General features: G+C 55.1%; 55 protein-coding genes and 1 pseudogene (2 of these 56 cut by a window edge). 30 read left to right on the forward strand and 26 right to left on the reverse strand.

Features of this window, described 5'->3' with window-relative positions; genetic code table 11:
• From J2X14_RS13075 to J2X14_RS13095, 5 genes are all read left to right on the forward strand, one after another.
• Window positions 1-1,084, forward strand: partial view of a hemagglutinin repeat-containing protein gene (locus J2X14_RS13075; protein ID WP_352411635.1) — the final stretch only. The gene continues 11,006 nt to the left of window position 1, outside the view; only the last 1,084 of its 12,090 coding nucleotides appear in the window; its start codon lies off the left edge, out of view; its stop codon occupies window positions 1,082-1,084.
• 5 nt (window positions 1,085-1,089) lie between these two features.
• On the forward strand, window positions 1,090-1,407 hold the full coding sequence (locus J2X14_RS13080) for a hypothetical protein (RefSeq protein ID WP_352411636.1): 318 nt from the start codon (window positions 1,090-1,092) through the stop codon (window positions 1,405-1,407).
• Between the two features lie 393 nt (window positions 1,408-1,800).
• On the forward strand, window positions 1,801-2,163 hold the full coding sequence (locus J2X14_RS13085) for a DUF596 domain-containing protein (protein ID WP_352411637.1): 363 nt from the start codon (window positions 1,801-1,803) through the stop codon (window positions 2,161-2,163).
• Window positions 2,164-2,565: 402 nt separating this feature from the next.
• The gene (locus J2X14_RS13090) at window positions 2,566-4,263 is read left to right on the forward strand and encodes an Hsp70 family protein (RefSeq protein WP_352411638.1); all 1,698 of its coding nucleotides are present in this window, start codon (window positions 2,566-2,568) and stop codon (window positions 4,261-4,263) included.
• A complete protein-coding gene (locus tag J2X14_RS13095; RefSeq protein WP_352411639.1) occupies window positions 4,263-5,666 on the forward strand; it encodes a hypothetical protein in 1,404 nt (467 codons plus the stop codon). The genes J2X14_RS13090 and J2X14_RS13095 overlap by 1 nt, the downstream gene beginning before the upstream one ends.
• A gap of 140 nt (window positions 5,667-5,806) precedes the next feature.
• Here J2X14_RS13095 and tehB read toward each other — a convergent pair whose 3' ends face one another.
• From tehB to norV, 3 genes are read right to left on the reverse strand one after another with little or no spacing between them, the layout of a single operon-like run.
• On the reverse strand, window positions 5,807-6,670 hold the full coding sequence (tehB, locus tag J2X14_RS13100) for an SAM-dependent methyltransferase TehB (protein ID WP_352411640.1): 864 nt from the start codon (window positions 6,668-6,670) through the stop codon (window positions 5,807-5,809).
• Between the two features lie 14 nt (window positions 6,671-6,684).
• Entirely contained in the window at window positions 6,685-7,818 is a 1,134-nt protein-coding gene (gene norW / locus J2X14_RS13105) for an NADH:flavorubredoxin reductase NorW (RefSeq protein ID WP_352411641.1), read from the reverse strand.
• 4 nt (window positions 7,819-7,822) lie between these two features.
• On the reverse strand, window positions 7,823-9,295 hold the full coding sequence (norV, locus tag J2X14_RS13110; RefSeq protein ID WP_352411642.1) for an anaerobic nitric oxide reductase flavorubredoxin: 1,473 nt from the start codon (window positions 9,293-9,295) through the stop codon (window positions 7,823-7,825).
• Between the two features lie 163 nt (window positions 9,296-9,458).
• Between norV and norR the strand changes: the two genes are divergently transcribed.
• The 6 genes from norR (at window position 9,459) to J2X14_RS13140 (ending at window position 17,617) form a co-directional block, all read left to right on the forward strand.
• Complete coding sequence (gene norR / locus J2X14_RS13115; protein WP_352411643.1) at window positions 9,459-10,979, forward strand: nitric oxide reductase transcriptional regulator NorR; 1,521 nt, start codon at window positions 9,459-9,461, stop codon at window positions 10,977-10,979.
• 140 nt (window positions 10,980-11,119) lie between these two features.
• Complete coding sequence (locus J2X14_RS13120; RefSeq protein WP_352411644.1) at window positions 11,120-12,499, forward strand: glycoside-pentoside-hexuronide (GPH):cation symporter; 1,380 nt, start codon at window positions 11,120-11,122, stop codon at window positions 12,497-12,499.
• The gene (locus tag J2X14_RS13125) at window positions 12,496-14,538 is read left to right on the forward strand and encodes a glycoside hydrolase family 31 protein (protein ID WP_352411645.1); all 2,043 of its coding nucleotides are present in this window, start codon (window positions 12,496-12,498) and stop codon (window positions 14,536-14,538) included. The genes J2X14_RS13120 and J2X14_RS13125 overlap by 4 nt, the downstream gene beginning before the upstream one ends.
• Window positions 14,539-15,002: 464 nt before the next feature.
• Entirely contained in the window at window positions 15,003-15,968 is a 966-nt protein-coding gene (locus tag J2X14_RS13130) for an Rpn family recombination-promoting nuclease/putative transposase (protein WP_352411646.1), read from the forward strand.
• 454 nt (window positions 15,969-16,422) lie between these two features.
• Complete coding sequence (locus J2X14_RS13135; protein ID WP_352411647.1) at window positions 16,423-17,364, forward strand: Rpn family recombination-promoting nuclease/putative transposase; 942 nt, start codon at window positions 16,423-16,425, stop codon at window positions 17,362-17,364.
• Window positions 17,365-17,371: 7 nt separating this feature from the next.
• The gene (locus J2X14_RS13140; RefSeq protein ID WP_502890008.1) at window positions 17,372-17,617 is read left to right on the forward strand and encodes an Rpn/YhgA-type helix-turn-helix domain-containing protein; all 246 of its coding nucleotides are present in this window, start codon (window positions 17,372-17,374) and stop codon (window positions 17,615-17,617) included.
• Window positions 17,618-17,745: 128 nt separating this feature from the next.
• On the opposite strand, the gene J2X14_RS13145 is transcribed toward J2X14_RS13140, so the two are convergent.
• The 3 genes from J2X14_RS13145 to J2X14_RS13155 form a co-directional block, all read right to left on the reverse strand.
• Window positions 17,746-18,540, reverse strand: a complete 795-nt coding sequence (locus J2X14_RS13145) for an SIR2 family protein (RefSeq protein WP_352411648.1) — start codon at window positions 18,538-18,540, stop codon at window positions 17,746-17,748.
• The gene (locus tag J2X14_RS13150) at window positions 18,537-19,097 is read right to left on the reverse strand and encodes a non-canonical purine NTP pyrophosphatase (RefSeq protein ID WP_352411649.1); all 561 of its coding nucleotides are present in this window, start codon (window positions 19,095-19,097) and stop codon (window positions 18,537-18,539) included. The genes J2X14_RS13145 and J2X14_RS13150 overlap by 4 nt, the downstream gene beginning before the upstream one ends.
• Window positions 19,098-19,251: 154 nt before the next feature.
• Window positions 19,252-23,058, reverse strand: a complete 3,807-nt coding sequence (locus J2X14_RS13155) for an NAD(P)-binding protein (RefSeq protein ID WP_352411881.1) — start codon at window positions 23,056-23,058, stop codon at window positions 19,252-19,254.
• Between the two features lie 764 nt (window positions 23,059-23,822).
• On the opposite strand from J2X14_RS13155, the gene J2X14_RS13160 reads away from it, so the two are divergent.
• The 4 genes and pseudogenes from J2X14_RS13160 (at window position 23,823) to J2X14_RS13175 (ending at window position 27,072) form a co-directional block, all read left to right on the forward strand.
• Window positions 23,823-24,032, forward strand: a complete 210-nt coding sequence (locus J2X14_RS13160) for a YdgH/BhsA/McbA-like domain containing protein (protein ID WP_352411650.1) — start codon at window positions 23,823-23,825, stop codon at window positions 24,030-24,032.
• Window positions 24,033-24,158: 126 nt separating this feature from the next.
• Window positions 24,159-24,884 (forward strand): pirin family protein, encoded by a 726-nt coding sequence (locus J2X14_RS13165; RefSeq protein WP_352411651.1) that lies wholly within the window; start codon window positions 24,159-24,161, stop codon window positions 24,882-24,884.
• 130 nt (window positions 24,885-25,014) lie between these two features.
• Window positions 25,015-26,055 (forward strand): cell division protein ZapE, encoded by a 1,041-nt coding sequence (gene zapE / locus J2X14_RS13170; RefSeq protein WP_352411652.1) that lies wholly within the window; start codon window positions 25,015-25,017, stop codon window positions 26,053-26,055.
• Window positions 26,056-26,215: 160 nt separating this feature from the next.
• Window positions 26,216-27,072, forward strand: a pseudogene (locus tag J2X14_RS13175) (glucose 1-dehydrogenase).
• Window positions 27,073-27,116: 44 nt separating this feature from the next.
• On the opposite strand, the gene J2X14_RS13180 reads toward J2X14_RS13175, so the two are convergent.
• From J2X14_RS13180 to J2X14_RS13190, 3 genes are all read right to left on the reverse strand, one after another.
• Window positions 27,117-27,938, reverse strand: a complete 822-nt coding sequence (locus tag J2X14_RS13180; RefSeq protein WP_352411882.1) for a Cof-type HAD-IIB family hydrolase — start codon at window positions 27,936-27,938, stop codon at window positions 27,117-27,119.
• 295 nt (window positions 27,939-28,233) lie between these two features.
• Entirely contained in the window at window positions 28,234-28,557 is a 324-nt protein-coding gene (locus tag J2X14_RS13185; protein WP_352411653.1) for a hypothetical protein, read from the reverse strand.
• Between the two features lie 121 nt (window positions 28,558-28,678).
• Window positions 28,679-29,071, reverse strand: a complete 393-nt coding sequence (locus tag J2X14_RS13190) for a winged helix-turn-helix transcriptional regulator (RefSeq protein WP_352411654.1) — start codon at window positions 29,069-29,071, stop codon at window positions 28,679-28,681.
• 128 nt (window positions 29,072-29,199) lie between these two features.
• Between J2X14_RS13190 and J2X14_RS13195 the strand changes: the two genes are divergently transcribed.
• A complete protein-coding gene (locus tag J2X14_RS13195; protein WP_352411655.1) occupies window positions 29,200-30,258 on the forward strand; it encodes an NAD(P)-dependent alcohol dehydrogenase in 1,059 nt (352 codons plus the stop codon).
• A 50-nt stretch (window positions 30,259-30,308) separates the two neighbouring features.
• Here the strand turns inward: J2X14_RS13195 and sad are convergent, their stop codons facing one another.
• From sad to J2X14_RS13215, 4 genes are all read right to left on the reverse strand, one after another.
• Window positions 30,309-31,697 (reverse strand): succinate-semialdehyde dehydrogenase, encoded by a 1,389-nt coding sequence (sad, locus tag J2X14_RS13200; RefSeq protein WP_352411656.1) that lies wholly within the window; start codon window positions 31,695-31,697, stop codon window positions 30,309-30,311.
• 573 nt (window positions 31,698-32,270) lie between these two features.
• A complete protein-coding gene (locus J2X14_RS13205) occupies window positions 32,271-32,534 on the reverse strand; it encodes a hypothetical protein (RefSeq protein WP_352411657.1) in 264 nt (87 codons plus the stop codon).
• Window positions 32,535-32,684: 150 nt separating this feature from the next.
• Window positions 32,685-32,855 carry a hypothetical protein gene (locus tag J2X14_RS13210; protein ID WP_249893730.1) on the reverse strand — a complete coding sequence of 57 codons (171 nt, stop codon included), beginning with the start codon at window positions 32,853-32,855 and terminating at the stop codon, window positions 32,685-32,687.
• 155 nt (window positions 32,856-33,010) lie between these two features.
• Window positions 33,011-33,244 carry a hypothetical protein gene (locus tag J2X14_RS13215; RefSeq protein ID WP_352411658.1) on the reverse strand — a complete coding sequence of 78 codons (234 nt, stop codon included), beginning with the start codon at window positions 33,242-33,244 and terminating at the stop codon, window positions 33,011-33,013.
• 299 nt (window positions 33,245-33,543) lie between these two features.
• On the opposite strand from J2X14_RS13215, the gene J2X14_RS13220 reads away from it, so the two are divergent.
• Window positions 33,544-33,738: a hypothetical protein gene (locus J2X14_RS13220; protein WP_085067772.1), complete on the forward strand. Its 195-nt coding sequence runs from the start codon at window positions 33,544-33,546 to the stop codon at window positions 33,736-33,738.
• Between the two features lie 132 nt (window positions 33,739-33,870).
• On the opposite strand, the gene J2X14_RS13225 is transcribed toward J2X14_RS13220, so the two are convergent.
• The 6 genes from J2X14_RS13225 to J2X14_RS13250 all read right to left on the reverse strand — a co-directional run bounded on the left by J2X14_RS13225 (window position 33,871) and on the right by J2X14_RS13250 (window position 39,626).
• On the reverse strand, window positions 33,871-34,551 hold the full coding sequence (locus J2X14_RS13225) for an ABC transporter ATP-binding protein (protein WP_352411659.1): 681 nt from the start codon (window positions 34,549-34,551) through the stop codon (window positions 33,871-33,873).
• Complete coding sequence (locus tag J2X14_RS13230) at window positions 34,544-35,383, reverse strand: ABC transporter ATP-binding protein (RefSeq protein ID WP_352411660.1); 840 nt, start codon at window positions 35,381-35,383, stop codon at window positions 34,544-34,546. Before J2X14_RS13230 ends, J2X14_RS13225 begins: the two co-directional genes overlap by 8 nt.
• The gene (locus J2X14_RS13235; RefSeq protein WP_352411661.1) at window positions 35,373-36,230 is read right to left on the reverse strand and encodes an ABC transporter permease; all 858 of its coding nucleotides are present in this window, start codon (window positions 36,228-36,230) and stop codon (window positions 35,373-35,375) included. Before J2X14_RS13235 ends, J2X14_RS13230 begins: the two co-directional genes overlap by 11 nt.
• The gene (locus J2X14_RS13240; RefSeq protein ID WP_352411662.1) at window positions 36,227-37,279 is read right to left on the reverse strand and encodes an ABC transporter permease; all 1,053 of its coding nucleotides are present in this window, start codon (window positions 37,277-37,279) and stop codon (window positions 36,227-36,229) included. The genes J2X14_RS13235 and J2X14_RS13240 overlap by 4 nt, the downstream gene beginning before the upstream one ends.
• A complete protein-coding gene (locus J2X14_RS13245) occupies window positions 37,279-38,847 on the reverse strand; it encodes an ABC transporter substrate-binding protein (protein WP_352411663.1) in 1,569 nt (522 codons plus the stop codon). The genes J2X14_RS13240 and J2X14_RS13245 overlap by 1 nt, the downstream gene beginning before the upstream one ends.
• A 122-nt stretch (window positions 38,848-38,969) precedes the next feature.
• On the reverse strand, window positions 38,970-39,626 hold the full coding sequence (locus tag J2X14_RS13250; RefSeq protein ID WP_352411664.1) for a CPBP family intramembrane glutamic endopeptidase: 657 nt from the start codon (window positions 39,624-39,626) through the stop codon (window positions 38,970-38,972).
• A 220-nt stretch (window positions 39,627-39,846) separates the two neighbouring features.
• Between J2X14_RS13250 and J2X14_RS13255 the strand changes: the two genes are divergently transcribed.
• The 3 genes from J2X14_RS13255 (at window position 39,847) to J2X14_RS13265 (ending at window position 43,819) form a co-directional block, all read left to right on the forward strand.
• A complete protein-coding gene (locus J2X14_RS13255; RefSeq protein ID WP_352411665.1) occupies window positions 39,847-42,456 on the forward strand; it encodes a bifunctional diguanylate cyclase/phosphodiesterase in 2,610 nt (869 codons plus the stop codon).
• A gap of 263 nt (window positions 42,457-42,719) precedes the next feature.
• Window positions 42,720-43,016 carry an I78 family peptidase inhibitor gene (locus J2X14_RS13260; protein WP_352411666.1) on the forward strand — a complete coding sequence of 99 codons (297 nt, stop codon included), beginning with the start codon at window positions 42,720-42,722 and terminating at the stop codon, window positions 43,014-43,016.
• A gap of 251 nt (window positions 43,017-43,267) precedes the next feature.
• Window positions 43,268-43,819, forward strand: coding sequence for a GNAT family N-acetyltransferase (locus J2X14_RS13265; RefSeq protein WP_352411667.1), 552 nt, complete (start codon window positions 43,268-43,270; stop codon window positions 43,817-43,819).
• Window positions 43,820-43,854: 35 nt separating this feature from the next.
• Here J2X14_RS13265 and J2X14_RS13270 read toward each other — a convergent pair whose 3' ends face one another.
• Window positions 43,855-44,109 (reverse strand): biofilm development regulator YmgB/AriR family protein, encoded by a 255-nt coding sequence (locus J2X14_RS13270; RefSeq protein ID WP_352411668.1) that lies wholly within the window; start codon window positions 44,107-44,109, stop codon window positions 43,855-43,857.
• A gap of 392 nt (window positions 44,110-44,501) precedes the next feature.
• Here J2X14_RS13270 and cspE point away from each other — a divergent pair, with 392 nt between their 5' ends.
• Entirely contained in the window at window positions 44,502-44,714 is a 213-nt protein-coding gene (gene cspE, locus J2X14_RS13275; protein ID WP_103058889.1) for a transcription antiterminator/RNA stability regulator CspE, read from the forward strand.
• A gap of 134 nt (window positions 44,715-44,848) precedes the next feature.
• Here cspE and J2X14_RS13280 read toward each other — a convergent pair whose 3' ends face one another.
• The gene (locus J2X14_RS13280; protein ID WP_352411669.1) at window positions 44,849-45,025 is read right to left on the reverse strand and encodes a con-10 family general stress protein; all 177 of its coding nucleotides are present in this window, start codon (window positions 45,023-45,025) and stop codon (window positions 44,849-44,851) included.
• Between the two features lie 508 nt (window positions 45,026-45,533).
• On the opposite strand from J2X14_RS13280, the gene iraP reads away from it, so the two are divergent.
• Window positions 45,534-45,788, forward strand: coding sequence for an anti-adapter protein IraP (iraP, locus tag J2X14_RS13285; protein ID WP_352411670.1), 255 nt, complete (start codon window positions 45,534-45,536; stop codon window positions 45,786-45,788).
• Between the two features lie 37 nt (window positions 45,789-45,825).
• Here iraP and proC read toward each other — a convergent pair whose 3' ends face one another.
• Window positions 45,826-46,638, reverse strand: a complete 813-nt coding sequence (gene proC / locus J2X14_RS13290; protein ID WP_352411671.1) for a pyrroline-5-carboxylate reductase — start codon at window positions 46,636-46,638, stop codon at window positions 45,826-45,828.
• 105 nt (window positions 46,639-46,743) lie between these two features.
• On the opposite strand from proC, the gene J2X14_RS13295 reads away from it, so the two are divergent.
• Genes J2X14_RS13295 through J2X14_RS13305 form a run of 3 tightly spaced genes read left to right on the forward strand, consistent with a single transcriptional unit; the run spans window position 46,744 to window position 48,198 of the window.
• A complete protein-coding gene (locus J2X14_RS13295; RefSeq protein ID WP_352411672.1) occupies window positions 46,744-47,262 on the forward strand; it encodes a hypothetical protein in 519 nt (172 codons plus the stop codon).
• A gap of 10 nt (window positions 47,263-47,272) precedes the next feature.
• A complete protein-coding gene (locus tag J2X14_RS13300; RefSeq protein WP_352411673.1) occupies window positions 47,273-47,716 on the forward strand; it encodes a DUF421 domain-containing protein in 444 nt (147 codons plus the stop codon).
• Window positions 47,717-47,727: 11 nt separating this feature from the next.
• Complete coding sequence (locus J2X14_RS13305; RefSeq protein ID WP_352411674.1) at window positions 47,728-48,198, forward strand: YaiI/YqxD family protein; 471 nt, start codon at window positions 47,728-47,730, stop codon at window positions 48,196-48,198.
• A gap of 19 nt (window positions 48,199-48,217) precedes the next feature.
• Here the strand turns inward: J2X14_RS13305 and J2X14_RS13310 are convergent, their stop codons facing one another.
• Window positions 48,218-48,955, reverse strand: coding sequence for a DUF2076 domain-containing protein (locus J2X14_RS13310; protein ID WP_352411675.1), 738 nt, complete (start codon window positions 48,953-48,955; stop codon window positions 48,218-48,220).
• Between the two features lie 261 nt (window positions 48,956-49,216).
• Between J2X14_RS13310 and aroL the strand changes: the two genes are divergently transcribed.
• From aroL to ppnP, 4 genes are all read left to right on the forward strand, one after another.
• Window positions 49,217-49,741 (forward strand): shikimate kinase AroL, encoded by a 525-nt coding sequence (gene aroL / locus J2X14_RS13315; protein ID WP_352411676.1) that lies wholly within the window; start codon window positions 49,217-49,219, stop codon window positions 49,739-49,741.
• A 173-nt stretch (window positions 49,742-49,914) separates the two neighbouring features.
• Window positions 49,915-50,106, forward strand: a complete 192-nt coding sequence (locus tag J2X14_RS13320; RefSeq protein ID WP_352411677.1) for a YaiA family protein — start codon at window positions 49,915-49,917, stop codon at window positions 50,104-50,106.
• A 700-nt stretch (window positions 50,107-50,806) separates the two neighbouring features.
• A complete protein-coding gene (locus tag J2X14_RS13325; RefSeq protein WP_352411678.1) occupies window positions 50,807-51,481 on the forward strand; it encodes an AroM family protein in 675 nt (224 codons plus the stop codon).
• Window positions 51,482-51,557: 76 nt separating this feature from the next.
• Window positions 51,558-51,842: a pyrimidine/purine nucleoside phosphorylase gene (ppnP, locus tag J2X14_RS13330; protein WP_352411679.1), complete on the forward strand. Its 285-nt coding sequence runs from the start codon at window positions 51,558-51,560 to the stop codon at window positions 51,840-51,842.
• A gap of 74 nt (window positions 51,843-51,916) precedes the next feature.
• Here ppnP and rdgC read toward each other — a convergent pair whose 3' ends face one another.
• Window positions 51,917-52,828: a recombination-associated protein RdgC gene (gene rdgC, locus J2X14_RS13335; protein WP_352411680.1), complete on the reverse strand. Its 912-nt coding sequence runs from the start codon at window positions 52,826-52,828 to the stop codon at window positions 51,917-51,919.
• Window positions 52,829-52,973: 145 nt separating this feature from the next.
• Between rdgC and mak the strand changes: the two genes are divergently transcribed.
• Window positions 52,974-53,882 carry a fructokinase gene (gene mak / locus J2X14_RS13340; RefSeq protein ID WP_352411681.1) on the forward strand — a complete coding sequence of 303 codons (909 nt, stop codon included), beginning with the start codon at window positions 52,974-52,976 and terminating at the stop codon, window positions 53,880-53,882.
• A 12-nt stretch (window positions 53,883-53,894) separates the two neighbouring features.
• On the opposite strand, the gene J2X14_RS13345 is transcribed toward mak, so the two are convergent.
• Together J2X14_RS13345 and J2X14_RS13350 are read right to left on the reverse strand one after the other, a co-directional pair.
• On the reverse strand, window positions 53,895-54,272 hold the full coding sequence (locus J2X14_RS13345; RefSeq protein ID WP_352411682.1) for a hypothetical protein: 378 nt from the start codon (window positions 54,270-54,272) through the stop codon (window positions 53,895-53,897).
• A 70-nt stretch (window positions 54,273-54,342) separates the two neighbouring features.
• Window positions 54,343-56,294, reverse strand: partial view of an AAA family ATPase gene (locus tag J2X14_RS13350; protein WP_352411683.1) — the 3' portion only. Its footprint extends 1,723 nt past the window's final position; the window shows 1,952 of its 3,675 coding nt (coding positions 1,724-3,675); the start codon falls outside the window, past its right edge — the gene reads right to left on this strand; its stop codon occupies window positions 54,343-54,345.

Raw genomic sequence — 56,294 nt, forward strand, 5'->3', positions numbered from 1 at the left:
CGAACAGCTGGTCCGGCTTGATGCTGAAATTGATAAGTATGCTCAGGATGCCTGCGCAAAAGGGAAAGCATCAGAGGCCTGTCAGGACGCGAACGCGCTGTTGCAGGGCCTGAAAGAGAGTTACAACGGTTACGTGGGCCAGCTGACCTACCGGGATCTGAACCGGGAGGACTACGCGAAAGTCAGTCAGATAGTAGCGAACACCAGCGCTGATAAATGGGATTACGCAATAGAGGGTTATGCGAAGTCACAGAATATCAGCTACCAGGAAGCGAAGGACAAGTTTGCTATAGCTGTCAATATCAACCGGATGGCGGACGTTGCCGCGATATTGTATGGGCTGAATGGGTCGGGAGCTGGCAAAGCCGCTGTCAGCGGCGCAGCGGCAACGCTGAAAACGGTACTGTCGAAGTACGATGAGTTTAAGCAAAACATTGCGGCCAGCACAAAAGGCAACAACGATGCGCTGGCGATGGCCGGGGCGGGCGCACCGGTAAGCATTGGCGCAGCAGGAACTGTCGGGGCTGATAAACCAAAAGGCGGTGTGGTAAACACCGAGAAGGTTGCTGCTGAGGTGACCGGGAAAGACGAATCTGCAGGGAAAAAACTGCTTGATATAAATGCTGATGCAGGCAGTAAGCGAAACTGGGACAAAGCTATCAATGGAGATCTTGAAGCGAATGCACGTTATCGTCTGAGCAACGGCCATGAATATATTACGGATAACACAGGACGAGTGACGACTGTGGAAGGTAAACTTTCTCTAACTACCATGGACAGGAATACCTACCAACAATGCGCAATGGGTAAGTGTGGCAATCCTGGTGACGATGGTGGCCATTTAATCGCTTCTTCGCTGGGGGGCGCTGGTGACAAGATAAACATTGTTCCGCAATCCAGAACGCTTAACCGCCAGGATTGGAAAAGAATGGAAAACTCTTTGCGAAATGAGATGAACGCAGGGAAAGCCGTGAGTGTGAAAATTGATGTAGGATACCCGGCCGGTGGCGGAGTTCGTCCCGATGCATTTAGGGTGACGGCAATCATAGATGGTGTGCCTAAAACATACACATTTATACAGTGAGATAAATGATGACTATAGAAGAAGCCTACAGTTTTATAGCTAACGAGGTGCTGGCATTTGTCGGCACTGAGCCCTGGGATGTCGCTGGGGTTGATATTGAGCTGTTTGACCAAATGAGCAGTAGTCAGGGGTGGCGTGTATACCGGGGCCAGCGTTATCCTGCGTTGAACATACCAAGCTTACCCATTTCTGTCTCAGCGACAAAAGCAGCTATTTGCTTAAGAGATAATCTTGCTAAACAACATAATAAAAATATAACAAATATATATTTCAGTATTTCAGCTGAAGGCGATTTCAAAATAAACTATAAGTATGATGAATGATGTTAATTCTGTTCCTCCCCCGATAACTTCGGGTATAAGTTGCTGGCTTGAGCAGTCCCTGTGCTAACGTCTTGCGGCAATGAAGACAAAGAGCGCAACGGCAGCGCTTAAGAAAAACATTGCGGCCAGCACAAAAGGCAATACCGATGCGCTGGCAATAGCCTCCGACCCAGTGATCACTCCGATTTTCTTCCCGCTCTCAAAAACCAACGCCGCCATCCAGCACTTTTAAGTCTAATGGACGGCGATGGTCCAAATTTGCGCTGATCCCGGATCTGGCCCATGTTATGGGTAGCCCGGCTGCGTTGCATCTGTTGTACGCGTTATAATTTACTATTGGTTTAGTCATATATCAGCTTTTAGTAAATAGCACGGTCATTAAGCGGAATACAAATGATGCTGGATAAAATTTATAACTCAATATTGGAGAGTGCCTTTGGCTTATCTATGGGCACGATGTGGCAACATCTTTCTAATTATATGAAAGATATGAATGAGCCCTATGAGGTCAGAAAGGCGACCTTTTTTACGCTATTAGAGCGGTTAATAAGAGAAGGGCATGCAAAATTAGCCAGTAACGATCTGGTTTTTGAAGGAACAATAAATGAGCAACTTCAAAGGTTCAGCGATGCCTGGCCACCTTATCCTTCTGAAGATGAAATGGACGATATAGATGATATAGGCATGTGGTTTTTAGCCAAAGCGCCCGGCGGCATTGTCTGGATAACGCCAGAAGGACAAGAAATCTGGACTTAAAATCACAGTGGTGCGATCAATGCTGGCTGTAAGTTATAAAATGATGACTGTCGGGAATTTTATCCAGCCAGCATTAATCGCTTTACTCATGCGCGCACAACGCATAGCGAAGAGAGCGAAAATATCGGAATGGGAAACCATGCTGCCAGGCGTCACCACGTTTTACCATAGCCCCAGCGTATAGCGACTCGCATTGCCTTCTTTCTTTATATACGCGTTATTTTGCGCCACTAAAACATATCCGACCTCCCGGCGCGGCACGCCCTGATGCCGCGCAGGCGCCTAAAGATTCGATACAATACGACGATAAACCCCTTTATCAGGTTATTCATTTAAGGCTCTGCGCCGCGCGGCCAGCTGGACCCGGCCGGGACGGGCAGGATGCCTCTACAGGAAGAACGTATGACAACCAGGCAGGTAATCGGCATCGATCTGGGCACCACCAACAGCGCGGTCGCGCTATGGCGTGAAGGGCAATCGCAGCTGATCGCCAACAAATTCGGCAGCGTGCTAACCCCTTCCGTCGTCGGGTTAGATGACGAGGGCAATCTGCTTACCGGTCAACCGGCGCTTGCCCGTCTCAGCACCCATCCTCACCTGACGCAGGCCAGCTTCAAACGCTATATGGGCACCGAAGCGACGCTGACGCTGGGGAATCAAACTTTCCGCGCTGAAGAACTCTCCGCCATTTTATTGCGTCAGCTGAAAGAAGATGCGCAAAGCTGGCTCGGCTATCCCATCGAAGACGCGGTGATTACCGTTCCCGCCTATTTTAATGACGTGCAGCGGCGCGCGGTGAAAACTGCTGGCGAACTGGCGGGCCTTAATGTGCTGCGTCTGTTAAATGAGCCGACGGCGGCCTCGCTGGCGTTCGGGCTGCTGGAAAACCGCGAGCAAAAATACCTGACCTTTGATTTAGGCGGCGGCACCTTCGACGTCTCGGTTATCGATATGTTTGAAGGCGTCGTTGAAGTGCGCGCCAGCAGCGGCGATGTGCAGCTGGGCGGCGATGACTTCAACGAGGCGATCTGCCAGTGGATGCTTAATCAGCAGCCAGGGTTAAAAGCCGCGCTACCGGCGGTCAAGCCCGCTTTGCTGGAGCAGGCCGGTCGGCTGAAGCTCGCCCTGAGTCATGCGCCGGAAGCCAGCGTCGAGCTGTTATGGCAAGCGCAAAGCTGGCGCTGGACGCTGGATGAGGAGCAGCTTGGTCACTGCTGTCAGCCGCTGATCGCTCGCCTGCAGCAGCCGGTTATGCAGGCGCTGCACGATGCGCGCTTCTCGCTACAGGATCTCGATCATGTGTTGCTGGTCGGCGGCGCGACGCGTATGCCGCTGGTGCGTCAGGCGGTTGCGCGCCTGTTCGGTCGCTTTCCCCGTCACGATCTCCATCCCGATGAAGCGGTCGCGCTGGGCGCTGGCGTGCAGGCAGGGATGGTGATGAAGGATGCGGCGGTTGAAGATGTGATTCTCACCGATGTGATGCCGTTTTCGCTTGGTGTGGAAACGGCAAAAGAGATCAACGGCAGCCTGGAGAACGGCTTTTTTCTGCCGCTGATTGAGCGCAATACCTGGCTGCCGGTGAGCAAAAGCAAAACGCTGACCACCGTTGCCGACAACCAAACCTGCGTGCTGTTGAAAATTTATCAGGGAGAAGGGCGGCGGGTAAAAGATAACGTCTACCTCGGCGAGATGAATATTGACGTGCCGCCGCGCAAAGCGGGCGAAGTGTCGCTGGATATCCGTTTTACCTATACGCTGGACGGCCTGTTGGAAGTTCAGAGTCAGCAGATCGACGGGCCAAACAGCGCCCGGCTGCTGATAGAGAAGGTGCCAGGCCAGATGACGGCGGAGCAAATCGAGCAGAGCTTGCAAAAGCTGAACGAGCTCAAGCGCCACCCGCGCGATCGTCAGGAAAACCGCGATCTGCTGCTGCGCGGCTCGCGTCTGTTTGAACGGCTATTGGGGGAAGAGCGCGTCTGGATCGATAACGTCATGAGCGTGTTCGAACAGGCGCTCGACAGCCAGGATGAACGACGTATCGCGGACGTGCGTCAGAAAGTCTGCGAGGCGCTGGACTCTTTTGATGAGGCATTATTCTGATGAACAGCTGGCAAATCCTGGGTATTGAGCCCACCAGCGATGAAGCCCTGATCCGTCGCGCCTATGCACGCCAGTTGAAAACATGCCGCCCTGACAGCGATCCGCAGGGGTATCAGCGGCTGCGCGAGGCGTTTGAATGGGCGAAAAGCAGCGCCAGCGCGCCTCAGTCGGACGAGGCTGACGCGTATCCCGATAGTGACCCGAACGTGGAGATGGCTACGGTACAGCGCGCTGAAGTGGACGCCGCTGGGGCGAAGGGGTATCCCACCATCACCCGCATGCCTGACGCGGAACCCTGTCAGCAGGCCGCTGCGGATTTCCTGCTTTCGCTCGCGCCGATCTACACCCCGGAAGAGATGCAGGCGCTGGCCGCCGGGCTGGTGAAAGAGGGCAATGGAAATCTGGCTGCGCTTGAGTCGCTGCATCAGCGGGTGAGCCGTGAAGGCAATCTGATGCAGCAGCAGCAGTTTCATCGGGATCTGGCTGCCGCATTGGAGGAACAGCCCGGCCTGACAGAGTGGCTGGTGGAAAAAATCAGCGATGCGTTACAGTGGGAGCTGAACCAATACAGCAGCGGCTATCTGGTGCCGGAAGCCTTGCAGGAAGCGCTGTATGCGCAAATTCACGCGACCGAGCGCGAGCGGGCCTGGCATGAGGTGAAAAATGAAGCGCTGCACGGCGATCTCTCCACGCGCCTGGCGCTGAGTCTGCTGTGTGGCGAGCGCGCCGCCGCGCCGTTTTGGATACGTCTGGTGCCGGGGCTGATCGGGAAAATGACGCAACAGGTCAATACGCTTTACGCGACCTTTCCTGAGCTGATCGAGCGGCTTAATCCCGCGATGCTCGCATTCATCAGCGCGCCTCGTTGTGTGGTGAGTTGGCAGGGGCTGTTTCTGCTGGCGTTCTGGAGCGCAGTTTTTCCTCTGGCGATCTCCGGCTTGCCGCCGGGCCTGCCGATCGGGCCGATCGCGTTCGCCATTGTTATCTATTACCTCTACCTTAGCGATCTGATTCTGATGGGGTTACAGCACAGGCCGTCGCTGATGGGAATATTTATCCTGCTGGATTGCCTGATTTCGGTGACGCTGTTAGCGGTGTTGTTTAGCGGCGTGCTGGTGCTGGCTGTTAGTCACAGCGCCGCGAAAGGGGAAGGCTTTTCCGGCATGACCCCGCTGTTTATCGCGCTGATAGAATGGCTTATTCTCTGGTCGGTCTGGTCAAAACAGGTTCCCGGCCTGCGGCGTCCGGGCAAGGCCGTCGCGCGGCTGTTCAGCAGCCCCTGGCGCCTGCTGCAAACGCTGGATTTTAGCGCGGCGAGCTATTGCCTTTTCGCCGTCTATGCCATCTTCTGCTGCCTGTTGTTGGATGCGCTGCTGAATATGGCCGCCCGCTTTTATGGCTAGCGTTGGGATTTAGACGCTATCGGCGTATTTGCATCGCCGTTATAAAAAAGCCCGGCATTACGCCGGGCTTTTGCTTTTTTACTCACATTGCTTTTTTACTCACATTGCTTTTTTATTCACATTGCTTCACGCCTTCACGCTTAACGCGGTTTACGCGCCAGCAGCGTCGCGAAGCGCAGCTTAATGCGATTACCCTGGGCGTCGGTTTTATGCAGCGCGCCGGGGTTCTCGTTGTACTTCAGAATATCCCAGCCGTCGTAGTAGCCCAGCAGCTCGCTGCGGCTAAAGGTAAACGGAAACGGCATCGGGCAGGGATAATCTGGCGTACTCATCGCCGCCACAATCAGATTGTGGCCGCCCGGCGCGGTGGCCTGCTGCATTTGACCAATCAGCCCCGGAATCGTCTCCGGCTGCAAAAACATCATCACCACGGTAGACAGCAGAAAATCGTACTGCTTCTCAATCTTGACCTGATTTAAATCGCACTGCTGCAGGCGAATCCCTTCCAGCTCTTCAGTGGCGATAATCTGCCGCAGGCCGTTCAGGCTGTCGCTGTTTTTATCCCAGCCCTCAACCTCAAATCCTTCCTGGTGCAGATAAAGCACATTACGCCCGTTGCCGCAGCCCAAATCCAGCACACGTCCCGGCGGAATGATTTTCGCCGCTTCCACCACCTCGGAATGCGTTGGCGTCAGCTGATAGCGGTGGTGATAGTAATCCTCCGGCTTGCAGTAAAGCGCCAGCTGACACTCCACGTCCGGGCTGTAACCGATCACGCGGTGCAGCTGTTCCGGCGCCAGGCGCGGCGGCCTGGAATCGGCGGTTAAGGTTAAGGTCTCGGTTATCTCGCCCAGCTCGGTCAGCAGGGCGAGATCCAGCGTGCCCTTATACAGCTTCGGCTGTGCCCAGCATCCCGCCTCGGTACGGTACGGCTGTCGCCATGCAGGCGGCAGGGTCGCACTGTTCCAGCGCGGCAGCGTTTGATAACAAATCAGGTCGGTCATGTTTAGCTCCGTGATTAACGGCTTAACTGTTTCAGCAAGGGAAGCGCCTGCTTCATATGATCTTCACTGACCACGAACGCTTTTAGCTGTCCGGCGGCGTCCAGCCCTTTCGCCACGATGCCTGCTTTACTGAACTGCATCTCCCAGTTCAGCTCCGCATCACCGGCATTGCCGGCCAGGTGCAGCGGCAGATCGGGCGTTTTGATTTTCACCAGCATCGAAGGCAAACTCAGGCTGGCGCTGTTACCGGTCAGGTTTTTTGCCAGCGTCATCGCCGCCAGCTGGGCTGGTTGCAGATAAGGCATCAGCTTGCCCTGAATCTCCGCGCAGTCGCCCAGCGCGAAAATATCGGGATGCGAAGTCGTCAGACGATCGTCAACCACGATGCCGCGACGGGTTTCGAGTCCGGCCTGCTGCGCGAGAACGATATTTGGGCGCAGGCCGATAGCGCATACTGCCGCGTCGCAGGTGATCTGCTGGCCGTTGCTCAGCGTCGCCACCAGCGTATCGTGATGGCGCGCCAGCGAAGCCAGCTCACAGTTGAAGCGCATCTCAACGCCTGATTTCAGCAGACGGTTTTGCAGGCGAGCGCTGATTTCCGGCGGCATCAGCGCAGAGAGCAGGCTGCCGCTGCGGTCCACCAGCGTGACCTGTTTCCCGGCGCGGTTAAGATCCATCGCCAGCTCGGTGCCGATCAGCCCGCCGCCAAGCAGCAATATGCGCTGTGCGCCCTGCAAATCTTCCTCACAACGGCGATATTCCTGCTGGCTGTTCAGGGTATACATCAGCTCATTACCGCTGATGGGCGGCACCAGCGCCTCGGCTCCGGTGGCCAGCACCAGCTTGCCATAAGAGAAGTCGCCCGCCGTGGTCTCAATGCGATGCGCGGCGGCGTCAATGCGCGTGACCCGCGTATGCGGATGCAACATGACGTTGTTTTTCTCTGCGTAGTCAGCGGCGGTGACGCGGGTCAAATCATCGGCCCGCTGTGCCAGAGAGAAAACGTGACTCAACTCTGGCTTATGATATTCGTCACAGCTGTCGGCGGCGATCAGGCGGATAGCCACCTCTTTGTTTTGCTGACGCAGGTTTTTAATCAGCTGTCGGGCGGCAAAGCCCGAACCGATAATAATAATTTCTGATGACATAGTATTAGCCCTCGTACGGGTCAAAAACGTCTTTACCCATGCCGCATTCCGGGCAGAGAAAATCGTCCGGTACGTCAGACCAGGCGGTACCCGGTGCCACATCCTGAGAATCTTCGCCGGTTGCCGGGTCATAGATCCACAGGCAAACGCTGCAAATCATCTTCTGACCTGCGTCGGCCGCGGTGCTGTTGCTGGCGCTTTCCGGTGCGGCGTTCACGGCGACATCCAGCGCGGCGGCAGGTTCAGCGGCTGCTTGCGGCTGTGCTTTTTCCGGCAGCGGAGAGAGCGCCCACTGGCGGGCAATAGCGCGGCCATGTTCGCGGCACAGTTCCAGCGCTTTGCCGTCCGGACGCCATTTTGTTTTCAGGCTCAGGGACATCTCAAAGCCCGCATCCTGTAAACGGGTAGAAAGACGATCCACCGCGCCGCCGCTCCAGCCGTGTGAGCCGAAGGCGCTGGCGCGTTTGTTACGGAAGCGCAGACCGGTTATCTCTTCTACCAGACCGGCGATTTTCGGCATCATCACATTGTTCATAGTGGAAGTGCCCACCAGCACGCCTTTTGAGCGGAAGACGTTGGTCAGCACTTCATTTTTATCGCTGCGTGCGACGTTAAAGATTTTCACCGCTACGCGTGGGTCAACTTCGTTAATGCCCTGAGCAATGGCATTCGCCATCATGCGGGTGTTGTTGGACATGGTGTCGTAGAAGATAGTGATGCGATCTTCCTGATAATCCGCCGCCCATTTCAGGTAAAGCTCAACGATCTGGGTTGGGTTGTCGCGCCATACCACGCCGTGCGAGGTGGCGATCATGCTGACCGGCAGATTAAAGCCCAGGATTTCAGTGATTTTTGGCGTAACCAGGCGGCTGAACGGCGTCAGGATGTTGGCATAGTAGCGCTGGCACTGCTCAAACAGTTCGGTCTGATCCACTTCGTCATTGAACAGATGTTCATCGCAATAGTGTTGACCGAAGGCGTCATTACTGAACAGCACCGCATCTTCCGTCATATAGGTCATCATGCTGTCCGGCCAGTGCAGCATCGGCGTTTCCACGAAAATCAGTTTCTTGCCGTTACCAATATCCAGCGAGTCGCCGGTTTTCACCACGTTGAAGTTCCATTCCGGGTGATGGTGATGACCGTTAATGGAGTCAATGGCGTTTTCGGTGCAGTAAATCGGCGTATTGGGGATATGCGACATCAGCTCGGTTAGCGCACCGGCGTGGTCTTCTTCCGCATGGTTAATAATGATGTAATCGAGCTTGTCCAGATCGATTTCCTGCATCAGGTTGGTGACAAACTCACGGCTGAATTTATGGTCAACGGTATCGATCAGTACGTTTTTCTCTTCTTTGATCAGATAGCTGTTATAGCTGCTGCCGCGCAGCGTTTTATATTCGGTGCCGTGAAAATCACGTACTTCCCAGTCACGTTGGCCTACCCAGGTAATGTTATTTTTAACGTGAATGCTCATTTTAGTTCCTCACCATGTTCATCATAAAAAAGTTTCCTTACTTATTGCATAGCGCGTGCCAACTTTTATTTAATTGATTTTTAAAGATTTTTATTTTAAGGGTTGTTGAAATGACAACAGCGGTTTATTGTGTTTTCGACAATGGCATTGTGGAAACGACAGCATGACTATCTCAGTTGAAGGCCTCGCCGCACTGGCGGTAGAGATCCAGAACGGACTTTCCCGCTCCGATCGCTTTAACCGGATGATCGGTAGCATTCACCATCTGCTGCGGTGCGATGCCACCGCGCTATTACGCTATGAGGCGCAGCATTTTCGCCCGCTGGCGACGGCCGGTTTGGCGCCGGATGTGATGGGACGGCGCTTTAAAATCGAGGCGCACCCGCGTCTGGAAGCCATCGCCCGCGCCGGTGACGTGGTGCGTTTTCCTGCCGACAGCGATTTACCCGATCCCTATGATGGCCTGATTCCCGAACGGCATGAGCTGCATGTTCACGCCTGCGTCGGGCTGCCGCTGTTTTCCGGGCAAGATCTGATCGGCGCGCTGACGCTGGACGGCATGAACGCCAGCCAGTTTGATGATTACAGCGATGAAGAGTTACGCGTAGTGGCGAGCCTGGTCGGCAGCGCGCTGAGCAATGCGCTGCTGTTGGAGCAGCTGGAGCAGCCGGGCAACGCCTTTACGCCTGGCAACCAGCGGCAAAGCGTCAGCGACGGCAACGAAATGATCGGCGAGTCGCTGCCAATGCAGCAGCTGAAAAAAGAGATTACCGTGGTCGCGCCAACCGATCTTAACGTGCTGATCAGCGGTGAAACCGGCGTCGGCAAGGAGCTGGTGGCGCAGGCGCTGCATCGCCAGTCGGCGCGCGCGGCCAGCCCGTTAATTTATCTGAACTGCGCAGCGCTGCCGGAAACGGTGGCGGAAAGCGAGCTGTTCGGGCACGTCAAAGGCGCCTTTACCGGCGCGGTACACGATCGTACCGGCAAATTTGAAATGGCCGATAACGGCACGCTGTTTCTGGATGAAATCGGTGAGTTGTCGCTAACTTTGCAGGCCAAGCTGTTGCGCGTATTGCAATATGGCGATTTGCAGCGCGTCGGTGAAGATCGCCATCTGAAAGTGGATGTACGCATCCTGGCCGCCACTAACCGCGATCTGCGTCAGGCGGTGGCGGAGGGCAGCTTCCGCGCCGATCTCTATCATCGCCTGAGCGTTTTCCCGCTGCAGGTGCCCGCGCTGCGCGAACGCGGCGAAGATATTATTTTGCTGGCCGGTTACTTCTGTGAAAAATGCCGGGTGAAATTTGGTCTGGAGCATATCGCGCTGAGCGCGGCGGCGCGCAGCATGCTCAGTAGCTACGGCTGGCCGGGCAATATCCGCGAGCTGGAGCATGCAATCTATCGCGCTACCATTGTTGCGCAGGCGGATGCCCGCAGCGGCGATATTCTGCTGATGCCACACCATTTTTCACTGGATAACGCGGCGGACGTTCCTGCCGAGGCATTGCCGCAGGCCGAGGCCCTGTCGCCGCAAAGCCTGCAGGACGCCACGCGCGATTTTCAGCGCCAGTATATTTTACAGGCGCTACAGGCCAGCGATAATAACTGGGCCGCCTGCGCCCGACGGCTGGAAATGGATGCGGGCAATTTGCATCGCCTGGCGCGGCGACTGGCGCTGAAGTAACGTTGTTACCCGTATCACATAAAGTAAAAAACATAAGACTTTAATCAGATCCCGCAATTGTTGCTGATTGCCTGGCTCCCTATAACTGAACGTCTGAGCCAGGGAAGGTGCTCCTTTTCAAACGAACAAGGCGGACCAAAATGCGAGCAACCTTATCGGTTAAAGAAAAAGTCAGTTACGGTCTGGGCGATATGGCGAGCCATATCGGCCTGGAAAACGTCATTATTTTCCTTACCTTCTATTATACCGACGTGGTCGGCTTACCGGCGGTGTTTGTCGGCACGCTGTTTCTGCTGGCGCGTGTTGCCGATGCGATCGTCGATCCGGCGATGGGCCTGATCGCCGATCGCACCCATACGCGCTGGGGGAAATTTCGCCCCTGGCTGCTCTGGCTGGCGGTGCCGTTTGGCATTAGCTGTCTGCTGATTTATGCCGTCCCGGCCTCGCTGACGCTGACCGGCAAAATGGTTTACGCCAGCGTCACCTACTGTCTGATGATGCTGCTCTATACCGCCATCAATATTCCCTACTGTTCGATGGGCGCAATCATCACCTCTGACGATTCACAGCGTGTCTCGCTGCAATCCTGGCGCTTTTTCCTCGCCACGCTGGGCGGCGCGATGTCCACGTTTTTAATGATTCCGCTGGCGGAATGGCTGGGCGGCGGCAACAAGCTGGACGGCTATTTCAGCGCGATGGCGGTGATGGCGAGCCTGGCGTCGATAATGTTCCTGCTGTGCTTTTTCAATACGCGTGAGCGCGTCAGCGTAAAAAGCACCCATGAAAATTTCCGCACCGATCTACGCGATCTGCTGCGCAACGATCAATGGCGTATTGTCGCACTGCTGGTGTTCTTTAATATCGCCTTCGGCGTGGTACGTCTTGGAGCGATGATGTATTACGTCACCTGGTATCTCAATGATGCCAGTTTGTTTATGTGGCTGCTGGCGGCGCATATTGTCGGTAAGAGCGTCGGCAGCGGGCTGGCGAAATGGATGACGCGACGCCACAGCAAGCTGACCGCCTTTACTTTCAGCGCCGTAGCCTGCGGTGTGTTAAGCATCGCGATATTTTTCCTGCCGCCAACGCTAACGCTGCTGGTCGGGATGACCTTTATCGTTTCCAGCTTCTATCAGGTTACCACCACGCTGATGTGGGTCATGATGTCCGACGTGGTGGACTACGGCGAATATCGGCAGGGTAAACGCATGGACGGCACTATTTTCTCTACGCTGCTGGCGGTGCTGAAAATGGGTATGGCGGTGAGCGGCGCGATTGTCGGCTGGACGTTGGGCCTGAGCGGCTACGTGGCACAGGCCCCGCAGCAGCAGCCTGCCGCCATTCTGGCCATTATCGCGCTCTTTTCCCTGGTGCCGGGCGCGCTTTCACTGTGTAGCGCGCTGACTATGCGCTGGTATCGGCTGAATGACGAGACGATGCGCCAAATTAACCACCATAAAACCGTGGCGGCGCAGCCCGCTACCGGGCCAAACGCTTTGCAGCCACAGGAGTTGTCATGAGTGAATTACGTGCCGAATCACAGCGTCTTATCTGGCAGTTCGATCGTCAAACGCTGATTATCGAGCCGTGGGGCGAAAATAGCCTGCGGGTGCGTGCCAGCTGTCAGCCTCAGATTGTGGATACCGACTGGGCGCTACTGCCGACCACGCCGCTGCCGGTAGAGATTACGCAGGGCAGTGAAACGCTTAGCCTGCGTAATGGCAATATTACCGCCACGCTGAACCAGCGCGGTCAGCTCGCCTTTTATAACCAGCACGGCGAGCTGTTGCTGGAGGAGTTCTGGCGTCAGCGCACCACGGTCGGCATTGGCGCGACCGAGAAAAGCCAAGATAAATATATCAGCGCGCTAAAGCTGGATGGCCGCGAGTTCCGTCCGATTCCGGGCGGCAAATATCAGCTTACGGTGCGCTTTGAGGCGCGGCGTGACGAGAAAATTTACGGCATGGGGCAGTATCAGCAGGAAGGGCTGGATCTGAAAGGCTGTACGCTGGAGCTGGCGCAGCGTAATTCGCAGGCCAGCGTGCCCTTTATGGTTTCCAGCCTCGGCTATGGGCTGCTGTGGCATAACCCGGCGATTGGCGAAGCTACCTTCGGTAAAAATATCACGCGTTGGCAGGCGCAGGTCACCGATCAGATGGATTACTGGATCACCGCTGGCGATTCACCAGCGCAGATTATGCGGCAGTATGGTCGTGCCGTCGGCACCGCGCCAATGATGCCTGACTTTGCCACCGGTTTCTGGCAGTGCAAATTGCGCTACCGCAGCCAGCAAGAGGTGCTGGAGGTGGCGCGGGAATACCGCCGCTGTCAGCTGCCGCTATCGGTTATCGTCATCGACTTTTTCCACTGGCCGAATCAGGGGGACTGGTGTTTCGACCCGCTCGACTGGCCGGACCCGGCGGCAATGGTTAAAGCGTTAAAAGAGATGGGCATCGAAACCATGGTTTCAGTCTGGCCGACGGTGGATAGCCGTAGCGCCAACTATGCGCGCATGAAATCGCGCGGGCTGTTGGTGAACAGCGATCGCGGCGTATCGGTTAATCTCGATTTCCTCGGCAATACCACCTTTTTTGACGCCACGCATCCGGCGGCACGCGCCTTTGTCTGGCAAGAGGTGCAACGCAACTATTACGACCTCGGCATTCGTACCTTCTGGCTGGATGAGGCGGAGCCGGAATATCGCGCCTACGATTTTGATAACTATCGCTACCACCTTGGGCCGGTGCTGGAAGTGGGGAATATCTATCCGCAAAAGTTTGCGCAGGGCTTTTGGGAAGGACTGCGCCAGCAGGGCGAAAGCGAAATTGTTAACCTGGTGCGCTGCGCCTGGGCTGGCAGCCAGCGCTACGGCGTGCTCGCCTGGTCGGGCGATGTTCACTCCTCGTTTCATGCGCTGCGTAATCAGTTTTCTGCCGGTTTAAATATGGCGATGGCCGGGATCCCCTGGTGGACAACCGATATCGGCGGTTTTCAGGGCGGCAATATCCACGATCCCGCTTTCCATGAGCTACTGATCCGCTGGTTCCAGTGGGCGGTGTTCTGCCCGGTAATGCGCCTGCACGGCTATCGTGAGCCGCAGATCCAGCCGGAAGAGCCGTGGCGTAACGGTATCGCCCAGTGCAACAGCGGCTCGCCGAATGAGGTCTGGAGTTATGGTGAAGAGAATTACGCGCTAATGAAGGATTGCCTGCTGCTGCGTGAGCGCCTGCGCCCTTATATCAATCAGCTGATGCTGGAGGCGCATCAGCAGGGCGATCCGGTGATGCGCCCGCTATTTTACCACTATCCACAGCAGGCGGAGAGCTGGCAGGTAGAGGACCAATATTTGCTGGGGCAGGATCTGCTGGTGGCGCCGGTGCTGCACGCTGGACAGCGTGAACGCCGTCTTTGGCTACCGGCGGGTGACCGCTGGATTAGCCGCAGCGGCACACAGTATCAGGGCGGGCAGTGGCTGACGGTGGCGACGCCGCTTGAGGTTATCCCCGTTCTGGTGCGCGCAGAAGCAGACCCGACGCTGGTGGCAGCGCTGCGCGTCTGATTAACTGTAATCTTTTGCCTGAGGTGTGAAACCTCAGGCAATGAGCTTATTCAGAAACGCGTCCAGCGTTTTACATAAGCATTTTCTTCAGAAACACTTCCCATACCGCCAGGCTTAAGTTCTCTCTCATTTACCCTTTATTATTCAGGTGAAATAGCTACCGTAATAAATGATCTGTTACGCTGGAACAGACGTTGTGCAGTTTTTTCATTATTTTAATAAATATATTTTTGCGTAATAAAATCACGTCCTCAGATTAATGAAGTTATAGCGATATTTATTTTTAGGTGAACTGCTAATAATAACCGCTAAGCTGTCCCGCTAATTTTTTTATTGGGAAAAAGGTGTATATTGATTGCTTGTCGGCATGCGGCTGTTGCCAGGCGGAATTAAAAGGTTGCCATGATGATGTCTGCCTTTTTATTGATGATGTCACGCAGGCAATGTTTTCAGAATACGGACTGATGAAAAAGAAAAAAAGTACGCCAACGCCCCACGACGCCACCTTCCGGCAGTTTCTGACGCAGCCGGCGATTGCGCGGGATTTTATGGAACTGCATTTGCCGCAGGCGTTGCGCGCCATCTGCGATCTCAGCACGCTGAAACTGGAGTCCGGCTCGTTCGTTGAGGACGATCTGCGCCAGTACTTCAGTGACGTGCTTTACAGCTTAAAAACCACCGCGGGCGATGGCTATATTCACGTGCTGATTGAGCATCAGTCGACGCCCGATAAGCATATGGCATTTCGGCTGCTGCGTTATGCCGTGGCCGCGATGCAGCGGCATCTCGAGGCGGGTCATAAAAAGCTGCCGCTGGTGATACCGGTATTGTTTTATATGGGAAAACGCAGGCCGTATCCTTATTCTCTGCGCTGGCTGGAGCAGTTTGATGACCCACAGCGGGCAGAGCAGCTTTATGGCAGCGCGTTTCCGCTGGTTGACGTGACGGTGATATCTGACGACGAGATTATGGCGCATCGCGGTATGGCAGCGCTGACGCTGCTGCAGAAACATATTCATCAGCGCGATATCGCCACCGTAATGGATCGTCTGGCGACGCTGTTAATGGCGGATTATCTTTCTTCACCACAGGTAATGGCGCTGATACACTATCTGGTACAGGCGGGTGAGTCAGCGGATTCTGAAGCCCTGGTTCGCCAACTGGCACAGCGTGTGCCGCAACACGGAGAGGCACTTATGACTATCGCACAACAGCTTGAACAGAAGGGCGTTGAGAAAGGTATCGAGAAAGGTATCCAGATCGGCGAACAGCGCGGCGTTGAGAAAGGTATCGAACTTGGCATTGAAAAGGGCCGTAACCAGGGCAAACTTGAAGTTGCGCGTAGCCTGTTAAAAATGGGCATGTCTCACGCATCCATTCTGGAAGCAACCGGCCTTACGGAACACGAACTGACACAGCTTTGCCACTGAGCCTGCGCTTTTACGCTGAAAAGCAGCAATCAACGGTTTTTCAACGCAAGGCGCAGTCACTGCCGCCAGCGGTTTGGGTGGATCACCTTGGTTTAAAACCATGAGTTCGATGCTCCCGTTTTTAATTTTCTCCACATTAATGAATATATTTACCTGGTAACTATTTCCTCCCTGACAGCAATACGCGCTGCGGCACAATACTCCGCAGCTGTTTTTTTAATTTATTTGTGCATTTAATAATTAATTATGCAGTTAAAAACGGCATGATTTTTTACTGGATGTTTTAATCATAACCGGTAATTTTTTCGGTTAATGTATCTTTTTGATAATCAGGTTATATTAATTGTCGAGCTGTGTTGCTGTTATTAAACGAATACAGCATGCCGCTTACTCATATTTGCATTGTCCAGAAACGGGTTCGATATCGCATAGGCTATTTCCAAAGTACAAACAAATGAAAAAGAAAAACACTACGCCAACGCCCCACGACGCCACCTTCCGGCAGTTTCTGACGCAGCCGGCGATTGCGCGGGATTTTATGGAACTGCATTTGCCGCAGGCGTTGCGCGCCATCTGCGATCCCAGCACGCTGAAACTGGAGTCCGGCTCGTTCGTTGAGGACGATCTGCGCCAGTACTTCAGTGACGTGCTTTACAGCTTAAAAACCACCGCGGGCGATGGCTATATTCACGTGCTGATTGAGCATCAGTCGACGCCCGATAAGCATATGGCATTTCGGCTGCTGCGTTATGCCGTGGCCGCGATGCAGCGGCATCTCGAGGCGGGTCATAAAAAGCTGCCGCTGGTGATACCGGTATTGTTTTATATGGGTAAACGCAGGCCGTATCCTTATTCCCTGCGCTGGCTGGAGCAGTTTGATGACCCGCAGCGGGCAGAGCAGCTCTACGGCAACGCGTTTCCGCTGGTTGACGTGACGGTGATACCTGACGACGAAATTATGAAGCATCGCGGGATGGCAGCGCTGACGCTGTTGCAGAAACATATTCACCAGCGCGATATCGCCACCGTAATGGATCGTCTGGCGACGCTGTTAATGGCGGATTATCTTTCTTCACCACAGGTAATGGCGCTGATACACTATCTGGTACAGGCGGGTGAGTCAGCGGATTCTGAAGCCCTGGTTCGCCAACTGGCACAGCGTGTGCCGCAACACGGAGAGGCACTTATGACTATCGCACAACAGCTTGAACAGAAGGGCGTTGAGAAGGGTATCGAGAAGGGTATCCAGATCGGCGAACAGCGCGGCATTGAAAAAGGCCGTAACCAGGGCAAACTTGAAGTCGCCCGTAGCCTGTTAAAAATGGGCATGTCTCATGCATCCATTCTGGAAGCAACCGGCCTCACAGAACACGAACTGGCGCAGCTTTGCCACTGAACTTTCTATGACCATTGCACAACAGCTTGAACAGAAGGGCGTTGAGAAAGGTATCGAGAAAGGTATTGAAAAAGGTATCCAGATCGGTGAACAGCGCGGCGTTGAGAGAGGTATTGAGCTCGGCATTGAAAAAGGCCGTAACCAGGGCAAGCTTGAAGTCGCCCGTAGCCTGTTAAAAATGGGTATGTCTCACGCATCCATTCTGGAAGCGACCGGCCTTACGGAACACGAACTGACACAGCTTTGCCACTGAGCCTGCGCTTTTGCGCTGAAAAGCAGCAATCAACGGTTTTCCAACGCAAGGCGCAGTCACTGCCGCCAGCGGTTTGCCGTATCTTATTCGCGCTCGATCTGGCACCGCGCCTTACCATCCGGCCTGCCTCAGGCAATCAGCTCTGTCAGAAAATCGCCCAGCGCTTTACGCGGATCATCCTCTTCTGAAACAATCATCTCAATGCCCCATTGCCCAAGCACCTCTTTCGCCACCGGATTATTACGATTAGTAAACAGATAAGAGGTGGGACGGGCGGACGACAGCCCGGTGCGCCCCCACATTTTTGTCAGGCGATAAAACAGCAGGCGAATATTAAAATCACTGATGCTGTAACCGACAAACAGCACGGAATTGCCCATCACGTCATGCGTCAGCTTAATATCCAACGGTGAATCGAAATAAAGCCGTTCAAAATAGCTGCTTTCATCCAGCACAATCGAGGTATCGTCATCAAAATCGCCGTGCAGCTTAATAATATGGCGGCGGCTTTCAGTAAGCGGAACCAGATCGGCGGCATTGGCGACTTTGTAATAGGGGACTTTATGCGCGTCATGCGCCATCTCCAGCCAGCGATCGTAATTGGTGGTATAGATACGTGAGAAATATCCCTGGGTAATCATGGTATGAATTTCAGAGGAGCGCACATCAATATCGGGGCGGTGCCACTCGCGATCCATCCAGCTGCGCAGCGGGCCCAGCGATCCCTTTTTCTGCTTATAATATTCCGCCAGCGACAGGTGCGTGCCGTAAGTATTAAAGATTTTGGGGTCGTAGCCCAGTTCCTGCGCAAGATGGGCAATCAGTTCATGCCACTCCGGCAGCCCTAAATTGCGTGAAACGCCCGCCCCGGCAAAAAGAATTAATTTTCCGGCGTCGTAGGCACGTTTCAGTTCAGGTTTCATGGCAGAGTCCTTGCGGTTTTCAAAAAGGCGGCAAAACGGTCCAGCGCCAGCCGCCGCATCGAAATTTCATGCTTTAGCTCGCCCATCTCGGCGAAAGTTTGCGTATGGCCTTCCGGCACAAAGATGCAGTCCCAGAGAAATTCACGCGAGCCCGCAGGCTCGGCGGTGATCTTGCCGCGAACCTCGCCGGAAAACTGATACATTTTGCGCCCGTCGCAATAGCCCAGCACGGTTTTCGCCGTAGCGTACTGGCTATCCAGCGCCTGCACCAGCGCGGTAAAGCGATCGGCATTCAGCCGATGCCAGAAAATGCGCGTCAGCCCGGCGGGCAGACCGTTCAGGCCGTCGAGATAGAGGCCGGTATGCTCAACAAACAGCGGCCGTCCAATCAGAGAAAAGGCTTTGGTGAGCTTGTCGCGCACCAGCTCTACTTCATTTTCAGTTTGTATTTCCTCAATCCGACAGGCAACCGGAAGTATTTCCACCCCGATAGGCTCAAGGATTTTGCGCACTTCGTCCAGCTTTAGCTCATTGCTGGAAAGAAACCGGATTTTCATTGCTTCACCTGATTCTGTTTCTGCCGGCATGGTTATGATTATGAGCGCCGTGCGGCGCCGACCGGTGTCAACCAGTGTAGACCAGATAGGATGGGCAGGCAGCAGGGAAAAAACAAGCGAAGGCATCGGGCAGGACGCCCGATGCCGGTTGAGTTTAGTAGCGCGTATCCTGCGCTTTCAGCGATCCTGCGCGCTCTTTCACAAATTCAGCCGCGCGCTTGCCAGCCAGGAAAGCGTGGTCGGAATTGTAGTATTCCCATTCGCTATAACGGCCCGACAGCAAAATATCCTGTTGCAGCAGCCAGTCGCGGATCAGCGCAATACTCGCTTTACGCGCATGATCGTACACAACATAGGCGTAAGGAATATCTACCTGATTGGCGGTAAGAATCGGGTCATCGGCGTTGATCATGCCAACGGCAATGCACTCCTGAATGCAGCGCTGGATTAGCGCATTGCCTTCGGCGGGCAGAGGTTTATCAGGGGAATAGCTAATCTCAAAGGTTAAGCCGCAGCCCCCCGGCGGATTACAGTGCGGGCTGGCGTTACCCTGCACAAAAATGCGGTGGAACAGCGTATCGCCGGGATAGTAGATCCAATGCTTCTCGGTAAGGTCAGCGCGCCCGACGCCGATATTGACGCAGCGAATAGAAACATGGCGCAGTTTTGCCACCGCTTCATGAATTTCCGGCGGCGCTTCATCGCCAATCATCGCAATCAGCTGCGGCAGCGGCATAGTGCTGATGAGCTGATCGTAGCGATAGCGCCGCCCATCCGTCAGCACGGCGATATGCTGCTCAGGATGCAGCTCGGCCAGCGTGCTGTTGGTCTCCAGATCGCAGGTCAAATGGGGCAAGAAGCCGTGCATCAGCGCCTGAAAACCGCCTTTCAGCGGATAGCCAAAGCGCGCGTTAGGCCCCATCGGTTTTTCCAGCGGCGCCAGCGCGCCCTCAATAATTTGCGCCAGATCCGGCAGCGGCACGCGTCCGCCCAGCCAGGAGGTCTCCATTTCCGTAAGCGGCAGCGCCCAAAGTTTGCGGTTATAGGGCAGGGCAAAATGTTTCGCAATGCCCCGGCCCCAGGTGCGGAAAATGAACTGCTCGAAGTTTTCCGGCTGCGTTTGTTTTTCCAGCCCGGCATACACATCGCCATCCGGCACCGTGCCATCGGCGCAGCAGTCATGACGCTTCACGACCGGTGGTGCGTCGTTTGACGCCTCCGCCGCTTCGCCGCTAACACCATAACGCGCCTCGATTGCGCCAAGAATACACTCTTTAATCACCTCGGCAGGCAGACCGTGCAGCGAACCCTGGAACGGATAGCGGGTATAGATGCCATCGTTATAAACCCACGCTTCGCGCATCTGCCAGTGCAGGTTATCGCCCAGCAGCATTTCATACATTTTCAGCACGTAAGGATCCTGCGAAAACATAATATGACCCGCGTAATCGAAGGTGAAACCCTTATCGTTAATCGAACGACACCAGCCGCCCGGCGTGGCATTTTTTTCCAGTACCACCGCCCCTTTCCCATAGTGATAACCTGCGCTCAGGCCGGTTGGCCCGGCACCAATTACCAGACAGGGGATAACGGATTGCTGCTCGGCGGCCGGTTTCAGACGGCGGGTAATCTGCTGAACTTCATCGGCGATAACCGGCGGGGCGCTTTCCGGCACCGGCATGCGCGTTTTCGCCGCGCCTTGTTTCATCAGTGCAAGCATCTGTTCCGCTGCCGCATCCCAGGATGTCGCGGCCACCACTGCCTGCATGCGCTGCGCCAGCTGTTCACGCTCTGCTGCATCCAGGGTTAGCGCGCGTTCACAGGCGTGAACAAACTCCTCAGGTCGATAGGCGATAGCCACCAGTTCAGCGTAATGTCGTGCGACATCGGTAATCGCGGTGCTGACGATCGGCAGCTGCGCCGCCATATACTCCAGCACTTTGGTCGGGCTGATAAACTGCGTGGAGGGATTCAGGGCAAACGGCATCAGGCACACATCCCAACCGGCCAGGAACTGCGGCAGTGCCTCATACGGCTGCTGCCCCAGCCAGTGAATATTGGCGCGCTGCGGCAGCGTCGCCGGATCGATTTTCACTACCGGTCCCACCATCACGATTTGCCATTCCGGATGCGTATCGGCCAGCGCGGCCACCAGCGTCAGATCGAGACGTTCATCAATCACGCCGTAATAGCCAAGACGCGGGCGCGGCAGCGCCTGCTGCTGCGGATGCCCGTTGCTGCGATCCAGCGCCTGTTCAAAATGTACCGCGTCCACGCTGCTGGGGAAGCAGTAGATAGCGTGATGCTTGTTCTTTTTCGCTTCGTACAGGCTGGAGCCGCCGGTAAACACCAGATCGGCGCGCGTCATCAGCGCCGATTCACGCTGCTGCAGCTGACGCGGCGCCAGGTTAAAGGCGGAAAGCTCATCCATACAGTCATAGATCACCAGCGACGGGGTAAAGGGCGTCAGCAGCGGCAGCGCCATCGGCGTATAGAACCAGACGATCGGCTGCTCTTGTTCATCCACCAGCGCCGTTAGCAACAGCTGCAGCGTGGCGATTTGGTCGTCATGAAAGCCAGGGGCGGAGATCGGCGTATGCGGCTGAATAACGGTGACGTTAGGGGCGGGATGAGAATAATGCAGCGTCGGCGACCCCGGATCGTAAATCGGCTCTTCAATAAACAGCACGCGATAGTGCTGCGCCAGACGAGAGAGCAAATGCTGCGGACGTTGAAAAACAAATCCCCAACGCAAATGGCTAAAAACAATCAAAGTTTTTTGCTGCATATCCTTCTCCTTATTCTCCGCTGCCGGAGCGATAAACGACTGAAAGTTCAGTAACGTACGTTGCGCCTGGCGTAGTGCCGCAGCGTAAGGTGGGTTGATGACACGACGGAAAGGATCAGGGCCGTCGCGGTCGAGATCCCACAGCCCGCTATGCGGCCAGGCCAGCATGTCATGCCATGCTGGCCGGTCGATAATGGGGTAAAGAGAGACGCCGCACAGCTCTGCGCCGCTGAGCTGCGCCTGGGCGATATGCGCGGTCACCTCTGCAATCCAGGCACCGCGTCCGCTGCCGACATGGCTGGTCTCAGAGAGCAACAGCGGGCGTTGGTAACGCTGATGCAGCTCGCTCAGCATTTGATGCAGCGGCTTACGCCGCCGATCGCCCAGATGCCAGGCCAGCCGGTGCATCGACGGGATTTCCCACTGGTTGTCGTGGTAGTAATTGGCGCCGACCAGATCGAGATAGCGTTCTGCGCCGCCCAGCTCCGGCGCCAGGCGGCCGCTGAGCATATCCCACGCCTGAAACTGCGCATTGCTCATCGCCTGTGCCATTTGCTGTGCTTCTGGCGTATCTTCCGCTGAAACCAGATGAATAATGGGATCGCAGTGCAGGATCCGCGCGCGACTATCGACCTGCCAGATCGCGTCGCAGCCCGCCAGCGTGGCCTTTACCAGCTGACGTTTACAGGCGTCGGCGGGATCCGGTCCCGGCAGGTTAGCGCAGGGGAATAGCCCCACGGCAAGGCCCCAACTCAGGAACGAGATCTCATTAATCGGCGAATAGACCGGAGGTTGCGTCGAATAGGACGCGAGGAAGCGCGCTGCGGCGGCGCAAAAGGCGGCAAAGCGGGGAATAAAATCATCAGAGAACAGCGCCAGATCTTCCGGCCAGCCATAGTGGCAGAGCGTCCAGCAAATTTGAATATCATGCTCTTGTGCCGCCTCAATACGCGAAATTAGCGAGGAAAAGTCATATTCGCCGTCACGTTCTATTAGTCGCCAGCCGACGCTTTCGCGCACGCTTTTAATATCAAAAGCTTTTAACGCCGCATAATCTTCCTTTACCCGCGTCTGATGAGCATTAGTGAGATTCATCGCTAACCGGGTGCCATGCGGGTTAATATGATCCGCGCCCTCGTAGCCTGCCTGCCAGAATGAGGCAAAAGGTGTCATCATTATTTCTCCTGCAGCCTTGCCAGAATAAAAACTGACAGCCGCATCCGCTGAAACAAAAACAACGGCAAATGCCGTGTAAACATTGCAGGCCATTCGGAACGCATGACCGGTGGGCAGATCGTATTCGCTGTGTTAAGCAAGGATAGGCGCGGGGGAGCCCTGTAAAATGGTCAAAAAAGAGAAATAAATTACCAGGCGCGGTTACGCTTGTTTATATTGATTTTATTAAATAATTTCGCAAGGGGAGCGGTTAGCCTAAGTATAGGTAACCCTGCTTGCTGCGCAAGAAATGTGCGCATAACCCAATTAAGTTAGGAATTTCCTTACTGTCAGGCTGTTGCAAGTATAAATTTTACTGATGTTTTTAGTTAAATAAGCGCGACGGCAACAGCACCGCATAACTTATTAATAAAAGTGATTAACCAACTGAACAGGGGCATTTTAAAAAAATGTATTGCCTGGTTCCCAGTAATTATTGGGTGTGCCAGCGCTTTAGCAGACTAAATAAAATAAGCGCTTCGGTTATAGATAAATAAATTGGCAAGGAGAGATTATTTTTCAAAAAAACGTTAAGCCGCCCGTGCAGGCAGGTAAAACACGTTTAAGAAAATAGCAGGATAGCATTACGCCATTTTATCATTCAAATTTTATGAACGAAATAAGCAAAAGCTTCCGCTTTTTAACTTAGCGTTCTCCGCCTATGATTTATCACAACGAGGCGTAGAGCCTCATCCTGTCAAAATCAGACGAGGCTTACCGCTATGAAATCTATCAAAACTTTTGCTGCAATTATCATGCTTTCCACCGTTTCTTTTGGCAGCTTTGCCGCAAGCGTTACCGCAACAGCGCTGACGCTGGACGCCGCTGAGGCGAAAATCGCCGCTCAGGCGCAACAGCAGGGTGCGACTTATAAAATCACCGAGGCCAATTTTAATAACGGCGTGCATATGACCGCTGAGCTGGTGAAATAACCACGTAGCGATAAAGAAACGCTAAGCGTCCGGGCCAATGCGCCGGGGATCGCCGCAGAGTAAAACGCCTGCGCCGCATAAGGCGCAAGCAATCCAGCCAGCACTGCCATCGGCAGGGAGAAAGCCATGAAAATTATGCGTGCCAACCCAACACAGCTGTTTGCCTGGGGCCCTTTTACTATTCGACGCATCCGCCCCGGTGAGATCGATCCTGCCGCCAGCGACCGCGCTTTTGGGCCGCTTGCCGTCATCGACCATATGCAAATCGAGAACGGCTCGCAGATTGCCATGCATCAGCACGTTAATGATGAAATTCTGCATTACATCTGGCGCGGCTCAATGGTGCATGAAAATCAGCAGGGCGAAAGAACCCCGCTGTCGGCGAAAAAACTGATGCTGATGAATGCCGGGCGCGGCGTATGGCATCAGGAATCCACGCCGCTGGTGAATGCCGAGATGTTGCAGGTGGTTATCCGCCCCGATGAGGCAGATCAAGAAGGGCGCGTACAGTTTATGGTGCGGCCTGACGGCATCAGCGTCGGAGAGTGGACGCTGCTGGCTGGGCCGAATAGTGACGCGCCGCTGGCGCTGCGGCAAAACCTGTTCGTTTATGATATTCAACTGCTGGCGCAAAGCACCACCGAGGTGCCTTATCGCCCTGGCATGGCGCAGTGGCTTTATGTCGCGGAAGGGGAAATTACGCTGGGCGGCGAGCAGCTGGAAAAAGGCGATGCGGTCAGCGCCAGTCAGCCTTTACCGCCGCTGAACGCCAGCCGTGACGCCATCCTGGTCTGTTTTCAGGTGGATTTAGCCGCTAAAGCGACGCGCGTCGGGCATATCAGCGGACAATAAACGTAGACGGTGAGCGATACGGCGAGAGTCGTGCAATGCTCGCCGTTTTTTATCTGGAGCATCCCGTTGTGCTGCTATTGCTGGCTGCCCTGGCTATGATAGCGCACAGATAAACCAACGGGACAGCGAGATGATTGAAGCACAGCAGCAGATCGCATCTGCTTTTCAACAGGCAATGCAGCAGCAGGCCGCAGAAAAAAATATTGTTCTCGATGGACAGCAAAAGCAGCTTATCGCCCGTCTGGATGCGTTAATTGCGCCGCTGCTAACTCATGCGCCGCAGGTTCATCACGGCATCTATATTTGCGGCGAGCCGGGACGCGGAAAATCTTTTATCGCCGACGCCTTTTTTAACTGGGCGCCGCTGGCGCAGAAAAAGCGCGTACACTTTCACCTCTTTTTTCGCGAGCTGCATCAAATCATCGCCCGCGGCAGTACGATTGACGCGGCGATCGACGCCGCTATCGGGCGCTGTCAGCTGCTCTGTTTTGATGAGTTTCATCTGCACGATATCGGCGATGCGATGCTGATTAAACCGCTGCTGGAGCGGCTGTTTCAACGCGGCGTTTTGCTGGTCGCTACCTCAAACCATCCGCCGGAAAACCTGTTGGCTAATCCGCTTTATCATCAACGCTTTGTCTCGTCGATTGCGTTGATCAGAGCGCAGATGGAAGTCATCACGCTCACGGGAGAGAAAGATTACCGCACGCTGTGCCATGAGGCGCAGGGCGCGTTCAGGCTCGGCGGGCTATTGATTGCTGCCAGCCGGGCGCAGCGCCAACGGTTGGGTTTACCTGAAGCGGCAGCGGAGCCGTTGCCGTTAACGGTAGGATATCGCACCCTTGCCACGCTTTCGCCCGCCGGGACGTTTTTGCATTTCTCTTTCAGCGCGCTGTGCGAAGCGCCAACGGCGGTGATGGATTATTTACTGCTCTGTGAGCAATATCCGCAGTGGCTGATTGAGCACGTGCCGCCGCTCGCTCAGGTTTCACCGGCCGTTCAGCAGCGTTTTATCAACGTGATTGATGTGCTGTACGATCGTCAGTGTCGGCTGTTTCTCACCACGGATTGTGACCTGGCAACGCTGACGCAGGGCGTAGAGCTGGAGGATATTCAGCGCACCCGTAGCCGCCTGCAGGTGCTGCCGGTTTATCCAGCACAGGACGCATGATATTGCCGCTGCGCTTGCGTTACGAGTGAGTCAACTATACTGAAACCATCCACGCCTGTTCAGTCAAAGCCATTTATGCCGCTGTATTGGCTGAATAATAAAATCCTTAATCGTCTTAACGGCCTTTGTCGCCGTTCACCAGCAAGGAGAAGTTTCTGTTATGACCAGTCGACCACAGCCGCCGCAACCAGAACAGCAACAGGATGTCCCAGGCACTATTTTTGATATGCAGCCTGCACCGGATCATGGTGAAACCAGCTATAAAGGCTCAGGCCGCCTGGCGGGTAAAAAAGCGATTATTACCGGTGGTGATTCCGGTATTGGCCGCGCCGTCGCTATCGCCTATGCGCGTGAAGGGGCCGATGTGCTGATCTCTTACCTTGATGAGCATGAGGATGCCAGAGATACCGCGCGTTTGATTGAAGAAGCAGGGCAGAAAGCCGTGCTGGTGCCAGGCGATATTAGCGAAGCGGAACATTGTCGCCATATTATTCAGCAGGCGGTGAGCAATTTCGGACAGATCGATATTCTGGTGAATAATGCTGCTTTTCAGATGACCCGCGAGTCGCTGGATGAGATCAGCGATGAAGAGTTTGACCGTACGATGAAAACCAATATCTACGGCATGTCTATCTCTGCCGGGCGGCGGTGCCGCATATGCCTGCCGGTGCATCGATTATCAATACCGCCTCGGTGAATGCCGATCAGCCCAAACCGAAGCTGATCGCCTATTCCGCCACTAAAGCGGCGATCGTTAACTTCTCCGGCGGCCTGGCTGCGCTGCTGGCTGAAAAGGGCATTCGCTCTAATGTGGTAGCGCCAGGGCCGATCTGGACGCCGCTGATCCCCTCTACCATGCCCGCCGAGCAGGTGAAAAACCTGGGTAGCGAAGTGCCGTTGCAGCGCGTTGGTCAACCGGCTGAACTGGCGCCCGCCTATGTGATGCTGGCCAGCGATGAATCCAGCTACGTTTCTGGCTCTACCGTGGCGGTCACCGGTGGCGTGGCGGTGATTTGATCACCGAACGGCAGCCGTGCGCTGCCGTCCTTCAGCAGACGCAATCAGTTAAAGGGATATTCTCTTGCCAGCAGGCGCGCAATCACGTTAAGCGCGCCTTCATCATCATGGTTCTCGGTGCGGTAACGCGCCGCCGCCTTTACCGCATCCGTGGCGTTCGCCATCGCAAAGCTGTAGCCTGCATGACGCAGCATTTCGAGATCGTTGCCGCTATCGCCGATCGCCACCACTTCACAATCATCAATGCCCCAGCGCTGCTGTAGCAGGCTGATACCGTGCGCTTTATGCAGGCCGGGAATAATCAAATCCACAAAGCCGAAGCCGCTGGAAACCGGCTGCACGATATTATTCGCTGCGCTAAGCGCGGTGGTTAAGCGCTCAATCAGCGGCGTGACGCCTTCATGGGGCAGATTAAGGGAAAATTTAAAAATGGTGTCGTCGATGTTGTTGAGATCGTCGCATTTCTCCAGACGACGGTAATGGTTGGAGAGGAGCGCCACCACCTCATCCGGCATAGAGGGAGAAATATAGGCGCTGCGCTTGCCGCAGACCACGGTATGAATTTCCGGCTCACTGGCTAAAATGGCCAGCACCTGGCGGACATTTTCCGCGCTCAGTTCACCGCAAAACACTTCTTGATTCCGATCGCTGATCCAGGCGCCGTTTTCCGCGACAAAAGCAATTTCATCAGCGATATCAGGGAAATAGCTGTGCAGCTGATAATACTGATTGCCACTCGCCACCACGAAACGGATATCTCGTGCTTTCAGTTGGGCATACTGACGCAAAAAACGCGAGGTGTTATAACGCTTGGCGGAATCAAGAAACGTTCCGTCCATATCAACCGCAACCAATTTTACCGCCACCGGGTTCTCCTTCAGATAAAGATCGATTTTTACCGCCTCATGCCAGCAAACGCGGCGTGAGTCATTAACATTAATAATGACCAATAGTTAATCCAGTAACCATAATTTTAATCTGATATGCAGCCTGTGACAGCACAATGCGTTTGGCGGATTAAGTGCCAGAGGGGAAACAGGGGGGTATGTATAATGACTGGCGCTATACGCGGGCAGAAAAGGGGCGATGGCGAGAAGGGCATAGCGAATAAAGGGTAAAAAGCTGGCCAGGCCAACTTTTTACTTTTGCCACAGCAGGAATTTACTGAGCAATTAAAGCGTGCTGGCACGCATTGGTGTCCTGAGACAATTTGCTTTGGTCTGCTGCGGGCAATTTTTGCCAGATATTTATTACTTTATCGGCTGCGGTTTGGTTGAATTTAATACGCTGTAGCGCGTAGTCGTTATTACTGCCTTCAACAATACTACGCATTCTCTGGGCATAGTTATCGCTCTGCTGTGCCACCACACTACACAAGATCCCTGCATAGTACGCCTGATCTTCAGGATCAACATAAGTGACGTAGCGCCATGTCATGACACCCAGCACGCCCACTAACAATAAACCTATCCACTTCTTATACAAACGTCTGCTTCCTTTATTGCTGTTAGCCTGAAATATCGCTTTCAGGCCAGATTATAATATTTATTACCAGTATGCCAGGCTGCTTGCACGTTACCGGACTCACGCAGGCCAATAGCGACAGCTAATCAGCTGCGCCGTGGCTGGCCTGAAGCGCGGCTTCCATGGCGTCCAGCGCCGCCTTGTTTTCCAGCCCCCATTGGTACATTTGCTCAATCGGCTGAGCAAATTTCCAGCCCAGTTCGGTAAGCTGATATTCCACCTTCGGCGGCACGACATTATAGACATGACGCTGCACCAATCCACGCTGTTCAACCTCACGTAGCGTCTGAATCAGCATTTTTTTAGATATCCCTTGCAGGCTGCGCTGCAGCTCACCGGTACGGCATTTGCCGCCTGGCCAGTGATAAAGCGCGTGGATCACCATGGTGGTCCATTTCACCGCGAACAGCTCCATCAGCCGACGCGGTTCAGAATCGGCGTAAAAATATAATTTCCCATCAACCAGTGTTGGCATACGGTAACCTTTTGGTGACTATGACCCTAAAAGGTAACTACTACCAAAGCGGGCACCTTGTGTCTATAGTAGCGCCCTCGTAAATCAGGCCCGGCCTGAATGAATAGATGATGTAGCGGAGTTCACCTGTGAAAATTAACGCAATCATGGCGCACGCGGCGGATGCGCCGCTAACCTGTGACCAGATAACGCTGCGCGCCGTGCGCGAAGACGACGTCAAAATCGACATTCTTTACTGCGGCGTCTGCCATTCCGATCTGCATATGGCGCGCAATGAGTGGGGCGTCAGCCAGTATCCGCTGGTGCCGGGCCATGAAATTGTTGGGCGTATTACCGAAACCGGCGCGCAGGTTTCCGCTTTTCGTCCCGGCGATCTGGTGGGCGTGGGCGTGATGGTGGGGTCCTGCGGGCGCTGTGATTTCTGCCAACAGCAGGAAGAGCAATATTGCGAAGCGGGTTTTGTGCCGACCTACAACGGTACGGATCCGGTCAGCGGCGAGATAACGCGCGGCGGCTATGCGCAAAGCATGGTGGTTAACAGTAAGTTTGTGGTCCGCGTGCCGGAAAACCTCGACCTGAAAGCGGTGGCGCCGCTGCTTTGCGCCGGTGTCACCACCTGGTCGCCGCTGCGTCACTGGCAGGTAAAAGCGGGCGATAAGGTCGGCGTAATCGGGCTGGGCGGCTTAGGCCATATGGCGGTGAAATTTGCCGCGGCGCTGGGCGCAGAGGTCACGCTGTTTACCACCTCCGCCGGAAAAGAGCAGGATGCGCGTCGACTCGGTGCCCGTCATGTGGTGATTTCGCGCGATGCGGAGCAGATGGCCGCCTGGCAGCATCGCCTCGACTTTATTCTTGATTGCGTGGCAGCGCCTCATGATCTGAATCCTTACCTGAATACGCTGCGCGCCAACGGTCAGCTGGTGCTGGTGGGTATTCCGGAAAATCCGCATCCGGCGCCTGATATCACGCCGATGGTTTTCCGCCGTCTTAGCGTGAGCGGCACCTCTATCGGCAGTATTCGTGAAACGCAGGAGATGCTCGATTTCTGCGGCAGGCACAATATTACCGCTGACGTCGAGCTGATTAACGGCGATGAAGTGGAGCAGGCATTTGCGCGGATGCTTAAAAGCGATGTGAAGTACCGCTTTGTGATTGATATGCAGGCGACGCATTGGCGTAACGCCTGAGTGTCTGAAACTGCGGCCCGCAGCGGGATGCTTCAGGCCGCAGCAGCGGGTTAGCGGCGGTTGCGCCAGACGGTCTGCACGTTACAGAATTCATGCAGGCCAAAGTGCGACAGTTCGCGGCCAAAACCGCTTTTTTTCACGCCGCCGAAAGCAACGCGTGCATCGCTGGCGCTGTAGCCATTGATAAATACGCCGCCGCACTCCAGACGTTCCGCCATCTCTGAGGCTAACGCGTCGTTTGCGCTATAGATGGTCGCCATCAGGCCGAAGTCGCTGTCGTTAGCCAGCTGTAACGCATGTTCAGCATTATCCGCAACGGTAATCGCCGCCACCGGACCAAACATCTCCTGACGGAAAGCGGTCATCGTGGGCGTCACGTTGCCAAGCACGGTCGGCATATAATAGTTGCCTTCACCGGCCAGCTTATCACCGCCCGCCAGCAGCGTTGCGCCTTCCGCCAGCGTCGCCAGCACCTGCTGATGAAGCTCATCGCGCAGATCGTAACGCGCCATTGGGCCGATACGGTTTTCTTCCACGCGCGGATCGCCCATTTTCAGCTGGGCGACCGCCGCGACAAATTTTTCGCTAAAAGCATCGGCAATCTCGCGTTCGATAATAAAGCGCTTGGCTGCTGCGCAAACCTGTCCGGTATTCTGATAGCGTCCGGCAATCGCCGCCTGCACCGCCGCATCCAGATCGGCATCTTTCAGAACGATAAAGGGATCGGATCCGCCCAGTTCCAGCACGCACTTCTTCAGCGCCGCGCCGGCCTGCGCGCCGATAGCGGAACCCGCTCGGACGCTGCCGGTGACCGTGACCGCCGCGATGCGCGCATCGTTAATGGCCTGGCTGACGCCCCCGTTAGTGGCATTAATCACGCTGAACAGATGGGCAGGCAGACCGGCATCGTTGAACAGCGCTTCAATCAGCAGGGCGCACCCCATGACGTTTGGCGCATGCTTCAGCAGATAGCTGTTGCCCGCCAGCAAAATTGGCACGGCGCCGCGCAGCACCTGCCACAGCGGAAAGTTCCACGGCATCACCGCCAGCACCGGACCAAGCGGACGATACTCAATGACCGCCTGATTATTTTCCACCTGCGTCGGCTCGGTTGCCAGCATGGCAGGACCTTGCTCAGCGTACCAGTCGCAGAGCTGCGCCGATTTTTCTACCTCAGCGCGCGCCTGCAAAATCGGTTTGCCCATTTCTGCGGTGATCATCTGCGCCATCTCTTCGCTACGTGCGCGGATAGCAGCCGCCAGATCGCGCAGCTTTTGCGCACGCTGCGTCAGCGGCTGCTGTCGCCACTGCTGGAAAGCCTGATAGTTAGCGGCAATGGCCGCATCCACCTGCTGTTCGTCGCTGTAAGGACGGGCAGAAAGCACCTCGCCGTTGGCAGGGTTGCGCGAGATAGCATGCGTTTCAGGAGTAAATGACATAACCGTTCCTCAAATATTCTTGTTGCTGATGCGCTTACCTTAATGGCTACTGGCATTCATTAAAAGTGAATAATGCTGAGCGAGTTGATTCTGAAAAAAGAATGGATTATGCGATTTACACAACGGACAGTGTTCCACCGGGTTGCCACCCTAAGCCTGGCGCAGGCGTCAGCGGTTACCAGGTTGCTGACAACGCGGTTAGTTCGCATCTGGCAAAACGTTAAAATCGCTGGTTAACGGGCTTGTGCCGCGATAAAAACAGCCCGGCAAGCGGCCAGGCCAGAGTTTTCGCTACAGTAGAAAAACTTATCGATATGTTTGTCTGCGCTCAGGCGAGTAAGAAACTAACCGCCCTGAAAACAGGCGATATATTGCGGAAAGCGAGCGGAGTTTACGATTTCTTAACGGAAAAATAGTTAAGATTATGTTATGTTAATCGCGCACTGCTGGTGATGTGGCATTGTGCGCTTCAGTTTGCCATTTTGATGGCTTTTCCCTTTGCGGTATGGAAACACTTTCCCGACGCGTATTTACGGTCGGGCTTTTCATCGCGCTGCAGGGAAGGTCATGGCATCAGGCGTGACAGACAGATTCATTATTCCAGGCCGCTTCGGGCCAGTGAAGACGGCGTGCCGGACGATTGCCGGAACCGGGAACGCGCCAGGCTTTGGCCGGATCGCCTGCAACAAACTCCAGCGAAGGTGAGAAGTAGAACGGCAGCCAGCCGCCGTAACCACTTTCCCATTCCCAGCGTACCGGGCAGGGCCAGAGAATGCCATCTTCCAAAATATAATAAATCCATCGTCCGCTGGGACGACGGGGCTTACGATTTTTCATGGAATTCACAACGATGTTGGTAAGTGCAAGAACAGTTCATATTTTGACCTGTTTACTGCCAGATAGCAACCTGAGAGCCCAGGGTAAAGGCCACTTTTACGTACTCTTACCTGGCAGCCCTGCAAAGCAGCAGGGCGTAACCAGAAAGGCTTAGCGATGAACTTCACCACACAGCAGCACCGCGTTAGGGCGGCGTTGATGAATGCGCGCGGCCATGTGCTCGCAGGCGGCGCGGGTGGGATAAATATGTTCGGTAACCGGCAGGGCATCACAGGCGTCATGACCACAGGCGCTAACTAAAAGCACAAATCCAATCAACATTCTCAGCTCCTTTTGCGCGCCCGGCGTCGGGTTCTTTTTCGTCCGTCGTTAAGTATAGCTGATAAGGCTGTTTACGATTTGTTTACCTGAGCTTTGGCTGGTACTGAGGTTACCCTCAACAAAAAAACTAAGCATCATCTGACGTGGGCGCTGGCTTATTCTTCGCGCGCTTCAATAATAATTTCCGGCAGGCAGGCTTGTTCTGCATTTACCCGGCGAAACTCGGCCTGACCCTGATAAACATAAATACAGGCGCGGCCCTGAGCGCCGCCATCCTGCTCCTGCGACAGCGAAACGGTAACGGTTTCAGCCTGCGCGGCATGACTAAAAGATGCCAGTGCAAAGCACAGACATCCGGCCAGGCCTGAAGTGATTAGCGTGTGTTTCATAGCGGGCTACCTGAATATTTAGCGGTTCGGCATCGTGGTATGAGGCCGGTAAAATGCATTATTGGCGTTGGCGAAAATAAAAAAAGAGAGATTTATCTGATTCGGCATTATTTAACGTCGGGCTCACGTAAATAATGTGAGAGAGGATACCGCGCCGTGCCAAAGCGGAGCGGCATTCAGGCGGTAAGGCATTTGCGCAAAGCGGGCAAAACAGCGGCTGAGCGGGTGTTCAGGCGCGGTTTTTTATCGCCGTTTAGGCTAAACTCTGCCATTTCCCCCTTAATGACAGGAACGTTTTTATGTCGAATGAAATTGCTCATCCTTCCAGCAGCCCGAAACAGGCTGCGTTGCAGCTGGTGATTGAACTGGTTCGCGCTGGCAAACTCAGCCCGCTTCAGGGCGACGCCAGCAATATGATCTCTATTTATGAGCAGTTCAAAACGCATTTTGAGTCTGATAAGAAGAAAGACGCCTCGGATTCGGCGATTTCATGATAGCGGCTGCACGGAGCGCAAGCCCCGGCTGAAAGGTTAAGCGTTCCGCGCCGTTTCAGGCACGGAACGCAATTTTATTGCTGAGGTTTCTGAGCGTTGCGCATGGGCTGCGCACATGGAATATTGCCAGCGCTACACCGTGGCGCGCGCGGCGACAATACGACCTTCCGCCATCTGTACCGCACGGTCGCACATATGATCGATCACATCCGGGTCGTGGCTGACCAGCACCATGGTTAACCCATCCTGCTGCTTGAGCTGATTAAGCAGGTTCAGGATCTCCGCCTGCACCGACATATCCAGCGCCGAGGTCGGCTCATCCAGCAGCAGCACTTTCGGCTTTAACAGCAGCGCACGTACGATGGCGACGCGCTGACGCTGACCGCCAGAAAGCTGATGCGGATAGCGATCGGCCAGCGCTGGATCCAGCCCAACGTGGCGAAAGCCTGCGTTGATGCGATCGTTAATATTATCCTGCTTCAGCAGCGTTAACGGCTCCGCCAGCGTGCGGCGCAGCCGGTGACGCGGATGCAGCGACGCGTAGGGATCCTGAAACACCATCTGCACCTCGCGGCGCAAATCGCCGGTAAAGGTTTTACCCGGCAGCGCCTGATGCCCGGCCAGCTGCATCTCTCCCTGCCAGTGCGGATTCAGGCCCGCCATCACCCACAGCAGCGATGACTTGCCGCAGCCAGACGGCCCGACCAGCCCAAAGCATTCTCCGGCGTTCACCGTCAGCGACACATCGTGCACTACGGTGCGCAGATCGTAACCCTGGCGATGCGCCACGCTCAGATGTTGCAAATTAATCATGTTCCAGCTCCCTTGCCAGCGCGTCGCGATCCAGTACCGGCAGTGGCTGACCATGCGTGGCTTTGCTCGGTCGACACGACCAGAGCGTGCGCGTGTAAGGATGCGTGGCGCGCGGCAGCTCGGCGGCGGGCAACGTATCAAGCAGCTGGCCTTTATACATCACCATCACTCGTTCACAGTGTTCTGAAACCTGCTGCAAATCGTGGCTGATCAACAATAATCCCATGTTGCGTTCTTCCACCAGCCGCCGAATCAGCGCCAGCACCTGATCGCGCATGGCGTGATCGAGCGCGGAAGTGGGTTCATCGGCGATCAAAAATGGCGGATCGGCAATCAGCGCGATCGCTAACATAACGCGCTGTCCCATGCCGCCGGAAAGCTGATGCGGGTAACGCGATATCAGCTGCGCTGGCTGCGGCAGACCCACCGCCGCCAGCATATCGACGACCTTCTCCCGCCGCTCGGCGCGGCTCAGGCGATGGTGCAGCCGCAGCGGCTCCTCTACCTGCCAGCCAATGGTGCGCGTGGGATTCAGGGCATATTTAGGATCCTGCATCACCATCGCCAGTTCGCTGCCGCGCAGCTGGCTCCAGCGTTTTTCATTCAGCGTCAGCGCATCCCGACCCGCCACCTGGAGCTGACGCGCCTGTAAATGCAGGCCCGGTGCCAGCAGCCCCATCAGAGAACGCGCCGTCAGGGATTTACCGGAGCCCGATTCGCCCACCAGCGCCACGCGCTCGCGGCCCAGCGTAAAGCTGACCTGCTTCACCAGCGGCGTCACGCCGCTGTGAATCGTTAAATTATCAGCGATGATTAAAGGTTCAGTTGCCATGACGGGTATCCAGTCGGTCGCGCAGGCCGTCGCCTGTCAGGTTAAAGGCCAGGCTGGCGAACAAAATAGCGCCGCCGGGCGCGGCGGCCACCCACCACTGATCGAAAATCACTTTACTGCCTTCCGCCACCATCGAACCCCATTCGGCGGTAGGCGGCTGAACGCCCATGCCCAGGAAGCCGAGACCCGCGGCGGAAAGGATGATACCACCAAGGCTGAGCGCGGCACGTACCACTGCGCTGGGCAGACAGAGCGGCAGAATATGTCCAAACATCAGGCGCAGCCCGGTAATCCCCTGCATACGCGCGGCGGCCAGATAATCACTGCGGCGCAGCGCCAGCGTTTCGGCGCGCGCCTGACGCGCAAACGGCGGCCAGCTGGTTAACGCCAGCGCCAGCGCGCCGTTAAGCAAGCCGGGGCCAAGGATCGAAACCAGCGCCAGCGCAATCACCAGGTTAGGTAGCGACAGAAAGATATCGGTAATACGCATCAGCACGCGTTCGGTCCAGCCGCCAAGATAACCGGCCACAATGCCGATCAGCAGCCCGACCGGAATGGTCAGCACTAAAATCAGCGACACCAGCAACAGCGTTGGACGTGCGCCATAAATCACGCGCGACAGCAGGTCACGGCCAAAGCCGTCGGTACCAAACCAGTGGGCGGCGGAAGGGGGCAGCAAACGGGCGGAGATGGTTTGCGCATTGGGATCAAATGGCGCCAGCAGCGGTGCCAGCAGGGCGGTCAGCACCAGAATCGCCACCAGCGTAACGCCAATCTGAAGCGTCGTCAGCCGACGGCGACGCGGCGTCGGGGTGACAATTTCCGCATCGGATAAATGTTGTGTCATCGGGTTCTCGGATCGGTTAACCAGGTCAGCGCATCAACCAGCGCATTTAACAGCACAAAGCAGCCGCCGATCAGCAGCGTTGCGCCAAGGATGGCGGGCACGTCGGAGGCGAACAGCGCGGTGGTCAGATAGCGGCCCACGCCGGGCCAGGCGAAAACCGTTTCGGTTAATACCGAGCCTTCCAGCAGCGTGGCATAAGAAAGGCCCAGCACGGTAATCAGCGTGCCGCGTACGTTAGGGAAAATATGACACAGCAGGATACGCGTGCGGCTGGCGCCTTTTGCCCGTGCCAGCGTGACATATTCTTTGCCGTTTTCTTCCAGCAGCGCCGCACGCAGCAGGCGGGTAATCGCCGCCATCGACAGCATCCCCAGCACCACCACCGGCAGCCATAAATGCGCAATGGCGTTACGGAACATCTCTCTGTCGCCCGACAGCCAGCTGTCAATCAACACAAAGCCGGTTTTCGGCTCCAGCGTATAGACCCAAATATCATCCAGCCGCCCCGGCCCGGCGGACCAGTGCAGCACCGCATAAAACAGCAGCAGGCCCAGCAGACCGAGCCAGAACACCGGCACCGAATAGCCCAGCAGCGAAATCAAACGCGCCAGGTTATCCAGTACGCTGCCCGGCTTCCAGGCCGCCAGCAGCGCCAGCGTAATGCCAAAGAACGCGCCGAAGAACATGGCGCAGGTCGCCAGCTCTAACGTTGCAGGGAAGGTGCGCGCCAGATCGCTGGCGACCGGCTGGCCGGTGATATTGGACATGCCCAGTTCGCCGTGCGCCAGATGCGTCAGATAGCGCCAGAACTGCACCGGCAGCGGCTTATCCAACCCTAAATCGTGACGCACCTGCTGATAAGTGGATTCGCTGGCGTGATCGCCCGCCACCTGTAACACCGGATCAACCGGCGACAGGTGCGAAAGCATAAAGGTGAACGCTAACAGACCCAGCAACGTAACCAACAGCGAAAGCAGGCCGGTTACCAGATGACGGCCGCCGCGCCAGAATTGCCGGGCAAACCCGGCATGTGTTGCGCTGTATGCCATTACTTACTGACCTGGCTGTAGTAAACCATATCGGGGTTAATGCCCTGCACATAGCCCTTGAGATTGTCGCGTACGGCAATCAGGTTACGCGCCTGCAGCCCCACCACATAAGGGGAGTTTTTCATCACTTCGCGCTGCATCTCCTGATAAAGCGCAATGCGCTTCGCCGGATCGCTTTCTGCGGTGGCAGCCAGCGTTTTTTTGCTCAGCTCGGGGATATGCCAGTTAGAGCGCCAGGCCAGCGTGGTGCTGCCATTCTCCGGGTTATAGGCGAAAGCGGAGGCGTTGGTATTGGGATCAAAATAGTCTGCGCCCCAGGCGTTTAACGTGGCTTCATATTTATGTGCTTTAACGTTAGTTGACACTTCCGTGCTGAGGCCGGGGATCAGCTCCACCTTAATGCCGCCTTTAGCAAAGCTGGCCTGTAACGCCTGGGCGATATCCAGATAGGGCGGCTGATTGCTGACCACCAGCTTAAAGCTGACATCCTTCAGACCCGCTTTGGCTAAAATCTCTTTCGCTTTTTCCGGGTCATATTTATACGGCGTTTCATTCAGCGCGCCCGGGAAACCTTGCGGCAGGAACGACTGATGCACCTGGAATTGACCTCTCAGCAGATCGTCGGCAATGCCATGATAGTTAAACAGGTAACGTGCAGCCTGCCACAGCGCTGGATTTTTCAGCGCGGGCTTGGCGTCGATATTGAACTGAATGTAGTAGAGCGACGCCATCGGGATCGCCAGCGGCTTAACGCCCGGCTTGCCTTTCAGCGCGCTAATCTGATCGGCGCCCAGGTTACGGGCAATATCGGCATCGCCCTGTTCCAGCAGCAGACGACGGGTCGCCGCTTCCGGGACGTTTTTAATTAAGATGTTTTTCAGCTTCGGCGCATCGCCTGGCGACGTCGGATTAGCGGTTAACAGCACCACCTCATGCGGCACATAGCGGCGGATCTGGAAAGGACCGCTCCCGGCGGAATGGGTCGCCAGCCACTTATTGCCCAGATCGTTATTTTTCTGGTTAGCCAGCACGGTTTTGGCATCCACAATCGAGGAGACCGGCGCAGCCAGCAGGCTCAGCACATAGGCCGGGCTGACATCGGCCTGCCAGCTAATCTGCACGTGGCGATCGTCGATTTTTTTCAGCTGGCTATCCACATTCTCTTTGGTCCAACCCAACTGGGTGAGAATAAAGGAGGGATCGAGGTTCAGCTTCACCACGCGTGAAAGGGAGAACATCACATCTTCCGGGCGCACCGGGTTGCCGGAGGCGAAAGTAGCGCCGTCGCGCAGGGTCACGATCATGCTGCGGTTATCTTTACCCGCTTCCCAGCTGCTGGCCAGCGTAGGCTTCAGCTCGTTAGGGTTCTGCGGATCGGATTGCAACAGCCGTTGATAGAGATTGGTAAATGCCTGCACCGAGGTCAGTTCAAACCCTTCGGCCGGATCAAAGCTGTTGGCATCATCAATGGACTGGGCAATCACCAGCGTATCGGGAGGGGTCGCCGCGCTGGCAGCAAAGCTGGCGCTCAGAGCCAGCGTCAGAAGTGTGGGAGCAAAAATTTTCATGACGTTCCTTACCGTTTTTTTCGCGAGTGTAAGGGAACTATCTGGCAGGCTGATAGTAGATTATTCGCTATGCTTAGCAGAAAAAATTATAAGGCCGCTAAAATAGTTATAAAACTGATGCATCAGGCCTGCAGAACAAACCAGATCGAAGGCAGCAGCGCAATCAGATTATTAAGCATATGCAGCAATACCGGCAGTAGCAAACCGTTGGCGCGCAGGCGCGCATAGCACAGCAAAATGGAAAACAGCGTTAATACCGCCAGCGTTTGCCAGTGGATATATTGCGTATGCATCACGACGAACAGCAGCGAAGTCAGCAAAATCGAGGCAAAGCGGCTGCGTGGCGCCCATAGCAAAAAGGCCTGCAGTAAAAAACCGCGAAACAAAATCTCTTCAAAAATGGGCGCCAGCAACACGGCGGAGAGCAGCAGCATCCAGAGCGAAAACGGCGTCTGCTGCGTTTGATCCTCCAGCCAGCGCTCCGACGGTAAAAATTGCGTTTGCATCGCCATCAAACCCAGCAGCAGCAGCAAAAACAGCAGCGTTGTTTTCGGCGGCAGGCGGCCCAGCGGAATATCGCTGCGGCGTGTTTGATAAAAACGGTACAGCGGCCACAGCACGGCAAATTCAAACAGGCAAAGCACCGGCACCAGCAGCCCTTTTTGTTGTAGCGCGGCGTAATTAGGAAACCAGGTAATCGCGATGGTAATCAGGTAATAAAGAGCAAAACTGCCGAGGTAAAACAGCGTCAGAAGGACTCTGTCATGTTGGCTTTTCATGAGTGACGGATACCAAAAAAAGGAAGGAGGGGAGTGTAACAACCGCCTGGATCGCTGTCGAGATGCCGACAGAGGCTCGCTTTTTCGCTAAATAGTCGCCGTCACAGGCCGATAAGCTTTGTAAGCGTGAAAAAAGCAGGAGCATACGCCGCGCCGCGATAGTCGCTGCGTAATCAATAGCGGAGGTTGTAATAAACGCACTATTACCGGGGCTTTGTGAATGAACTTACCTTCTTTATTACCTTTTAATCTTCGTACTGCGGAAACGCCTGCGACGCTTTTTACGCGTCGAACGCTGTTGGTGCTGGGCTGTATGCTGGCCACCATCCTGTTAACCACCGCCGTAATGATTATCGCTATCGCTATGCGGCAAAACAGTACTGCGCTGGCCCAGGAGAAATTCCTGCTGCGTAACGCCTGGCAGGATCGCCAGCAGGCCATCCTCACCGATATTCGTGACTATGCCTTTTGGGGCGAGGCCTGGAATCACCTGCATCTGCAGGTGGATAAAGAGTGGGCCTTTACCCAGCAAAACTTCGGGCCGGGTTTATTCCAGGAATACCATTATGAAGGGGTATTTGTGGTGGATGGCACGGGGCGCACGCGCTATGCGGTGATTAACGGTCAGCTTTCTGAAATGCAGCTGGAGAGCTGGCTTGACAGAAAAAGTATGATCATCGTCGAGCAGGCGCAAGCGCTTATCAGCAATGAAAAGGCGCTGGTGAAAAATACGCGCGTTGGCGGATCGCCAGCCATTGTTGCCGCCGCGCCGATTACCACCGGCAAAGTCCCAGGGTTGGGGACCATCCCAGGCCCGCCGTCGGTGATGGTATTTGTCGATCGCTATACGCCCAATAAGCTGCTGGAGCTGGGTAACAGCATCGGCATCAGCGATATGCGCCTTGCATCGCCGCAGCCCGCTTCATCCGGCGGCCTGACGCTGCAGATAGATCAAAGTGAGCCAGTACGCATCGCCTGGGACAGCAGCGAACCGGGTTATCGTCTGTTGATTGTTACCGTGCCGCTGTTAATGTTGACCATGCTGATGCTGGGCATCATTTCCCGACGGGTGATTCGTCACGCGATGGATAACGCCCGGCTTTCCGACTGGCGCTTTGAACAGCTGAGGCAGAGCCAGCAAGAGCTGAGCGACAGCGAAGCGCGTTTTCGTGATGTGGCGGAAGCCTCTTCGGACTGGATATGGGAAACCGACGCCCGCGGCGTGCTGACCTATCTCTCTGCGCGTTTTATGGCGGTAACCGGCTATGACATCGCGGTACAGCTTGGCAAACCGATCGATTGCCTGCTGGTGAGCAGTAGCCAGCCTGTTTCCGAGTGGATGCAGCGGCAACACAGCGGGAGCGATCGCCGGACGTTGCGCTGCCATTATCATTCGGCGCAGGGCGCAGAGCGTATCTGTAGTCTGGTGGCGAAGCCGATAGAGGTACAGGGCAGAAGAATCGGTTTTCGCGGCACCGTTTCCGATATTACGCTGGAAGTCGAAGCTCAGGCGCGTATCCAGTATCTTTCGCAGCACGATACGCTGACGGGGTTACCGAACCGTCACCGTATGAATGAATTTCTTAGTGGCAAGCTTCAGGCGCAGCCCACCCGAGAACAACCGCTGGTGATGTTTAGCGTCGATCTCGATCACTTTAAGCCGATTAACGATCTTTACGGTCATGCTGCGGGCGATCGGGTATTAAATGAGGTATCGCAACGCTTACGCGTTTGTCTTGGCAAAGAGGATTTGCTGTCGCGTCAGGGCGGCGATGAGTTTATTTTGCTACTAAGCGGCCTGACCAGCCATGAGGAAATCGAAGCGCGCTGCCGTTGCCTGATGGATGAGATCCATAAACCGTTCAAGGTGGCGGGGCAGGTCATGCATGTTGGCGCCTCTATTGGTATTGCGCGTGCGCCACACGATGCATTACAGCCGGAAGAGCTGCTCAGAATGGCCGATATCGCTCTTTATCAGTCGAAAAATTTGGGACGCAACCGCTGGGTCTATTATTCACCAGAGATGTCCGAGCAGCTGGTGCAGCGCCGTGAAATGGAGCGCGCGCTAAGCCAGGCGGTGGTACGCGATGAGCTGCGCCTGTTTTATCAGCCGCGCTATTCGCTGCAAAGCGGCGGAATGGACGGCGCGGAAGCCCTGCTGCGCTGGCAACCATCACCGCCTGCGCTGGTGATGCCCGATAGTTTTATTCCGCTGGCGGAAGAGACCGGGCTGATCATCCCGCTCAGCGACTGGGTGCTGCAACGCGCCTGCCGCGATGCGCTGGGCTGGCCGAAACCCTTTTATGTTTCTGTTAATATTTCGCCTGTGGAGTTTTGTCGTGGCGATCTGGCCGAGCGTGTGGCAAAGGCTTTGCAGATCAGCGGGTTGCCTGCTGAGCGCCTTGAACTGGAAATCACGGAAAATGTCACGCTGGAAAAGCCGGATAAAGTGCTGCTGATTATGCAGCGGCTTAAGGCGCTTGGCGTACGGTTAACGGTGGATGACTTTGGCTCAGGCTATGCCTCGCTGGGTTATCTGAAAACCTTCCCGTTTGATGGCCTGAAAATGGATCGTTCTTATATGAAGGATTTCCCGCATTCACAGCAGGCGCACTCAATCGTTAATGGCATTATCGGCCTGGGTAAAGCCTTCTCGTTGGTGATTACTGCCGAAGGGATTGAAAATGCGGAGCAGTTCGCCGAGTTGCAGGCGATCGCTTGTGATGAAGGGCAGGGCTACTATCTGGGTCGTCCGATGCCAGCTGCGGATTTCGCCCGCCTGCTGGAAACCGCACAGCACGAGATCAATGAAACGGGCCAGCCAGGCTGACCCGTGAGACGCTTAACGGACGCGGATGGCCACGCAGGTCATCAGCACCGCAAAGCCGATAAAAACAACCAGCTCCATACGTCACCTCCTAAGAATAATCTTAGGAAATTATACGAATGGAGTGGGTGAAATTTGCGCAATATGTGCCTTTTTTATGAAGTGGATCACATTTTTCTGCGGGGTACCTCTTTCTGTACGTGCCAGACAATCTGTTAGGCTTTAAGGTCGAATGCTGAACGAATAAGCCAAAGAGGAGAGGTACGGTGAAATTTTACGGAAAGAGCGCGCTGCTTATCGCACTTTTTACGCTGGCGGCCTGTCAGCATGGGCAAAAAAGCAGCGATAATGCTGTGGTGAGCGATCCGGATGCCGATCGCTGTGGCGCATCTGCTTATCAGAATTATGTCGGGCAGCCGTTATCGGCGCTCAGCAAGCTGCAGTTTGAACATCCGGTGCGGGCGATTCCTTATCACTCGGCGGTGACAATGGATTTCAACCTTAACCGGCTGAATTTCCTTGGCGATAAAGACAACCTGATTACCCGCGTTTACTGCGGCTAGCACGGCAAGCGTATTGCAACCAGTTTATCGTGCCGCTGTCACGCTGCTGTCATTATTACCCGGCAGGATACAGGGAAACAGAATGATCTCCCCGTCATATAACACTGCAATGCTCGTCTTATTCATCCCGTCGCGTGCGGGATTTTTTTTGCCTCTCTTTTACCGCAGGATGCAGTGCGTTCACGATCGGCTACGCTTGAAAAAAACGGTGTGTAACCGTTGAAGTAATGGCAATCGTGGGAGCAGGGAACATGCAAAATAATATTGAGGTGATCGAGGCCACGGCCGATTTGCTGACGGCGTTACAGTCGCTGGACTATCGCTTTACCGTTACCCAGGAGCTGGAGGCGGTGTTCGATCGTCCGGTGCGTGATGGGCTTTATAACGTCGCGCCACGCGAAAAAAATTATTTCAATAATCCACAGCAGTTCAGCGGTTTGCTTAACAACCGCGACGGCGCGCTGTATATCGCGTTGGCGGCAGGGCAGCCTGCGGGTTATCTGGCGGTAAGCCGTAACTGGAATGGCCTGGCGCTGGTTGACGATCTCGCCGTTGACGCCGCTTTTCGGCGTAGCGGCTGCGGCTGCGCGCTATTGCAGCGGGCCATCAGCTGGGCGCAGGGACAACAGCTGGCGGGCGTGACGCTGGAAACGCAAAATACCAATGTGGCTGCCTGCCTGCTGTATGAAAAAATGGGTTTTGAACTGGGCGGCATCGATCGCCAGCTCTATCGGGCGCTGCATGCGCATCCGGCGGAAACCGCCCTTTACTGGTATCTCTGGTTCAGCCGGACGCGTTATTAACCGTTGCCGAAGGATTCTCATTAATACGCCAGCGACTAGGGGAGGTCGGCGGTGCCGCTCATCAGCTGCGCCAGCACATTGCGATAGCTTTGCAGCACACTTTCATCTTTTTCCAAATCCAGCTTTTTAATCACACTCGCTATCAGCGCTTTATCGGTAGTGGGTTGGCCAGCCTGCATCAGTTCGGTCATGATAATCGCTAACAGCTCCGCTTCTTTTGGGGCGTGCCACGCCGGGCTATTGAAATAGTCGGTTATTGCCCGGCCAGCGCTGGTGGATTGTGTTCGCATTCTCAACCTCCAAAAACGCAGCATCGATCCGCGCTAACGCAGAGCGATAGATGAAAGCCTGCCCGCATCGGGCAAATAATGAAGCGTCGCCGCTGCCGATAAAATCGGCTATTTTTTAAACATAGAAGCGCGTGGAGGAAAAGTCAGTAACAATCTGAAATATTTTTAGCGCTGGTTAAAATCCTGCTTGCATTACCTGTTCGATTATGCGTTAATGCACCGTCGGTTTGTTAAAACAGAACCGGGTATGCGAGCAGTTTTAGTAAAGCAGTCTGCAGTGTAAGAGTTATCTCTGATATCCCTTCTTCAGTATCGCCTTCCTGAGTGCCCCATAACATCTGTACACCGACCTGTTGCCCTCAGGGCGTTAATATCGAATGAAGGAAAGACAAATGTCTGCAAAACTGACTGGTTTAGTAAAATGGTTCAACGCTGAGAAAGGTTTCGGCTTTATTTCTCCGGCTGACGGCAGCAAAGACGTGTTCGTACACTTCTCTGCAATCCAGAACCAGGGTTTCAAAACGCTGGAAGAAGGTCAGAACGTTGAGTTCACCATCGAAAACGGCCCGAAAGGCCCAGCTGCTGCTAACGTAAACGTACGCTAAGCTGACAGAATTCAAAAAACCCGCCTTAATGGCGGGTTTTTTATTATCTTTTTTCCAGAAAAATAACCCCGAACAGACACGCTGTTCAGGGCCGGGTTAATTACCACAGTAGACGTTGTGGCAATGAAAATGGATCAGGACTTACGGCCGCTATGGCTGTTTTGTCCGCCTTTTTTACCCGCTTCGGACGCTTTTTCGGGATCGTTTTTGAAGTTACCGCCGCTGCTCTGCTGACCGCCTTTCTTGCCAGCTTCAGACGCTTTTTCCCGATCGTTTGCGAAATTGCCTGAACCACCACGTTTGTCTGCCATAATCGTCTCCTGATTATTTTTCCAGTTTTGGTAAGCATTTTGGAATATGTCTTATTATCCGGATAATGCAGTTATTATTCGGCTAATTCATATCCTACGTTGTAGCTATATGAATTGTAGATGGGCGGTTTAATATTGCCACTGGGCAAATTTTACGGTTTCGCTTATTTAAATGTTTGTTATTATTGATATTTATATATGGCCGCTGATCCGTTACTGATATAAATCTTTGATGGCTAAGTAAATTAAAAAAATATCCGGTCAACGCTTTTTCTTATAGATCCAGGATGAATCTTAACGGAGTGCGCACTTATTTCGCTGCGCTTGTTTACATGCGCTGATAATAACGCCAGCACAACGATAGCCACGTTAATCTATTCCCTGCACAAAAAACAGGCGTTTTTAACCGAGTTATTTGATAAATAGTTAAAAATATCAGCACTATCTGCTGTTGTTTTGTTAACTGTAGTGATAGTGTCTGCGTTTACCTTGTTACTGGGATAGTGTGATGAAACTGCTCATTGCGGAATTACTGGTTAAGTTAGCGGAAAAAGAAGCAGAATCTAAAGAGCTGGTTGCCCAGGTGGAAGCGCTGGAGATCGTGGTCACGGCGCTGCTGCGTAAACTTGAGGATGAACAGCGTCAGGAGATAAACCGGGGAATTTGCGAGGCGTTAACCACCGCCTCGGATGGCGCCAGCGCCGACGATGCCTCTTTGTTGCATGCCTATATCGACAAGCTGCTTAATCATCCCCGCTATTAATGTTTAGCCACATCGTGCTGCGATGTGGCTACCTGTATTAACTTTTACTTAATGCTTCTGAGCGCGCCATACAGGCTTCCATCGCGGCGATAACGCCCGAGCGCAGTCCTTTCTCTTCCAGCACTTTAACCGCCTCGATGGTGGTGCCGCCCGGTGAACACACCATATCTTTCAGTTCACCTGGATGCTTCCCGGTTTCCAGCACCATCTGCGCGGCCCCTTTTACCGCCTGCGCGGCAAACTCATAGGCCTGCGCGCGCGGCATACCGCCCAGCACGGCGGCATCCGCCATCGCTTCAATAAACATAAATACGTAGGCAGGCGCCGAGCCGCTCACGCCCACGACCGCATGAATCAAATATTCCGGCACCACGGCGGCTTTGCCAAAGCTGTTGAAAATCGTCAGCACTTCTTGCGTCTCTTCCGCTGTAACCAGTGGATTTGGCGTAACGGACGTCATGCCTTCATTAACCAACGCAGGCGTATTTGGCATCACGCGCACGATTTTGCGATCGTGTCCCAGCGCCATCGCTAACGCATCCAGCGTTACGCCTGCGGCGATAGAAACCACCAGCGTCTCTTTATTCAGCGCGCCAGCCACCTCTTTCAGCACTTTCAGGATGGCATTGGGCTTTACCGCGCCGAATAAAATATCCGCTTCGCGCGCGACCTCTTCAGCGCTCTGCGCAGGCGTAATGCCGTACTGCTGCGCCATCGCCTGGTTGGTTTCAGCTTTATGGTCATAAACCCAGATTTTCGCCGCATCAACCTGGCCACCTGCTATTAGTCCGCCAATTATCGCTTTGGACATATTCCCGCAGCCAATGAAGCCTATTTTTTTCTCCAGCATACTCTTTCCTTCTGCGTCGCCATTTTTCGTTTCGCACCAGCTTACGTCATTCTGCCGCTTTATCCAGCTTCAGCTACACTTCAGCCAGGGCGCAAGGAGAAGAAAATGGAAAAATTTCAGCAAGATGAAAACAGAGATCGGCATTATCCGGTGCAGGAAAATATGCGCTGGCAGCACATCGAATGGCGTATGCAATACATAGGGTATGCGCTACTGCTGGCTCTGGTTATCGGCGGAGCCTGCGGTCTGTTTTCCAAAGGCTTTCTTAGCGATCGGGAAATTGCCTCAACGCATGGCGAGTTGCGGGTTGAATATGAACGTTTTGCGCGCCAGCAAAGTGATATGGCGATGACCATTCGCCTGCATCCACAGCGAGACAGGCTGTACAGCATTACCCTCAGCGGGGACGGCGTCGATAATTTCCAGCTGCAAACCCTACAGCCGCCGCCGCTGCGGGCGGAAAGCCGTGACCGTTCCCTGACGCTCTGGTATCAAACGCAAAGCCTCAACCATGGCGCCTCCGTTTGGCTCGGCGGCCAGCCGCAGTCGCCGGGGAAATATCACTTTACCATCGCTGACAGCGAAGGCGCGCAGGTGCAGTTTACACAATGGGTTTATCCATAGGGGAAGGGATATGGAAACGGTATTACGCGCGATAAGTATGTATTTTATTTTAATGGTGATGCTGAAAATTGCCGGGCGCCGCACGCTGCTGGAGATGACCAGTTTTGACTTTATTCTGCTGTTGATTATCAGCGAAGCGACCCAGCAGGCGCTGTTGGGCAATGATTTCTCCGTTACCGGCGCGGCGCTGACGATTACCACCTTAATCGTGATGGATATTTTGCTGGGCGTCTTTAAAGGCTGGTTTCCCCGCCTGGAATTGCTGATTGACGGCGCATCGCTGATTTTGGTGGAGGATGGCAAGCTGTTAAGTCACCGCGCCAAAAAGGCGGGCATTACCGCAGAAGATATTCTGGCGTCGGCGCGCAGCACGCAGGGGCTGGAGCGTCTCGATCAGATAAAGTTTGCCATTCTGGAGAAGAACGGCAAAATCAGCATTATTCCTCACTCTTAACGGGAAAGCCGATGCCAATTTGGGTGGATGCCGATGCGTGTCCAAAAGTCATAAAAGAGGTGCTTTACCGCGCCGCAGAGCGTAGCCAGATCGAGCTGATCTTGGTGGCTAACCAGTCGCTTAGCGTGCCGCCTTCACGTTTTATTCGTACGCTGCGCGTCGCAGCCGGTTTTGACGTGGCCGATAATGAAATCGTACAGCGCGTAGGCCAGCAGGATCTGGTGATCACCGCCGATATTCCGCTGGCGGCAGAAGTGCTGGCAAAAGGCGCAGCGGCGCTTAATCCTCGCGGCGAGCGCTACAGCGAGGCCACCATTCGTGAACGCCTGACGATGCGCGATTTTATGGATACGCTGCGCGCCAGCGGCGTACAGACCGGCGGACCGGCGACGCTCAATCAGCGCGACCGACAGCAGTTCGCCGCCGAGCTGGATAAATGGCTGCTGCTACAACAGCGCCGCAGCCGCGAGCAGCCAAAATAACGCGTTGCGCAACCGTGACTCAGACAAAGCCATCGTCATCGTTAAAATCGTCATTGCCGAAGTCGCCAAAATCATCGCTGCCAATATCGGCGTTATCATCCTGCTGCCAGCTGGCATCCTGTAAAAACGCGCGGTCATCGCCGCCGTTGAAGGTATCCAGGCTGGTATCCAGCGGCTGCGCATCGGGCAGGGCGGGTTCGTTAATAATGTTAACAATCTCTTCCGGTTGGGAATGGTGGAACATGCTGGTCAGCATATCCGCCATCACCACGCCACCGGCTACCCCGACCGCCGTTTGCAGCGCGCCGCCAAGGAAACCGCTGCCGCCGCGTGCCGCCGCATACGGTTGCTGGGCGTAAGGTTGCTGCGCGGCGCTAGCGGGCGGTTGCGCGTAAGGCTGCTGCTGCGCGCTATTCCATACCGGCTGCTGCGGCGCGGAATGACGCTGCCCGCCGCCGAACAGGCCTGAAAGAAAGCCGCCGCTGCTTTGCCGCGCCGGTTGTTGCTGCGTCTGGGAAAGCTGCTGTTGCGCCTGCGCTAGCTGGTTCTGCAGCTCGCTCACCTGGGCGCTGAGTTTTTTCATCGCCGCTTCCTGAATCAGGATCGCCTGCGCCATGTAGTAGGGCGCAGCGGGCTGCTGACGCAGCTGCTGTTCGATCAGGCGCTCTGCCGCCGCATCGCGTGGCGCAGACTGGCTTTCAGCCTGTTTTAGTCGACTAAACAGACTTTCGATTAGACGTTGTTCTTCACTCTGCATGGAAACCTCCTTAAACCCGCGTTATCTCTTTATTCTGGTTGCTGCCGGGCGAAAGTAAATCCGCACTGCGTAAGTAAATATTGCCAACAGTGACGCCGGGTCTTTAACTGAACAGAGCGCCGCCAGTGGGTAATCAACTTTCCGCGGCGTAAAAACAACGTTACAGCTGGCTCGTGATATTTTTTCTCGGTATGATGCCCGCCATGCATAAATTGATGGCCAGCTGCGGCGGCACGCAGTAATGGCGGAGGACAGCTTGTCATGTCGTTACCCATTTTTCTGATCGGCGCGCGCGGTTGCGGTAAAACCACGGTGGGAGAATTACTGGCGCAGGGGCTGGGTTACGCTTTCCGTGATACCGACCATTATTTACAGCACAGCACGGGCAAAACGGTAGCGGAGATTGTTGCCGCTGAAGGGTGGGAAGGATTCCGTCGCCATGAAAGCGAGGCGCTCAGCGCCGTCACCGCGCCGGAAACCATTATCGCTACCGGCGGCGGCATGGTGCTGGCGGAAACCAATCGTCGCTTTATGCAGGAGCGTGGTCAGGTTATCTGGCTACAGGCCAGCGCAACGGTGCTGGCGGCACGTCTGGCGCACTATCCGCAAACGTCGCAGCGTCCCACCCTGACCGGCCGTTCGATTACTGAAGAAGTGGCGGAGGTGCTTGACGAGCGCGCCAGCCTTTATCAGCAAACCGCCCATCATATGATTGATGCGATGCAGGTGCCGCAGCTGATTGTTGCGCAAATCCTGAGCGCCCTGTCGCTGGCGCACGCCAGCTAGTCGCGACGCCCCGCCTGCGGGGCGACTGATATTAATCTGCCTGTTTTTGTTACCTTTCTTTTCTGTTTGCCTGCTGCGCTGGTGTGATTGTCTATACTTACTGTTACGTGCGCAACAGCGAAGGTTCTGCGCCGACGTTGCGGAAAATACTTTCACTATAAGAGGGAAGAAAAATGCCAACAAGACCACCTTATCCACGTGAAGCGCGGGTTGTGCAGGTTGATAAAGGCGCAGCAGGACAAAGCGTAACGCGCTATGAACTCCGCGCCGATCACCCTAAGCCAAATTCGCTAATTAGCGAGCATGAAAGCGAACAGGAAGCGCTGGATGCGAAAGAACGTTACGAAAATAGCGATAAAGAGTAATCCACACAGGCATGGATGCCTGTAAACGCCCTGCCAGACCGCCTGCCAACAATAAGCTGTTTATTTAACCAGAACGTGTTAATTATTCTATTTATCCCTGCGGTTAATTTACTAATCTCTTTTTATTAAAGACGTTGCCCGATTAAAGGCTATTTGATAAAAAAGGTTTCGGCTGTTTGACAAGTGAACGGGTTTTCTTAAAATATCGCTTAGGGCTTGATAGAAGATGCCTGATATTTTACTTTTCCGCACCTAATGCGCCAGGCGAAGCGCTGAATTATTGTTCAGTAAATAGCGGTATAACCGTGCTTTTAGCAGAAACAGGCGCTTTTTCGCCACCTTATTGCTGGATGCGCGGATGGTTTTTAAACGCTTGTTATGTAAAGATAATATCAATACGCTCAACGGTGGTTTAACGGCGTGATAGTTTATTGCATCAGGATGACGTGGGTTAATAAACCTGATGAAGTTAGAATCTCAGCGTAACGTTTTTAACGTCCCGTAAATATTATCCTTACCAGGTTAAATACCCTTTTTAAAAAAGCGGTTTTTGGCTGCGTGGAAATAATTAAAATCAACAATGGAAATATTGCCGGGGCGGCATTTTCACTTTGTTGCCGATAAAAGGCGCAGCCAGAAATATCTGTGCAAGCGCTGGCCGCGATCGGCCCGGCAATTTATGCGTACTGAAGAAACAAACATGAAACAGACACTGGTCATACTCACCATTGCATGCTCACCGGGCTATGATATTACGCCGCTGTTACTGGAATCCCTGCCTGCAGAACAACTGCAGCCGGTTAGCCTGCTGGACGGGCTTTCCCACGCCGACATTCAAGAAAAATATGCTCCTCAACACGGTGAAAGGGCGCAAAGGGTACGGTTAGCCGATGGTGCCGAGTTGCTGCTGGCGACCAGCCGCGTTGAGCTCGGGCTTCAGCAACTGATCGATCAGCTGGAAACGCGCGGCGTTGAAACGATGCTGCTGCTGGGCTGTGAAGCATGTGAGCTACAGGCGCGCAGCGCGGTGCTGCTGGATCCTGACCGCCTGATTCCGCCGTTAATCAAGGTCATCGTGGGTGATCAACAGGCGGGCATCGTGGTGTTGGCGGAAGATCTGCTGCGCCAGCAGGCAGGAAAGTGGCGCGGCCTGAACAAGCCCGCCTTGTTTGCCGTTGCCGATCCGTTGCCGGGCGATAATCAAACGTTAATTGATGCCGGACTACTGCTGTTGGAGCAGGGGGCGGATGTGCTGGTGCTGGATAGTCCAGGGTTTCACCCGCGCCACTGCGATCTGCTGCAACAGTTGCTGGGGATACCGGTGCTGCTCTCCTGGCGGCTGGTAGTGAAAATGGCGGCCGAGCTGCTGGCATAATCCACAATTTCAGGTGACAAAACACGCATTTGGCCCCTACACTGCCGATTCATCTATGGGTTTCGGAGGGATATGTATGCTGAACGTAAGCGAGTACTTTGAAGGAAAAGTGAAGTCGATCGGTTTTACCAGCGCCAGTACCGGACGCGCCAGCGTTGGGGTGATGGTGGAAGGTGAATATGCCTTCGGAACCGGCCAGCCAGAGGAGATGACGGTGATCAGCGGCGCATTAAACGTGCTGTTGCCCGGCGAAACCGAGTGGAAAATTTATGAAGCGGGCGGCGTCTTTCACGTTCCCGGCCACAGCGAGTTTCATCTTCAGGTGGCGGAGCCGACCTCCTATCTCTGCCGTTATCTGTAACAGTAAAAGTGCGCCGCAGGCGGCGCACCTCAGCTAACGTGCGGGAGATCATGGCGAACCTCCCGCGTTGCGCATTAACGCTGCGCTTCGCCGCCTAACGCTTCGGTCAGGTTCGTGACCAACGCGGCCAGTTCGCTGGTCATCAGGATAAAGTCCGCATCGAAACGCAGCGCGAAATCTTCCCGATCGATATCATCGTTTTGCTCACGTAGCGTATCGGCAAACTTCAGGCGCTTCAGGGAACCATCGTCCGCCAGCACCAGCTGAATACGTTCCTGCCAGTCCAGCGCCAGTTTGGTCACCAGCTTGCCCGCTTCAATATGGTTGGCAATCTCATCGCAAACCAGATCCTGCTTTTTACAACGGATAACGCCGCCATCTTCCAGAATGGCTTTTAATTCCGCTTCATCCATCAGCGCAAAGCCTGCCGGCAGCTCGCCGGAACGTACCCATTCGGTTAACGTCAGTTCAATCGGGTTTTCCAGCGTCAGCGGCACCACCGGCAGCGAACCAATGCTTTTACGCAGCAGCGCCAGCGTATCTTCCGCTTTTTTCGCGCTGGCGCAGTCCACCATAATCAGATTGTTCACGCTGTCGATCCAGAGATAAGTCTGGCTGAAACGGCTAAAGGCGCGCGGCAGCAGACTGTGCAGCACCTCATCTTTCAGCGAATCTTTTTCGGTTTTTTTCAGCTTGCGCTGCTGCTCCGCTTCCAGCTTCTCAATTTTGGCTTCCAGCGCCTGTTTGATTACCGGAGAGGGCAGGATCTTCTCTTCCTTGCGAGCACAAATCAGGATTTGTCCATTATTAACATGCGTCAGCGCTTCACTACGCGAACCCATCGGCGAAACCCAGCCGGTTTTCGCCATATCCTGACTGCCGCACGGGGAAAAGGAAAACGCCGCGAGTTGTTTTTCCAGGTCGTCTGCGGACAGCGGAATGTCTCGATTCAGACGATAAATCATCAAGTTTTTAAACCACAACATAGGTTTTTCCTTTGCCGGATGTGTATAAATTTACAGGTCATAAACGGTGCGCGCATGATAGCGAAACATCGGCGGCGGGTCATTGCCTTTCCTGGCGCTGGCTTCTAATGTAATCCTCACTCCGATAAAAAAAGAGGATTACCCCGTGCGCATTGGCATTGACTTAGGCGGTACCAAAACGGAAGTGATTGCCCTCTCTGATGGCGGTGAAACGTTGTTTCGCCATCGCGTTCCTACCCCGCGCAATGACTATGCGCAAACCCTGCAGGCAATTGTCGATCTTGTGGCGATGGCGGAAGAAAAAACCGGCCAGCGCGGCAGCGTCGGGCTGGGTATTCCCGGTACGCTTTCGCCTTACAGCCAGCGAGTAAAGAATGCCAACTCCACCTGGCTGAACGGTCAGCCGCTGGATCGCGATCTGGCGCGTCTGCTGGCGCGTGAAGTGCGTATCGCCAACGACGCCAACTGCCTGGCGGTCTCGGAGGCGGTGGACGGTGCGGCAGCGGGCAGGGCGTTGGTTTTCGCCGTCATTATCGGCACCGGTTCGGGCGCGGGCATCGCCATCAACGGCGTACCCCACGCAGGCGGCAACGGCAATGGCGGAGAGTGGGGCCACAATCCCTTGCCGTGGATGGATGATGATGAGCTGCGCTATCGTGAAGAGGTGCCTTGTTACTGCGGCCAGAAGGGCTGTATCGAAACCTTTGTTTCCGGCACCGGTTTCGCCACCGATTACCAACGCCTGAGCGGGAAAAGCCTGAGCGGCGCCGAGATTGGCGCGCTGCTGGCGCAGCAGGATCCGGTGGCTGAACTGGCCATGAGCCGCTATGAGCTGCGGCTGGCTAAATCGCTGGCGCAGGTGGTGAACCTGCTCGATCCCGACATAATCGTGTTGGGCGGCGGCATGAGCAATGTCGAGCGCCTTTATCAGACGCTGCCGACATTAATCAAACCCTGGGTATTTGGTCACGAATGCGCAACGCCGGTGGTTAAAGCGCAGCACGGCGATTCCAGCGGCGTACGCGGTGCCGCCTGGCTGTGGCCGCTGGCCTGATCGCAAGGGCGCTTAGCCGGGACGGAACGTGACCATAATGTGTGGCGGCGCGCCTGCTGGCGGTGGCGGCAGCTGTTGGGTGTTGCTGACTACCTGCCAGGCTTTCAGGCAGAGCGCCTCATCGCCTTCAGTGCGCAGCACCTGATAACCGCGCCGCGGATCGTAACCGATCGTTACATCGCAGCGCTGGCCCCGATAACGATCCGCACGATCAAAGTGGCCGGTTACGCGCCACGCTATTTCATTTACCCACGCGCAGCGCGCTTTCTCCGCAGCGCTACAGTGCGCCGCAAAGTCAGGCTGCGTGGCGGTGGAAGCAGGCGGATGGGCGCGCTGACACCCGCTCAACGCCAGCAGCGCCAGCAGCGGGACAAGACGAAAAAACCACATACTTTTTCCTTACAGAACCTCTGGTTGCGGCGCGCACGGTATCATGCGCGCCGGGTCGGCAACAGACGCATCACACTGAAAATTGCCGCTCCAGGCGGCTGTAGCCGAGGCCGTTAACTTTGCGCACCTTTATCTGTACCGGAATGCGCTCTTTCATCGCGTCGACATGGCTGATGACGCCAATGGTTTTACCGCTGGCGTTTAACGCGTCCAGCGCGTCCAGCGCAGTATCCAGCGTATCCGCATCCAGCGTGCCGAACCCTTCATCAAGGAACAGCGATTCAATACGGGTTTTATGACTGACCAGATCGGAGAGCGCCAGCGCCAGCGCCAGGCTTACCAGGAAGCTTTCGCCGCCCGACAGCGTGCGTGTATCCCGCTTCGCATCAGCCTGCCAGGTATCCATTACCTGCAATTCCAGCGTATCGCTGGATTTACGCTGCAACAGATAGCGGCCATGCAGCCGATCGAGCTGCTGATTCGCCAGCCAGACCAGATGATCAAGCGTGAGCCCCTGGGCAAAGCGACGGAATTTATCGCCGCTGCTGGAGCCGATCAGCTGGTTAAGATAGCCCCAGTCCTCTACCTGCTGCGCATTTTCCTCGATCTGCTGAAGCAAACTCTGCTGCTGCTGACGCTGGGCGCTATCGCTCTCCAGCTGCTGGCGAAGCTGCCCTTGCTGACGCACATTGTCATGTAACCGCTGTTGCTGCGCTTCCAGCGCCGTTTCCAGTTCCGTTAGCGTGCCCGTTAAATCTTCCGGGCGTTCCTGCTCATGCTGCGCCAGGCTCTGTGCGGCACGTAACGCCAGCGTGGCGGCCTGTTGACGCTGCGTCTCCAGCTGCTGACAGCGCTCACGCAGCGCCAGCGCCTCCTGCTCATCCAGCAGCGCGGCGCGGAAAGCGTCCTCATTGCTAAACTGGCTCGCAGCCAGCGCCTGATTAAACTGCATCAGCTGGTCATCGTAGCGTTTCTGCGTGGCTGCCAGCTGTTGAACCAGCGAATTATGCTGTCCGGTCAGATTATTTACCCGATCCTGGCTCTGCTGCCAGCGCTGTTGCTGCTCGCGCACAGCGTTTTCCGCCTGCGTCAGGCGCTGTTGCCACTGTTGGCGCACCTCGACAATCGCGCTGTCGCCCAGCAGATGATGCCGCTGCTGGCGCAATGTGGTCAGCTGCTGCTGCTGTGATTGCATCAGGGTTGCCGTTCGCTGCTGCTGCTGCGCCAGCTGTGCCAGCTCCTCGTTGAGCGCGTTCAGGGCGGTATCGCAGGCGGCGAGGCGCGTTGCTGTGTCGGTAAGCACCTGCTCGCTTTTCTGCCAGCGCCGCCATTCGTTCTGACGCGCTTCCAGCCAGTCCTGCTGCGCCTGCGGTTCCGGCAGCGTGAGCTGATGCTGCGCCAGTTCCTGCGTCAGCGTTGCCATGAACGTTTGCTGCTGCGTCACCAGCTGCTGATGTTGCTGCGTCGCTTCCTGCTGCTGCTGCTGGCTATAGCCCAGCTGCTGTTCCGCCAGCTGGCGCGCCTGCTGCTGTTGCTGCCAGCGCTGCTGACAGGCCGCCAGCGCCTCTTTTGCCTGTTGTACTTTGCGCGCCGCCTGCTCCTGCTGTTGCTGTTGCTGCTGGAGCATTTTTTCCTGCTGCTCCTGCTGATCGATCCAGGCGCGAAGACCCGCCTCATCGTCCAGCGTCAGCGTCAGGTTTGCCGCTGCCAGCAGCGTTTGCCACTCATCCTGCTGACGCGACAGCTCGCCGTTAAGCGTCTGCTGCTGCTGGCTCAGGCGCGCTTGCTGACTTTGCAGCGCTTTGAGCTGCTCGCCGCAGGTCACGCCAGCAATTTTTAGCTGCTCTTCCTGCTGGCGCACCGCTTCCAGGCGCTGCTGATTTTCCGTTAAGGTCAGCGCCTGGTAATGCTCCACCGCTGGGTGCTCGGTAGCGCCGCACAGCGCACAGGGTTCACCCGCGACCAGCCGGGCGCGTTCCTGCTCCAGGCTGACAATACGCTGTTCCAGCTCCAGACGCTTTT

It is taken from the genome of Mixta sp. BE291, assembly GCF_031457955.1.
Classification (GTDB): Bacteria; Pseudomonadota; Gammaproteobacteria; order Enterobacterales; family Enterobacteriaceae; genus Mixta.

Excerpts from the sequence above, each read along its gene's own strand:
- J2X14_RS13080 (WP_352411636.1), top strand. The coding sequence starts at position 1,090 with ATGATGACTATAGAAGAAGCCTACAGTTTTATAGCTAACGAGGTGCTG.
- J2X14_RS13085 (WP_352411637.1), top strand. The coding sequence starts at position 1,801 with ATGATGCTGGATAAAATTTATAACTCAATATTGGAGAGTGCCTTTGGC.
- J2X14_RS13090 (WP_352411638.1), top strand. The coding sequence starts at position 2,566 with ATGACAACCAGGCAGGTAATCGGCATCGATCTGGGCACCACCAACAGC.
- J2X14_RS13095 (WP_352411639.1), top strand. The coding sequence starts at position 4,263 with ATGAACAGCTGGCAAATCCTGGGTATTGAGCCCACCAGCGATGAAGCC.
- tehB (WP_352411640.1), bottom strand. The coding sequence starts at position 6,670 with ATGACCGACCTGATTTGTTATCAAACGCTGCCGCGCTGGAACAGTGCG.
- norW (WP_352411641.1), bottom strand. The coding sequence starts at position 7,818 with ATGTCATCAGAAATTATTATTATCGGTTCGGGCTTTGCCGCCCGACAG.
- norV (WP_352411642.1), bottom strand. The coding sequence starts at position 9,295 with ATGAGCATTCACGTTAAAAATAACATTACCTGGGTAGGCCAACGTGAC.
- norR (WP_352411643.1), top strand. The coding sequence starts at position 9,459 with ATGACTATCTCAGTTGAAGGCCTCGCCGCACTGGCGGTAGAGATCCAG.
- J2X14_RS13120 (WP_352411644.1), top strand. The coding sequence starts at position 11,120 with ATGCGAGCAACCTTATCGGTTAAAGAAAAAGTCAGTTACGGTCTGGGC.
- J2X14_RS13125 (WP_352411645.1), top strand. The coding sequence starts at position 12,496 with ATGAGTGAATTACGTGCCGAATCACAGCGTCTTATCTGGCAGTTCGAT.
- J2X14_RS13130 (WP_352411646.1), top strand. The coding sequence starts at position 15,003 with ATGAAAAAGAAAAAAAGTACGCCAACGCCCCACGACGCCACCTTCCGG.
- J2X14_RS13135 (WP_352411647.1), top strand. The coding sequence starts at position 16,423 with ATGAAAAAGAAAAACACTACGCCAACGCCCCACGACGCCACCTTCCGG.
- J2X14_RS13140 (WP_502890008.1), top strand. The coding sequence starts at position 17,372 with ATGACCATTGCACAACAGCTTGAACAGAAGGGCGTTGAGAAAGGTATC.
- J2X14_RS13145 (WP_352411648.1), bottom strand. The coding sequence starts at position 18,540 with ATGAAACCTGAACTGAAACGTGCCTACGACGCCGGAAAATTAATTCTT.
- J2X14_RS13150 (WP_352411649.1), bottom strand. The coding sequence starts at position 19,097 with ATGAAAATCCGGTTTCTTTCCAGCAATGAGCTAAAGCTGGACGAAGTG.
- J2X14_RS13155 (WP_352411881.1), bottom strand. The coding sequence starts at position 23,058 with ATGACACCTTTTGCCTCATTCTGGCAGGCAGGCTACGAGGGCGCGGAT.
- J2X14_RS13160 (WP_352411650.1), top strand. The coding sequence starts at position 23,823 with ATGAAATCTATCAAAACTTTTGCTGCAATTATCATGCTTTCCACCGTT.
- J2X14_RS13165 (WP_352411651.1), top strand. The coding sequence starts at position 24,159 with ATGAAAATTATGCGTGCCAACCCAACACAGCTGTTTGCCTGGGGCCCT.
- zapE (WP_352411652.1), top strand. The coding sequence starts at position 25,015 with ATGATTGAAGCACAGCAGCAGATCGCATCTGCTTTTCAACAGGCAATG.
- J2X14_RS13190 (WP_352411654.1), bottom strand. The coding sequence starts at position 29,071 with ATGCCAACACTGGTTGATGGGAAATTATATTTTTACGCCGATTCTGAA.
- sad (WP_352411656.1), bottom strand. The coding sequence starts at position 31,697 with ATGTCATTTACTCCTGAAACGCATGCTATCTCGCGCAACCCTGCCAAC.
- J2X14_RS13205 (WP_352411657.1), bottom strand. The coding sequence starts at position 32,534 with ATGAAAAATCGTAAGCCCCGTCGTCCCAGCGGACGATGGATTTATTAT.
- J2X14_RS13210 (WP_249893730.1), bottom strand. The coding sequence starts at position 32,855 with ATGTTGATTGGATTTGTGCTTTTAGTTAGCGCCTGTGGTCATGACGCC.
- J2X14_RS13215 (WP_352411658.1), bottom strand. The coding sequence starts at position 33,244 with ATGAAACACACGCTAATCACTTCAGGCCTGGCCGGATGTCTGTGCTTT.
- J2X14_RS13220 (WP_085067772.1), top strand. The coding sequence starts at position 33,544 with ATGTCGAATGAAATTGCTCATCCTTCCAGCAGCCCGAAACAGGCTGCG.
- J2X14_RS13225 (WP_352411659.1), bottom strand. The coding sequence starts at position 34,551 with ATGATTAATTTGCAACATCTGAGCGTGGCGCATCGCCAGGGTTACGAT.
- J2X14_RS13230 (WP_352411660.1), bottom strand. The coding sequence starts at position 35,383 with ATGGCAACTGAACCTTTAATCATCGCTGATAATTTAACGATTCACAGC.
- J2X14_RS13235 (WP_352411661.1), bottom strand. The coding sequence starts at position 36,230 with ATGACACAACATTTATCCGATGCGGAAATTGTCACCCCGACGCCGCGT.
- J2X14_RS13240 (WP_352411662.1), bottom strand. The coding sequence starts at position 37,279 with ATGGCATACAGCGCAACACATGCCGGGTTTGCCCGGCAATTCTGGCGC.
- J2X14_RS13245 (WP_352411663.1), bottom strand. The coding sequence starts at position 38,847 with ATGAAAATTTTTGCTCCCACACTTCTGACGCTGGCTCTGAGCGCCAGC.
- J2X14_RS13250 (WP_352411664.1), bottom strand. The coding sequence starts at position 39,626 with ATGAAAAGCCAACATGACAGAGTCCTTCTGACGCTGTTTTACCTCGGC.
- J2X14_RS13255 (WP_352411665.1), top strand. The coding sequence starts at position 39,847 with ATGAACTTACCTTCTTTATTACCTTTTAATCTTCGTACTGCGGAAACG.
- J2X14_RS13265 (WP_352411667.1), top strand. The coding sequence starts at position 43,268 with ATGCAAAATAATATTGAGGTGATCGAGGCCACGGCCGATTTGCTGACG.
- J2X14_RS13270 (WP_352411668.1), bottom strand. The coding sequence starts at position 44,109 with ATGCGAACACAATCCACCAGCGCTGGCCGGGCAATAACCGACTATTTC.
- cspE (WP_103058889.1), top strand. The coding sequence starts at position 44,502 with ATGTCTGCAAAACTGACTGGTTTAGTAAAATGGTTCAACGCTGAGAAA.
- J2X14_RS13280 (WP_352411669.1), bottom strand. The coding sequence starts at position 45,025 with ATGGCAGACAAACGTGGTGGTTCAGGCAATTTCGCAAACGATCGGGAA.
- iraP (WP_352411670.1), top strand. The coding sequence starts at position 45,534 with ATGAAACTGCTCATTGCGGAATTACTGGTTAAGTTAGCGGAAAAAGAA.
- proC (WP_352411671.1), bottom strand. The coding sequence starts at position 46,638 with ATGCTGGAGAAAAAAATAGGCTTCATTGGCTGCGGGAATATGTCCAAA.
- J2X14_RS13295 (WP_352411672.1), top strand. The coding sequence starts at position 46,744 with ATGGAAAAATTTCAGCAAGATGAAAACAGAGATCGGCATTATCCGGTG.
- J2X14_RS13300 (WP_352411673.1), top strand. The coding sequence starts at position 47,273 with ATGGAAACGGTATTACGCGCGATAAGTATGTATTTTATTTTAATGGTG.
- J2X14_RS13305 (WP_352411674.1), top strand. The coding sequence starts at position 47,728 with ATGCCAATTTGGGTGGATGCCGATGCGTGTCCAAAAGTCATAAAAGAG.
- J2X14_RS13310 (WP_352411675.1), bottom strand. The coding sequence starts at position 48,955 with ATGCAGAGTGAAGAACAACGTCTAATCGAAAGTCTGTTTAGTCGACTA.
- aroL (WP_352411676.1), top strand. The coding sequence starts at position 49,217 with ATGTCGTTACCCATTTTTCTGATCGGCGCGCGCGGTTGCGGTAAAACC.
- J2X14_RS13320 (WP_352411677.1), top strand. The coding sequence starts at position 49,915 with ATGCCAACAAGACCACCTTATCCACGTGAAGCGCGGGTTGTGCAGGTT.
- J2X14_RS13325 (WP_352411678.1), top strand. The coding sequence starts at position 50,807 with ATGAAACAGACACTGGTCATACTCACCATTGCATGCTCACCGGGCTAT.
- ppnP (WP_352411679.1), top strand. The coding sequence starts at position 51,558 with ATGCTGAACGTAAGCGAGTACTTTGAAGGAAAAGTGAAGTCGATCGGT.
- rdgC (WP_352411680.1), bottom strand. The coding sequence starts at position 52,828 with ATGTTGTGGTTTAAAAACTTGATGATTTATCGTCTGAATCGAGACATT.
- J2X14_RS13345 (WP_352411682.1), bottom strand. The coding sequence starts at position 54,272 with ATGTGGTTTTTTCGTCTTGTCCCGCTGCTGGCGCTGCTGGCGTTGAGC.